The sequence below is a fragment of the Actinomadura sp. NBRC 104412 genome, from assembly GCF_030269515.1.
Classification (GTDB): domain Bacteria; phylum Actinomycetota; class Actinomycetes; order Streptosporangiales; family Streptosporangiaceae; genus Spirillospora.
Genome location: NZ_BSTM01000017.1, coordinates 1 through 57,039, shown reverse-complemented (window position 1 = coordinate 57,039; position 57,039 = coordinate 1). Strand labels below are relative to the sequence as shown.

The window sequence follows — 57,039 nt, the reverse complement described above, 5'->3', positions numbered from 1 at the left end:
GCAGGCCCGGCACGTTCCGCACCGGCAGCCGCTCCCGTACCAGGCGCACCAGCTCGCGGTCCGGCTCGAACACGACCTGCCGCGAGCCCGGACGGGTGGCGGCGATGTAGCGGGGCAGGGTGAGCCCGCCACCGCCGATGTGGACGGCGTCCAGCGCGACGCCCGCGGGCTCGCGGACGTCGACGACCGCGCCCATCATCTGCATGTACTCGAAGTCGAGGTACGTAGGGTCGGACAGGTCCACGTACGACTGCGGGACACCGCCGACGCACAGCACCCATCCGCCCTCACGGTCGGCGTCGCGCAGCAGCTCGGCCTCGCCGCCGTCGACGGCGTGCACATCCGGATGAACACGCGCCCCCCGCGCCTTCCGTGCCATCTCCTCACTGTACGGGGCGCCAAGGATCGGGCACGGGGCCGGGGGCTCGCTCCGCGGCGAAGTGGCACGCGCTGGGATGGGACGAGCCCTCGCGCGCCTCAAGAGCGGGCTCCTCGGCCGCGCAGACGTCCTGAGCCTTCCAGCAGCGGGTGCGGAACCGACAGCCGGAGGGCGGGTCCAGCGGGGACGGCGGCTCGCCCTCCAGGACGACCTGCTCGTCCAGGCCGGCGCGTTCCGGATCCGGCACGGGCACGGCCGACAGCAGGGCCTGGGTGTAGGGGTGGGTGGGATGCTCGTAGATCCGGGTCTCGTCGCCCATTTCAACGATCTTGCCCAGGTACATCACCGCGACCCGGTCGGAGACGTGCCGGACGGCGGCCAGGTCGTGCGCGATGAACACGTACGCCAGGCCCAGCTCGTCCTGCAGCTCCTCCAGCAGGTTCATGACCTGCGCCTGCACCGACACGTCCAGCGCCGACACGGGCTCGTCGCACACCACCACGTCCGGGCGCAGCGCGAGGGCCCTGGCGATCCCGACCCGCTGGCGTTGCCCGCCGGAGAACTGGTGCGGGTAGCGGTTCACATGGTCGGGATCCAGGCCGACCAGTTCCAGGAGTTCCTGGACGCGGGCGCGCCGCTGCCCCTTGGGGGCGACCTCGGGGTGGATGGCGAACGGCTCACCCACGATGTCGCCCACGGTCATGCGGGGGTTGAGCGAGGAGTACGGGTCCTGAAGGACCATCTGGATGCGGCGGCGCAGCGCGCGCAGCTCCCGGCGCGGCAGAGCGAAGATGTCGCGCCCCTCGAAACGGACCGTGCCGGACGTGGGACGCTCGGCCGCCAGCAGCAACCGGGCCAGGGTCGACTTGCCGCAGCCGGACTCGCCCACCACGCCCAGGGTCTCACCGCGGTCCAAGTGCAGGTTCACCCCGTCCACGGCCTTCACCCGGCCCAGCTCGCGCTTGAACAGCAGCCCCTGGGTGACCGGGTAGTGCTTGACCAGATCCTCGACCTCGATGATCGGCTCAGCCATGGGCGTGGACCTCGTCGGCGAAGTGGCAGGCGGCGGCGTGGCCGGGCGCCACCTCGACCAGCCCCGGACGCTCTTCGGCGCAGACCCGCTCGACGCGCGGGCACCGCGGCCGGAACGGGCATCCGGACGGCAGCGCGGCCGGGTTCGGCGGCACGCCCCGGATGGGCACGAGCCTGCCGCCGCCGCGGTCCAGGCGGGGCACCGAGGCCAGCAGCCCTTTCGTGTACGGGTGGGCGGGGCGTGCGTACAGGTCCCGAGCCGGTGCCTGCTCGGCCACCGACCCCGCGTACATCACCACGATGCGGTCGGCGACGCCGGCGACCACGCCGAGGTCGTGGGTGATGAGGACCAGGCCCATGCGCAGCTCGTCCTGAAGGTCCGCCAGCAGCCGCATGATCTGCGCCTGGACGGTCACGTCCAGCGCGGTGGTGGGCTCGTCGGCGATCAGCACGTCGGGCTCCAGGGCCAGCGCCATCGCGATCATGATCCGCTGCCGCATGCCGCCCGAGAAATGGTGCGGGTGGTCGCCGAGGCGGTCGCGGGCCGAGGGGATCCGCACCCGCTCCATCAGCTCGACCGCCCGGGCCTTGGCCTCCTTGCGGCGCATCCCGCGATGCACCTGGAACATCTCGCAGATCTGGTCGCCCACGGTGAACACGGGGTTCAGCGCGGTCAGCGCGTCCTGGAAGATCATCGAGATCCGGTCGCCGCGGTAGGCGCGGCGGCGGCGCTCCGGCAGGCCCAGCAGCTCCTCGCCGCGCAGCCGCACCGACCCCTTCGTGATCCGCGCCGGCGGCGTGTCCAGGATGCCCATCACGGCCTGCGCCGCGACGCTCTTCCCCGACCCGGACTCGCCGAGGATCGCGACCGTCTCGCCCTCGTCCAGGGTGTAGGAGAGCCCGTTGACGGCCCGCACGTCCTGGTCCCGGACGCGGAACCGCACATGCAGGTCGTCGACCTCGAGAAGCTTGGCCATCGTCATCGCAGTTTCGGGTCGAGGGCGTCCCGTACGGCGTCGCCGAGCAGCAGGAAGCTCAGCACCGTCGCCGACAGGAACGCCGCGGGGAACACCAGCAGGTGCGGGTGCTCGACGAAGTAGGACTGCGCCAGGTTGAGCTGAAGCCCCCAGGACACCTGCGGGTACTGGAGGCCGACGCCCAGGAAGTCCAGGGTGGCCTCGCCGGAGATCACGTTGCCCACGTTCAGGGTGGCCACCACGATCACCGGCGCCAGCGCGTTGGGCAGCACGTGCCGCAGCATGATCCGCAGGTCGGAGGCGCCCAGCAGCCGGGCCGCCCGCACGTAGTCGGCGTCCCGCACCGCGATCACCTGCGCCCGCATGATCCGGATCATGGTGGTCCAGCCGAGCAGCACCAGCACCAGCGTCATCGCGCCCACGCCGTGCCCGGGGAAGGCCACCAGGATCACGGTGGCGCCGAGCACGAACGGCAATCCGAAGAACACGTCGGTGATCCGGGCGACCATGGTGTCCAGCAGCCCGCCGTAGTAGCCCGCCAGCATCCCGAACACCATCGCGATCAGCAGCGCGAACGCCGTGACCGCGACCCCGATGAACAGGGTCGGCCGGGCCCCGTGCACCACGTGCGCGAAGTAGTCGCAGCCCGCCAGGTCGGTGCCGAACCGGTGCCCGCCGCCCGGCGGGAGCCTGGCCTGGTTCGGATCGCAGTTCTCGTTCCTGCCCAGGTCGGTGAACAGGCCCGGCGCGACCGCCATCGTCCCGACCAGCGCGAGCACCGCCGCCGCCCACCAGAACACCCAGCGGCGCCGCAGGTCGCGCCAGGCGTCGTGCCACAGCGACGCGGGCCGCCCGCCGCCGACCGCGCCACCGGCCTCCGCGACCGCCGCCCCATGCTGCCCCTGGTCGACGTCCTTGACCGTCATGTCACCGACACCTTCCACTCCGCTGGAGCTCCGGTCCAGGTGCCGGCCCTGCCACACCTGAGGGGACGACCCCTCAAACTCCCCGGCAAAAGCTGAATGACCAACACCTTCCACTCCGCTGGCGCACCGCTCCAGGTGCCGGTCATTCGTACCGGATCCTTGGGTCGAGGACCCCGTACAGCAGGTCCACGACCAGGTTGACCAGCAGGAAGATCAGCACGAGTATGGTGACCGCGCCGACCACCACCGGGCCCTCCTTGAGCTGGATCGACTGGAACACCTGCTGACCGATGCCGGGCAGGTTGAAGATCCCCTCGGTGACGATCGCGCCGCCCATCAGCGCGCCGAAGTCGACGCCCAGGTAGGTCACCACGGGGATCAGCGAGTTGCGCAGCGTGTGCCGTCCCACCACCCGGACGCGGGTGAGGCCCTTGGACCTGGCGGTGCGGACGTAGTCGGCGCGCAGGTTCTCGGCCAGGCTGGTGCGGGTCAGCCGCGCCACATACGACAGGCCCAGCGAGCCCAGCACCATGCCGGGCAGCAGGTAGCTCACCGGCCAGCCGTCATCGGTGCCCGCGGTGGGGAAGATCGACCACCGCACGCCCAGCAGGATCTGCGCGGTGTAGCCCAGCACGAACACCGGCACGGCGATCATCAGGGTGGTGCCGCCCAGCACCAGCGTGTCGGCCAGCCTGCCGCGCCGCAGCCCGGCCCACACGCCCAGCGCGATCCCCACCACCAGCTCGAACACCCAGGCGGTGAGCGCGAGCCGGACGGTGACCGCCCATCGTCCGCTCAGCATCTCCGACACCTTCTGGCCGGTGTAGTTCTCCCCCAGGTCGCCCTGGAGCAGGCCGGCCATGTACTTGCCGTACTGGACGAGCAGCGGATCGTCCAGGTTGTAGCGCTCGCGCAGGGTCTGCTGGACGGACTCGGGCAGCGGCTTGTCCCCGGCGAGCGCCTGGATCGGATCGCCCGGCAGCGCGAACACCATCACGTAGATGAGCAGCGTGGTGCCGAAGAAGACGGGGATCGCCTGCAACAGCCGCCGGAGAGCGTAACGCCACATAGGCGGCTACTTCACCGTCACTTCGTGGGCGAGCAGGCCGGTCGCGTACGGGGTGATCGTGACGTTGTCGACCTTCGCGGAGCGGCCGCCCTGACCGGCCCAGGTCCACAGCGGAATCTGCGGCATCTCGCGGATGGCGATGTCCTCGGCCCGGTTGTAGTACGCGATGGCCTCGGCCTCGCTGGCGGCGGCGTTGCCCTTGGAGATCAGCGCGTCGAACTCCTTGATCTCGTTGGAGGTCTCCCAGCCCATCTTGTTGCCCGCGCTGCCCCACATGTTCTGCAGATAGTTCTGCGCGCTGGGGTAGTCGGCCTCCCAGTTCTGCCGGTACGGGCCCTTCTCCTCGCGCGCCGACAGCATCGAGAAATAGTCGGAGGCGGGGATCTGCCGGAACTGGATGTCGCGGATGCCGAGGTTCTGCCTCAGCGAATTCGCCACGATCTGCATCCACTGGTAATAGGTCGGCTGCGCGTTCGAGAAGTACAGTTCCATCGTCCCGGAGAATCCGCCCGCCCTGTCGAACAGCCGCTTGGCCTCGGCCGGGTCGTAGGTGCACAGCCGCCCGCACGCGCCGGGGCGATGCCCCTTGATGATCTGGGGGATCAGCGAGTCGGCCACCAGGTAGTCGCCGTTGTAGACGGCCTTGTTGATCCCGTTGCGGTCGACCGCCATCGAGATGGCCTTGCGCAGGTCGGCGTTGGCGTACCGCTTGTCGAAGAGCGGGAAGCCGAGGTAGTCCATCGTGCCGGTCTTGCGCGGCAGGAACCGGTCGCCGAACAGCCGCTTGGCCTCGGGCACCTTGGCCGCGGGGATCGTCTGGAGCACGTCGATCCGGCCCGCCCGCAGGTCGGTGTAGGCGGTGTCGGCGCTGGAGTAGCTCTTCCAGATGATGCCCTTGTTCCTGGGCTTGCGCGGTCCGGTGTAGCCGGGGAACGGTACCAGCTTGATCTGCTTGTTGCGTTCCCACTTGCCGCTGACCTGGTACGGGCCGTTGCCGATCGGCGCCTCCTCGTACGCCTTGAGGTCGGCGAAGGCGGCCTTGGGCATCGGCGCGAACGCCGGGTAGGTCAGCAGTTGCGGGAACTGGTTGAACTTCTCGGTGAGCGTGACCCGCAGCGTGGTGTCGTTCACCACCTCCAGCCCGGACATCCTGTCGGTCGCGGGCTTGGCCTTCTCGTCCTCGGGGTTCAGATCGTCATAGCCTTCGATCTGCGAGAAGTAGTCGTTGGCCTCGTAGGCGTTGGGTCCGTAGGCGGCGTGGTTCCAGGCGTCGGCGAAGCTGGCCGCGGTGACCGGCTCGCCGTTGTGGAACCTCTGCCCGGGACGGATCTTGATCGTCCAGACCCGCTGGTCCTCGGTGGTGACGGACTGGGCGGCCTGGTTGACGGTCGCGCCGTCCTTGGTGAGCCCCACCAGGTTGTCGAACAGCTCGTCGAGCACGTCGAAGGAGTAGCTGCTCGTGGTGTTGCCGGGGATCAGGTGGTCGGGTTCGGAGTGCCCGGCCGTGAACGTCTCGTCGCCGGACCCGCCGTCGCCGCCGCACGCCGACAGGCCCGTCGTCGCCAGCGCCGCCGCGATGAGCATGGCGGCGCTCCGGCGCGCACACCTCCGGTTGGCCATGGTCTTCCCCCTGGATCGTCGGGAGCCTGCGCCGGGTGGGAGCCTCCCGGCGCGTTCCAGGAAGCGTCGTATCGCGGACGCCTTCCAGGTAAGGCGACGGGCGATTCTTCATCGGATCGAGATGATGTGGTAATGATCATGAATCCTGGGGTCGCGCCCGTCCGGGCCGCCGAAGCGGAGGGACCTTTCATGGGCATGAAGACGATCACCTATTCCGGTCCGGAACGGCCGGGGAAGGCGGGATGGTGACGAGTCCGCGGGTAACGGAAACGGGCGCCGGCGACGAGGCCGCCGCGCTCTGCTCGGATCTCATCCGTTTCGCGACCGTGAACCGGGGCGAGGGCGACGCGGACCCGGAGCGGCCCGCCGCCGAGCATGTCGCGGCGCTGCTGGACGAGGCCGGCGCCGAGCCGGTCGTCGTCGAGTCGGCGCGGGGCCGGGCCAGCGTACTGGCCCGGATCGCCGGCACCGACCCGTCCCATCCGGCGTTCCTGATCCACGGGCACCTGGACGTGGTCCCGGCCGAGCCCGCCGACTGGAGCACGCACCCGTTCTCCGGCGAGATCGCCGACGCCGACGGGTGCGTGTGGGGACGCGGCGCGGTCGACATGAAGGGCACCCTCGCCATGACCCTCGCGGTCGTCCGGCGGCGGCTGCGCGAGGGGCGGCGCACCCGCGGCGACCTGATCCTGGCGTTCCTCGCGGACGAGGAGTGCACCGGCGACTTCGGCTCCCGGTACGTGGTACGTGAGCACCGCGACCTGTTCACCGGCTGCACCGAGGCGATCAGCGAGTCCGGGGGGTTCAGCGTCGCGGCGCCCGGCGGGCGGCGGATCTACCCGATCGCGACCGGCGAGCGCGGCACCATGTGGATGCGGCTGACCGCGCGCGGCAAGGCGGGGCACGGCTCCAAGCCGGCGCCGGAGAACGCGGTCGCGGAGCTGGCGCACGCGGTGTCGCGGCTGGCCTCCTACACCTGGCCGGTGCGCATCACCCCCGGCGTCCGGGCCCTGCTGGACGAGCTGGCCCGCGCCCTCGGCACGACCATCGACCACGACCGCCTGGACGAGGAGGCGCGGCGGCTGGGCACGCCCGGTCGGCTGTTCGAGAGCACGATCCGCAACTCGGCCAACCCGACCATGCTGGACGCCGGCTACAAGATCAACGTGGTGCCCGGGGTGGCGCACGCCCAGGTCGACGGCCGCTACCTGCCGGGCACCGGCGAGGAGTTCCTGGCCACCGTCGACCGGCTGCTGGGCCCGAAGATCACCCGCGAGTTCGTCAACTACGAGGAGGCCCCGTCGGCCGATCCGGGCGGCGCCACCTTCACGGCGCTCGCGGACGCGCTGCGGGCCGAGGACCCGGCGGCGCACCCCGTCCCGTACGTCATGGGCGGCGGCACCGACGCCAAGTCGTTCCACCGCATCGGCATCACCAGCTACGGTTTCGCGCCGCTGATGCTGGACGCCGGGCTGGACTACTTCGGGATGTTCCATGGCGTGGACGAGCGGGTCCCCGTCGAGGGCCTGCGGTTCGGCACCCGCGTCCTCGACCGGTTCCTGGACACCCGCTGACGCGCGGCCGCCGCCCGGTGGTGACGGCTCCCCCGGCCTATCCGCCCAGGTCCTTGAGCCGGTCGAGGACCTTGTCCGCGGTGGGGTCCGCCATCTCGTCCACGATCCGGCCGTCGGCCAGGAACAGCACCCGGTCGGCGTAGGCGGCGGCGCCGGGCTCGTGGGTGACCATCACGATCGTCTGCCCGAACTCGTCCACCGAGCGGCGCATGAAGCCCAGCAGCTCGGAGCTGGTACGGGAGTCGAGGTTGCCGGTCGGCTCGTCGGCGAAGACGATCGTGGGGCGGGACAGCAGCGCCCGCGCCACCGCGACCCGCTGCTGCTCGCCGCCCGACAGCTCGGTGGGCCTGTGCGACAGCCTCTTGCTCAGGCCGAACTCCCCCACGACCCGTTCCAGCCAGGGACGCTCGGCCCTGGTCCCGGCGATCGCCAGCGGCAGCTCGACGTTCTCCTCGGCGGTGAGCGTGGGGATCAGGTTGAACGCCTGGAAGACGAACCCGACCCGTTCCCTGCGCAGCACCGTGAGCCTGCGGTCCGACAGGCCGCTCAGCTCGATGTCGCCGATCCAGACCTCGCCGGAGCTGACCTTGTCGAGCCCGGCCATGCAGTGCAGGAGGGTGGACTTGCCCGATCCGCTCGGCCCCATCACGGCGGTGAACCGTCCCTCGGGAAAGGCCACGGTCACATCGTCGAGGGCGCGGATCTCGGTGGCCCCCGCCCCGTAGACCTTGCTGATGCCCACCGCCCGCGCGGCGAGCGCGTCACCGCCTTCTTCCCGGGTCATGTCCTCCCTTGCCTTTCCGCCGCCACTTGCGACTGTGACCCGGTATCGGCGGGACGGCAAGGCCCCAATCACGCAATTGCCACGGCGCGCACAGGGGTAAAGACCCGAGGTGGACTTCTCCAGCGCCGCGCGCGAGCTCTACGGGGTCCCTCCCGGCGAGTTCACGAGCACGCGGGAACGCCTCGTCCAAGAAGCGAGGTCGGAGGGCGACGCCGCGCTCGCCAAGCGGATCGGCGCGCTGCGCCGGCCGACGCTGCCCGCGTGGGCGGTGAACCTGCTGTCCCGCTTCGCGGCGGACGACCTGGGCGAACTGCTGGACGTGGGGGCCCGGCTGCGGGAGGCGTGGGCGTCGGGAGGCGGCATCGGCGGGCTGGAGCAGCGGCGCGGCGAGCTGGTGACGAGGCTGGTACGGAAGGCGCGCGACCTGGCGGGCGAGGCGGGCCGGCCGCTGCGCGATCCCGCGGTGCGGGAGGTCGAGGACACCTTGCAGGCGGCCACGGTGGACGGGGACATCGCGGAGGAGGTCAGGCAGGGGCGGCTCACCCATCCCCGCAGCCACACCGGGTTCGTCCCCGCCGGGTTCCCCGTGGCGGAACGCGAGAAGGCAGAGCCGGAAAAGGCGGAACCCGAGAAACCGAGGCGCGAGAAACCGAGGCGCGAAAAGGCACCCCGTGCGGAGGCGCCGCCGCGGCGGGCGGAGGATACCCGGCGTGCGGAGGCACGGGAGAGGGCCCGCCAGGCCGCCGTCCGCAGGGCGGAGAAGGCCGCCCGCGACCTGGCCGAACGCGAGACCGAGCACGCCGAGGCCCGGGAGGATCTGAGGACGGCCGACGCGGAGGTGGGCCGTCTGCGCAGGGAGCTGGACAAGGTGCGCCGCGACCTGGACCGGGCCGTGGCGCGGCAGGAGAGCGCGGAGCGGCGCCTGGAGAAGGCGGAGCAGCGGCGGGACAAGGCGGCGCGGGCGGCCCGGGAGGCGCGGCGCAAGGTCGACGAGGTGTCCGGCGACGCGGCCCCTGCGATCTGACTCACATTCCGACCCTGTGTCACCCCCGCGGGACGACCCCGAAACATTGATGAAGTACCGTTCGGGCGAACCTGATCGTGAAACCGTGAAGGGATGCGCCGTGGCGGTACCGGCCTTCGAGCAACCGGACGACTGGACCGAGCCGGGTGCCCATCCGGTCGCCCCCGGCGTCCACCGCATCCCCTTGGTGCTGCCCATCCCGTCCCTGCACGCGGTCAACGTCTACGTGATCGAGGACCCCGGCGGCCTGGTGGTGGTGGACGCGGGCTGCCCGCTGCCCGACAGCCGCGCCGCCCTCTCGTCCGCCCTGCGCGCGCTCGGGCACCGGCTGGAGGACGTCACCCAGTTCCTGGTCACGCACGCGCATTGGGACCACTACTCCCAGGCGCTGACGCTGCGGGAGGCGTTCGGCACCCGGGTCCGGATCGGCCGGGGCGAGCGCCCGTCGCTGGAGGCGCACAAGGCCGGCGTGACCGGTCACTCCGGCCAGATCGAGCTGCTGCGCCGCTGCGGCGCCGCGGACCTGGCGGACGAGGTCCAGGCGTTCGACCGCGCCCAGCCGCAGGACCCGCTGCCCGACAACACCCCCGACGGCTGGCTCGACGACGGAGAGCGGATCAAGCTCACCCGCCGGGGCCTGGACGTCTTCGCCACGCCCGGCCACACCCGCGGGCACGTCGTTCTGCGCGACGCCGCCGCCGGGCTGCTGTTCGCGGGCGACCACGTGCTGCCGCACATCTCCCCGTCCATCGGGCTGGAGACGGTTCCCGAGCCCCTGCCGCTGCGCAGCTACCTGGACTCGCTGCGGCTGATCCGCGACCTGCCCGACACGCTGCTGCTGCCCGCGCACGGTCCCGTGACCGCCAGCGTGCACACCCGGGTCGACGAGCTGGTCGAGCACCACCGCGCCCGGCTCGAACTGGCCGCGTCCCAGGTCAGGGCCGGGCGCACGACGGCGTTCGAGGTGGCGCGGGCGATCCCGTGGACCCGGCGCCGCAGGAGGCTGGACGACATGGACGTCTTCAGCCGGATGCTGGCCGTCCTGGAGATCGGCGCCCATCTCGACGTGCTGGTCGACCAGGGCGTCCTGGACTCCTCGGAGAGCGGCGGCGTGCGCGTCTACGCCGACCGCGCCTGAGCGCTCAGCCGAGCCCGGGAACGCGGCCCAGGAAGGCCACCAGGCGGTCCGTCGGCTGCGCGTCCGGCGGCACGGGGACGGGCGGTCCGAACAGCCCGCCGCGGGCATCACCGGGGATCAGCAGGGGCACCAGCCGCAGCAGCCGCTCGGCGAGCGGTTCGGGGATCCGGACGTCGCCGCCGAGCGCCCGGGAGACGTCCCAGCCGTGCACCACCAGCTCGACGGCGCCCGCGCCGGCCACCACGCCCGCCGTGACGGCGCAGCCTCCCACCATGACGACGCCGCCCGCACGATCGGCGTCCGTCCAGACGTTCACCAGCCGCCGCGCTCCCTCCCGCAAGGAGGCAGGCAGATCGCGGACGGGGTCCCTCGGGGGCGGGACGACCCGCACCGCACCGTCGGTGACCGCCTCGTGCAGGGCCGCGAGCGAGTCGTCGAGGTGGAGCAGCAGCATGTGCAGGTTCCACAGCGCGCAGGGCGTGGGGCGTGCCAGGTCGGCACGGGTGAGCGGCGGCAGTCCGTCCAGCAGCTCCACGCAGAAGTCCACCGCCCGTCGCAGCAGGCCCGAGCCGTACCGTTGCAACGCGGCCAGGTCCTCCGCGCGGTCCGTATCGCCCGCCCGGCCCGCCGCCTCCGATGCCGTCATGGTTCTCCCTTCCCCCTCATACCGACCGGGGTCCGGGTGCGAACTCATCTCCGCGCGGCGACCGAAAACACTTTCGAGCAGCCCAGCCGCCCGGCTTGGCAGCCGACATCATCAACGGCTACGTCACCCGGGACCGCCCGTGCCGCCGGACCCACACGGGCCGCGGCACCGGCGGCGGGTTAGCCTGGTGACCTCCCCGACACGGACGGAGGCGACCGTGACGTTCCCTGCGACGACCGCCCTCTCGGAGATCACCTCGGAGGCCGAGCTGCGCGAGCTGCTCGGCGAGGTCCATCCCCGCGCCGCGGCCAAGGACCGGCCGCGCCTGCACCAGCGGGACCGCGAATGGCTGGCCGCCTCCCCGTTCTGCCTGATCGCCACCAGCGACGCCGAGGGCAACTGCGACGTCTCGCCCAAGGGCGACCCGCCCGGGTTCGCGCTCGTCCTGGACGACACCACGATCGCGATCCCCGAGCGCCCCGGGAACCGGCGCGCCGACGGGTACCGCAACATCCTGGCCAACCCGCATGTCGGGCTGATCTTTCTGATCCCCGGACGCGGCGAGACGCTGCGGGTCAACGGCCGCGCCCGGCTGGTCAGGGACGCGCCCTTCTTCGACCGCATGGTGGTCAAGGGGCACCGGCCCGTCCTGGCGGTGGTCGTCGAGATCGAGCAGATCTTCTTCCACTGCGCCAAGGCGTTCCTGCGCTCGTCCCTCTGGGAGCCCGGGACCTGGAACCCCGACGCCCTCCCCTCCCAGGCACGGCTGGTCAAGGACGTCCAAGACGTCAAGGAGAGCGTCGAGGAACTCGAGACCTACTACGGCACCGCCTACGCCGAAAAGCTGTACAAGGGCTGAGCCCGAGCCGCCCCCTACCCGGACTTGCGGCGGAACTGGCGTTGGTGGTCGGCCCGGTCGTGGGTGCCGCGGACCTTCGATCCGGCCCGGCCGCCCTGCGCGCCCTTGTTCCGCGAGGCGTCGCGCTTGCGCGCCAGCGCCTCCCGGAACCGGCGCTTCACCTCGTCTTCGGTGCCGTCGTGCTCGCCCGGTCGATCTCCTGCGGAGTCGGCCATGTGGACCTCCAGCCCTTCTAGGAACCTCCCCTAGCCTCGCACGCCCAGCCGCTCCTTGCGGATGCGGGCCCACGCGGTCCGCACGTGGGACTCCTGGGTGGCGGGGCCGCCGATGGCCAGGCGCAGCACGACATGCCCGTGCGCCTTGGTGTGGATGAGGAAGAGCTCCCCCGAGGCGTTCACACGTTCCAGCAGCTCCAGTGTGGCGGCGTCGGCCTCGTCGCCGTCCAGGCCGTCCCAGACGGGACGGAAGCAGACCAGGCCGAACGGGTGCGGCTCCAGCAGCTCCCAGCCGGGCTCGTCCCGGATCCACGACGCCAGCTCCTGGGCGAGCCGGATGCCGGTGCGGACGTGCTCGCGCAGGCCCTCGGCCCCGTACCAGCGGATCACCGACCACAGCTTCAGCGCCCGGAACCTGCGGCCCAGCGGGATCTGCCAGTCGCGGTAGTCGATGACCTGGCCCGACTCGGTGGCCTTGTTGCGCAGGAACTCCGGCAGGATCGACAGCGCGCCGATCATGGGCTCGGGGTCGGCCATCCACAGCACCGAGCAGTCGAAGTTGGTGAGCAGCCACTTGTGGGGGTTGGTGGCGTAGGAATCGACATGCCCGTCCAGGCCGTCGTTGATCCACCGCATCTCCGGGCAGACCGCCGCCACCCCCGCGTACGCGGCGTCCACGTGCAACCACACACCGTACTTGGCGCAGACCTCACCGATGGCGCGGACGGGGTCCACGGCGGTCGTGGACGTGGTCCCGATGGTCGCGCACACCATCGCGGGCACCGCGCCCGCCGCCACGTCCTCGGCCAGCAGCGCGTCCAGGTGGGACGGGTCCATCGCCAGGGTGCGCGGGTCCACGTCCACGAGCCGGACGTTGGCGGACCCGATCCCGGTGATCCGCGCCGCCTTCTCAACGGCCGAGTGGGTCTGCGAGCTGATGTAGACGGTGTGGCGGCGCGTGATGCCCGACCGCGCGGGCCGGCCGCCGTCCGCCCGGTGCAGCGCCGCCAGCATCGCCACCAGGGCCGCGCTGGACGCCGAGTCCTGGATCACCCCCTTGCCGCGGAAGCGGTCCGGCAGGCCGAGCAGCTCGGCGAGCCAGTCCGCGACCCGGGTCTCCAGCTCCGTGGCGGCCGGGGACGTGGCCCACATCATGCCGACGAGGCCCAGGCCGGACGACAGCAGGTCGCCCAGGATCGCCGGGCCGCTGGCGTTGGCCGGGAAGTAGCCGAAGAAGCCGGGATGCTGCCAGTGCGTGACCCCCGGCATGATCACCCTGTCCAGGTCGGCCAGCACCGCCTCGAACCCCTCGCCCCGTTCGGGCGGGTGGTCGGGCAGCGCCGCCATGACGTCGCCCGGCTCGACACGGGACCGCACGGGACAGGAGCCGACGTTCTCCTGGTAGTCGGCGATCCAGTCGATCACCTGCCTGCCGTACCGCCGGAACTCCTCCGGGGTCATGTGCCCGCTCAACGCCCCGTCCCCCTCCTTCGCTCGGCCCGTCGCCCGTCCGTCATCGCCCGGGATCAGGCATTCTCCCGCGAAGGGTCAGATCCGCGAGGACCGGGTAGTGGTCGGACGGGAAGCGGTCCCCCTCGTGGTAGGTGTCGATCCCCGTCCAGCGGGTCCCCACGTCGCCGCGGGTCAGGATCCAGTCCACGCGGTTCCCGCCGGGCACGGGCGGCCGCCAGTGGTTGTAGGTGTTGTACACCGGGCCGCGCGACCGCGCCGCCCGCCAGGTGTCGTCGAACGCGTCCGGCCCGGTGAGCAGGTCGTACCCGGGATGGCGCCCGGCGGGCACGTTGAAGTCCCCCGTGAAGACCACGGGAATCCCGGGCGGGAAGGCGCGCACCCGCCGCAGCAGCAGTTCGGCGCCCTTCCACCAGGCGAGCTGGGACCGGTTGTCGAAGTGCGAGTTGACGTGGTAGAACACCACCCCGTTGCGGCGGTCGCGGAACCTGACCCAGGTGACCATGCGGACGTACTTGTTCCCCCAGGTCTTCGAGCCCATCACGCTGGGCGTGGCGGACAGCCAGAAGTGGTCGAACTCCAGCACCTCGAACCGGTCCCGGCGGTACAGGATCGCCATGAACTCGTCCCGCGAGCCGCCCTCCCGGCCCATGCCGATCCACCCGTACCCGGGCATGTCCGCGAGCAGGTCCCGCACCTGCGGCCAGATGGCCTCCTGGAGGCCCAGCAGGTCCGGGTCCTGCCGGTCCAGGAGGCGGGCCATCAGCGGCCGGCGCGACCGCCAGTCCCGGGGCGGCGGGTCCATGTCCTCACGCACGTTGTAGGTCATCACGCGCAGCGTCACGTCCCGCGCACGGGCCTGGGGCGCCACCATCGCGCCCGTCGCGAGCGCGCTCGTGGCCAGCAGGACCAGCACGAACACAAGGTAGGAGTGCCGGGCTCGCCCGGCGTCACGTCCCGGAGGGGGCATGGCGGTCCTTTCTCAGGGCCGTCGGGGTCCGGGGCATGCGGAGCCCATCGTCCTCTCGTTTATCCCCCGCCGCGCGGGAACGACCCAGCAGGAAGGGGGAGAACCATCATGCAAGAGGACAGAAGCGACAAGCACAGCCCCAGGCTCGACGACGAACTCGCCCACGAGACCGAGGGCATGGTGCGCGGCAACCACTCGACGCACGCCGAGGAGTTCGCCGAGACCGAGCCGTACAGCGACGCTCCGATGTGGGAACCGGGGCCCCAGACCCCGGAGCCGGTGCCGGAGGGCTCGCCTCCCGGCATGAGCGCCGAGGACGTCGAGGAACGCAGCGCGCTGGCCCGCATTCTCAACGGCGTGCGCTACCCGGCCAGGCCCGGCGACCTGGCCGCCCACCTGTCCGGCGCCGACGCCCCCGACCGCGCCGTCGCCGCGCTGCGGGACCTGCCGGACCGGGAGTACGTGAACGTGGCCGACGTCGCCGAGGCGCTCGGCTACGGCAAGGAGAACCGTCGCTTCTGACACACGATGGTTCGGACGGCCCGCCGCCGCGGACGGCGCGACGGCCGGATGTGGCCAGAGTCGGGCGTGGGCCGTTCAGCGGCCGGTGGTGGCGGAGCGGGAGAGGCGGCACCTGAGAAAGGGGATCTGGCCGCCCGCCGCGACCAGCTCCCGCTGCCTGGGCGACAGCCGGTGCCGGAGCCGGTAGGTCTCGTCCCTGGTCAGATTGCGCACGTGGAGCTCGTCGCCCGCCGCCAAGGTCTCCCTCAGGTCGCCCGCCTCCAGCTCGTCCCCCTGCGCGATGCGCCCGTAGTCATCGGGATCGGCGAACTCCAGCGGCAGGACCCCGAAGTTGACGAGGTTCTGCCAGTGGATGCGGGCGTAGGAGACGGCGATGACCATGCGCAGCCCCAGGTGGCGCGGGGCGATCGCGGCGTGCTCACGGGACGACCCCTGCCCGTAGTTGCGGCCGCCGACCACCACGTGCGGGCCGGCGGCGCGGGCCCGTTCCGGGTAGCCCTCGTCCAGGCGGGTGAACGCGAAACCGGCGAGCCGCGCGATGTCGCTGCGGAACGGGAGCGCGCGGGCGCCGGCGGGCAGGATCTCGTCGGTGGACACGTCGTCCCCGACCTTGATCACGACGGGGGCGCGCAACCGGTCGGGCAGCGGGTCGAGGTCGGGCAGGCCGCCGATGCTCGGCCCCTTCTCCAGCTCCGGCCGCTCCCCGGGGGCGGACGGGGGCGGCTCCAGCATGGCCGGGATGACCGAGGAGCGGGCCGGAAGCCGGACCTCCGGCGGGTCCTGCGGCAGGTCGCGCGGGTCGGTGATGCGGCCCGTCAGCGCGGCGGCGGCCGCCGTCTCCGGTGAGCACAGCCACACCAGGTCGTCCTCCGTCCCCGAACGCCCGGGAAAGTTGCGCGGGAAGGTCCGCAGGCTGTTGCGGCCCACCGCCGGGGCCTGGCCCATCCCGATGCAGCCCAGGCAGCCGGGCTGGTGGATCCGCGCGCCCGCCCGGATCAGCCCGGTGGCCGCGCCCATCGTCGTCAGATCCACCAGGATCTGCCGCGACGTCGGATTGACGTCGAACGACACCCGCGGATGGGCCTGCCGTCCCCGCATGATCGCCGCGACCACCGCGAAGTCGCGCAGGCCCGGGTTGGCGGACGACCCGACCACCACCTGATGCACCTCCTCGCCCGCCGCCTCCCGTACCGGGACGACGTCACCCGGCGACCCCGGGCGGGCGATCAGCGGCTCCAGCGAGGACAGGTCGATCTCCTCGGTCACGTCGTAGACGGCGCCCGGATCGGCGGTCAGCTCGGTGAAGTCGCCCTCGCGCCCCTCGCCGCGCAGGAACTCCAGCACGCGGTCGTCGGCGGGGAACACGGTGGTGGTCGCGCCCAGCTCGGCGCCCATGTTCGCGATCACGTGCCGGTCCATCGCCGACAGGGACGCCAGCCCGGGCCCGTGATACTCGATGATCCGCTGGACGCCGCCCCGCACCCCGTGCCGCCGCAGCATCTCCAGGATCACGTCCTTCGCGCTCACCCAGGGCGGCAGCTCCCCGGTGAGGCGCACGCCCCAGATCTCCGGCATCGCCACGTACAGCGGCTCCCCCGCCATCGCCATCGCCACCTCCAGGCCGCCGACGCCGATCGCGAGCATCCCCAGCGAGCCCGCCGCGCAGGTATGCGAGTCCGAACCGACCATCGTGGCGCCCGGAACCCCGAACCGCTGCATATGGGTCGGGTGCGAGACGCCGTTGCCCGCGCGTGAGTACCACAGCCCGTACCGGCGGCAGGCCGAGCGCAGGAAGATGTGGTCCGCCATGTTGCGCTCGTCCGACTGCAACAGGTTATGGTCCACGTACTGCACGGACGTCCGCGTGCGGACGCGGTCGAGGTCCAGCGCCTCCAGCTCCAGCATCACCATCGTGCCGGTGGCGTCCTGCGTCAGCGTCTGGTCGATGCGCAGCCCGATCTCCGAGCCGGGACGCGGAACGCCCTCCACCAGATGCGAGTCGATCAACTTCCGCGCGACCGTCCTCGGCGCTGCGCCCACGCTCAGGCCCTCCTCTCGTGCTGCGGGAACTCCGTCGGGGCGCCGCACCAGCGGGTCAGCGCCTCCCTGATGGCCGCCGCCCGGCGATCCGGGACGGTCTCGTCGGTGGCCCACGCGACATACCCGTCCGGCCTGACCAGCACCGTGGTGCGCGTCGCGCCGCCCGCCACCGCGCAATGCACCCGATCCGCCCACCGCTTGGTCGCCAGGTACGTCACCGCCGGATCGTTCGCGGACACCACCAGCACGAACCTGCCGTCCCGCAGCGCCTCGAACAGCCGCCCCCGCTCCCCCGCCAGCCGGACATCCGGTGCTCTCCGACCGGCCAGCCGGTGCGCGCCCTGCGGCGCCGGATACGCGACATCGATCCCCGAGACCGCCCCGGCCAGCCTCCGCTCCACCGGCCCGACACTCGTCGCGACACGCGCCAGGAACCCGCGCAGGACCCGCAGCGGCCGCTGTTCGAGCAGGGCGCCGCGCAGCATGACGCCGCTCGCCACGATCACCGCGCGGCCGACCGGGCGGCGCTCCTCGTCGTAACTGTCCAGCAGGCCCGGCGGCGCCCACCTGTGCAACTCGGCCGCCAGCTTCCAGCCGAGATTGGCGGCGTCCTGCAAGCCCAGATTCATGCCCTGCCCGCCCGCCGGCGAATGGACATGAGCCGCATCGCCCGCCAGGAACACCCGCCCCACCCGATACCGGGGAACCTGCCGCTCGTCACTGTGGAACCGGGACGTCCAGCGCGGGTCGTGCATCCCGAAATCCGTGCCCAGCGAACGCCGCGTCGCGTCCCGGATCTCATCCATGCTGACCGGCTCGCCATCCGGCACCTGATTCCACCGGTTCCACGCGATCACCCGGTACCAGCCGTCCCCGAACGGCGCCAGGAACGCCAAAGCATCCCCCACCGCGCCCAGCGTCAGCACCTCGCGGGGCGCCTCCTGCAACCGGACATCCGCCAGCATCACCGACCGCACCACCGACCGCCCCGGAAACGGCAGATTCAACAGGCGCCGCACAGTGCTCCGCGCCCCATCCGTCCCCACCAGATAACCCGCACGCAGCGTCCGCTCGGCGCCGTCCTCTCCCCTGACCCGGGCCTCCACCCCGTACTCGTCCTGCTCCAGACCGACCAGCTCACAGCCCCGGTCGATACGCACACCCCCATCCAGAGCCCGCTCCTCCAGCACCCGCTCCGTCTCGTACTGAGGCGTGACCAACACGAACGGAAACCGCCCCGGCAACCGCCCGAACCGCAACCTCGCCCGCCCCAGAAACCGCACCGTGGACACCCGCTCCCCGGTGCGCACCAAATCCCCCGCCACACCCCGCATATCGAGCAGCTCCAACGTCCGCGCATGCACCGCGAACGCCCGAGTCAGATTCAGCTCCGAAGACCGCCGCTCCAACACCCTGCACCGCACACCAGAAGCCGCCAAATCCCCAGCGAGCAGCAACCCGGTCGGCCCCGCCCCCACCACCAGCACATCCCCCGCAGAAGCCCCCACGCTCTCGCTCCCCACAGCCATGCCCACACTCTTCCCGCTGTTGCTGTGCTTATTGCAGCCGCGAGCTGCGCTCCTCGCCTTGACGGCTCGTCGCTTGTCGCGGCTGCGGCGATCGCTGCATCGCTCCGACTCGCCCAAAGGCTCGCTCCGCGATCAGTTCCTCGCAGGCTCGGAACTGCCTTCGGACGCGATCGCAACGCTCGGGCGACCATTCGGGGCTGGGCTTGCGGGCTGAGGCAGTCGCGAGAGGTGTTTGTCGCATGCGCGAGCAGCGCTGTGTTCAACCAGTTTTTTTGTAGTTTCCCGGCGTGGTGTTCGGGTTGGGGGGCGGGTCAGCCCTGGATTTTGTGGGGTTTGGTGGACCATTCTTTTTCGCGGAGCTGGAATTTTTGGATTTTGCCGGTGGAGGTCTTGGGGAGTTCGGCGACGAACTCGATTTCGTCGGGGACCTTGAAGCCGGCCAGGCGGGCGCGTACGTGGGCGGTCAGCTCTTCTTTGGTGGGTGCGGTGTTCTCGCGGAGGACGACGAAGGCTTTGGGGCGTTCGCCCCAGTGGTCGTCCGGGATGGCGACGACCGCGACCTCCTGGACGGCCGGGTGGGAGTCCAGGGCGGTCTCGACCTCGACGGTGGAGATGTTCTCGCCGCCGGAGATGATGATGTCCTTGGCGCGGTCGCGCAGTTCCACGTAGCCGTCGGGGTGGCGGACGCCAAGGTCGCCGGAGTGGAACCAGCCGCCGCGGAAGGCGCGGGCGGTGGCCTCGGGGTCCTCGTGGTATCCGGCCATGACGTTGTTGCCGCGCATCACGATCTCGCCCAGGGTCCCGCCGTCGGCGGGGACGTCGTTCATGTCCTCGTCCACGACGCGCAGGCCGTCGGTCTGCAGCATGCCGACGCCCTGGCGGGCGAGGAGGCGGGGGCGGTCCGAAGCGGGCCAGTCACGTTGCGGCTCGCACACGGAGTAGGGGCCGTAGGTCTCGGTCAGGCCGTACACGTGGACGATTCGGGCGCCCAGTTCCTCCATGCGGGCGATGATCGTGGGGGTGGGCGGGGCGGCGGCCGTGGTGATGGTCAGGGGGCGGGGCAGGCGGTGGGCCTGCGGGGCGTCGGCGATCATGCGGAGAACGGTCGGGGCGCCGTTGAGGTGGGTGACGCCCTCGGCGTCCAGCAGTTCCCAGATCCGGTCGGGGTCGACGGTGCGCAGGCACACCTGGGTTCCGCCGATGGCGGCCAGCGCCCAGCCCGTGCACCAGCCGTTGCAGTGGAACATCGGCAGCGTCCACAGGTACACGCTGTCGGGCGTGTGCCCCGAGTGGACGATCTCGCCGAGTGCGTTGAGGTACGCGCCGCGGTGGGTGTAGACCACGCCCTTGGGACGGCCGGTGGTGCCCGAGGTGTAGTTGATGGAGATCGGCGCGTTCTCGTCGTCCACCGCCCAGGGCAGGGGGTCATCGGAGCCGCGTTCCAGGAACTCCTGGTAGGAGATGCCGCCCACGGCCGGGGCCGGGGTGGCGCCGGGGGCGGGCACGGTGACGATCTCGTCCGGCAGGCCGCCGGCCAACGGGGCGAGCGTGGGGTGCAGGCCGGCGTCCACGACGAGCACCTTGGCGCCGGAGTGGTCGCAGATGTAGCGGACCTCCTCGGGCGCGAGCCGGGTGTTGATCGCCACCAGCACCGCCCCGGCGAGCGGGACGGCGAACTGCGCCACCAGGGCTTCGGGGACGTTGGGCGCCAGGTAGGCCACCCGGTCGCCCGGTCGGACGCCCAGGGAGCGCAGCGCGTGCGCGACCCGGGTGGCGTGCGCGGCGAACTCGGCGTAGGTGCTGCGCCGGTCGCCGTAAACCATCGCGGTCTTGGCGGGGAACACCTCTGCGGACCGCGCGAGGAAGGACAGCGGGCTCAGCGGCGTGTACACGGTGACCTCCGGGGCGGGACGGCTGGGCCTTCCATGCTGCCGTCAGCCCTCGCCCCCGGCCAGACCACGCGAGATCGCGGTTCGGGTCAGCGGGCGCGCAGGGTGAGGCCCAGGTTCTGGAACTGTTCCACGGGACGGTGGTAGCCCCGCTCGATGTGGTGGACGCCGCGCAGCGTGGACGGCCCCTCGGCCACGGCGGCGGCGAGGACGGCGGAGAACCCGGCCCTGATGTCCGGCATGGTGACGTCGTTGCCGCGCAGCTTGGTGACCCCGCGGACCACGGCCGAATGCAGGGCGCTGGTGTCGTGGTAGCGGCAGGCGGGGCCGCCCAGGCACGTGTCGTACACCTCGATCTCCGCGCCCATGGACTTGAGCGCGGGCACGTAGGCCAGCCGGTTCTCGTACACGGTCTCGTGCAGGACGGACATGCCCTCCGCCTGCGTGAACAGCACCATCAGCGGTGTCTGCCAGTCGGTGGCGAAGCCCGGGTGGGTGTCGGTCTGGACGGCGGCGGGCCGCAGCCCGTCCGGCGCCGACGCCATGATCCACTCATCGGTGATCTCGAACCCGGCGCCCATCCTGGCCAGCGTGGTGATGGCGGTGACCAGCCGGTCCTGCGGGCAGCCGTGCACCCGGACCTCGCCGCCGGTGACCAGCCCCGCCACCAGGTAGGAGAACGCCTCGATCCGGTCGCCCGCCAGGGTGGTCTCCGCGCCGTTCAGCCGGTCGACGCCCTCGACCACGATCCGGCGGTCGGGGGCGAAGGCGATCCCCGCGCCCATCCGCTGCAGGAACAGCGCCAGCTCGATGATCTCCGGCTCGGTGGCGGCGTTGCGGATCACCGTCTTGCCCTCGGCGAGGACGGCGGCCAGCAGCACCGTCTCGGTGGCGCCGACGCTGGGATAGGGCAGCTCGATCCGAGTGCCGCGCAGCCGGGACGCGCGGGCGTGGATGCCGTCCTCGGCGATCTCCACCTCGGCGCCCAGCGCGCGCAGCGCGTCCACATGGAAGTCGACCGGGCGGCGGCCGATCGGGTCGCCGCCCACCAGCGGAACGAACGCCTCCCCGGCGCGGTGCAGCAGCGGGCCCAGCATCAGGATCGGGATCCGGTTCAGCCCGGTGAACGCCTTGGGCACGTCCGGCTCGGTCACCGGTCCCGTGGTGATGTCCAGCCGGTCGCCGGACCGCTCCACATGCGTGCCGAGATGCTCCAGCATGGCCGCGGTGATGCCGACCTCGCCCACGTCGGGCGCGTTACGGATGATGCTGGGGCCGTCCCCGAGCATGGCGGCCACCATGTGCTTGCTCACCGCGTTCTTGGCCCCGCGCACGGTGACGTCGCCGCGCAACGGCCCGGACGGCTCGATCTCCCACACCTTTTCGGTCACCCGAGCAGCCTACGGCCGCTCGCGGCGCGGCCCAACCGGAACGAGCCGGGTCATACCCGTTCGGGCATGTGTGGGTTACCGGCTTCGCTTGGGGCGCGGAGTCATGGGAACATCTTGATCTCAACGTCGCGCCTCCGGAGGAACGCATGAGCACTTACCCGCCCGGCCCCGAGACCTACCCGTCAGGTGCCGGAGGCTACGGCGCCCCGCCCCCCAACCATCTCGTCTGGGCCATTCTGACCACCCTCTTCTGCTGCCTTCCCGCCGGCGTGGTGTCGATCGTGTTCGCGGCGCAGGTGAACTCCAAGTGGTCGTCGGGCGATCAGGCGGGCGCCTACAGCGCGTCCAAGAACGCCAAGACCTGGGCCATCGTCTCGGCCGTCGCGGGCGCGGTCGTCCTCGTGATCTATGGCGTGCTCATCGCGCTCGGCGCGCTGAGCACCAGCGGGAGTGGTGGCCTCTGACGGCCGCTGACCTTCGCGTACGCGCGGCCGCGGGCAGGCTGGCGGCCCCGCTGTGGACGCTCGCGCTGGCGGCGGCCGCGCTCACGGTGGTCGCGGTCGCCGATCCCAACGAGCCCGGCCACTACCCCACCTGCCCGTTCCTGACCCTGACCGGGTACCAGTGCCCGGGCTGCGGGTCGCTGCGGACCCTCCATGCCCTGGCCCACGGCGACCTGGCGGCGGCGCTGGCGCTGAACGTGTTCACGGTCGCGATGCTGCCCGTCCTGGCGTTCTTCTGGACGAGGTGGACCCTGGCCCTCGCGCGAGGGCGGCCGGCCCGCGTCCGGGCGGGCGATCCGCGGCTGATCTGGGGACTTCTCGGGCTTGTGCTGGTCTTCTGGGTGGTGCGGAACCTGCCGTTCGGGGCGTTCCTGGCCGCTTGAGGACCGGTCAGGTCACGGGGACGATCTCCGCGCCGGCCAGGCGGCCGTCCCGGATGTCCAGCAGCCCCAGCGTCCCGTGCGGCTGGCGGCGCCGGTCGGTGGGCGAGCCCGGATTGAAGATCCGCAGATCGGGGCCGGCCTCGTCCAGCGGGATGTGGGAATGCCCGAAGACGACCAGATCGGCATCGGGGAACCAGCGCCGCATCCGGGCGAGCCGGCCCTGCTTCTGCCCGCTGTCGTGCACCATCGCCACGCGCAGCCCGTCCAGGTCCAGTTCCAGGCGCTCGGGGGCGCCCCACTCGGCGACGTCCGGGCCGTCGTTGTTGCCGAGGACCGCGTGGACGGGCGCGTACTGGGCGAGCTCGTCCAGTACGGCGGCGGTGCACACGTCACCGGCGTGCAGGATCAGGTCGGCGTCCCGCAGGTGCGCGGCCACCGCGGGCGGGCAGGACCGCCAGCGCCGCGGCGCGTGCGTGTCGGCGAGTGCCACCACTTTCACCCTCCTCGTTCTACCCCCTTTGCGGGCCGCACCGCCCCGGCCAGAATGTCCGGCATGTTCGTCTCCATCGGGGATGTCCGTCTGTACTTCGATGTCGACGGCCCCGCGCTGGTCCCGGACGGTCCGGGGATGGTGGAGCGTCCCACGATCGTCGCGTTGCACGGCGGTCCGGGTGCCGACCATTCGATGTTCAAGCCGGTGCTCGCCCCCGCCGCCGCGTTCGCCCAGGTGGTCTATCTCGACCAGCGCGGCAGCGGACGCTCGGACCGCAGCGGTCCCGACCAGTGGACGTGGGAGCGCTGGGCCGACGACGTCGCCGCCTTCTGTGACGCCCTGGGGATCAAGCGGCCCGTGCTGCTGGGCACCTCCAGCGGCGGCTGGGTCGCGCTGACGGCGGCGATCAGGCGTGCGTCCCGCCTGGGAGGGGTGGTCCTGGACAGCGTCATGCCGGGGCCGGTGGAGGAACGGCTGGAGGTGTTCGAGCGGCTCGGCGGTCCCGAGGCGCGCGAGACGGCCCGGCGCTACTGGGACGGCGAGGACGTCCAGGAGGACTGGGAGCGGATCTGCCTGCCCCTCTACTCGCGGCGCCCCGGCGGCGATCCGGACGCGGCCGACAGGATGCGGCGCGTCCGGTTCAACCATGATGTCATCGAGCATTTCCGGCGGAGCCTCGCAGGCCGGTTCGACCCGTGGAAACAGCTCGGGCGGGTCACGTGCCGGACGCTGATCCTCGCCGGTGAGCACGACCCGGTCGCCACGGTCTCCGCCGCCCGGCGGCTCGACGCGGCCCTGGACGCGGCGGGCGCGCCGCACCGGCTGCACGTGTTCCCCGACGCGGGGCACGGCGTCTTCCGCGAGGCCCCCGAACGCGCGCTCGCGCTGCTCCGTGACTTCGTCGAGGGCCGGGAGTCCGGCGGGACGTGACGCGAGGCGAGGTGGCGCGGGGCGGCAACTATCGACCGCCGGTCCCGGACCGGAGTGGGAAACAACTGTAAGGATCCGGTCACTTCACTCCGTATGACCTGCGGCGTTAACGTCGAGTCCCGCGTCATCGCGCCGAGACGCCGCACCGGACCAGGCCCGTCGCCCCCGGGCCTGGTCCACTGAGCCGCGCGGCGGGGGACGAGGGGAGGCGGCCGGGCGTAGCGGAGAAGTCCACTCCCTTGCACCGGCCCAGCCCGGCCGCCTCAACGCGCCCCGCTCCCATGGCGAGCGGGATGACGGAATCAGCCGTATTCGCCCGGACTTGTCGGTGATTGTTGAGAGAATGGCCCATGGCGGCTTCCCCATCCCAACTTCGGCCGAATACCAATTTCCGAGATCAAAAAAAGATCACCCTGGCTGTCACTGATTCGTCGGACTCCGCCGCAAAAAAGGGTTCTCGGTAGGTAGATCTCTTCGGATTTCCGGCGCCCGCCTGTTACCGTCGAAGACATGAGCAATGCGACCGGAAAGCTGCGTGAGTCGTGGGAGGCGGCCCGCGACGACCTGCGCCACAAGATCGCTGCGATCCCGATGCAACCGGCCGACCGCCGGGCGCTGATCCGTTCGCTGGACGCCTACCACGCCACCCTCACCGCCTGGCTCGTCGGCCGCGACCTTCCCGCACGTCGCGGCCCTGACCTGGCCGATCGTCCCGCCGAGGGCAGGCGCTGACCCTCACGAGACCCCTCGCGAGGCCCGCGCCCGGCACGGCGGCCGCGCCGTTCGCCCCGATCGCCGGCAGGCCGTGGCGGCTCCGGCGGGGATCCGCCCCGGCTCCCCGCCCGGCGGCGGCGCGCCCTGCCGCCGTTCCGTCGCGGCCGGCCCGCGGGTATTCCCGCGATGAGTTCATTGGCCCCCGTGGCCGTGCGCGCCCGGCCCGCCATAAGCCTGAGAATTACCGTTATCGAGCGGCGTTATCGTCCATCGCGGCCGTTCCGGATCTCCTTCCCCGCAGGGCATCCGGCCGTTTCCGCCGTCCCGGAGACCATGGCGATCTCCGTGCGTCGCCGGTCGTTCGTCTTCACGGAACGTGGACGGCGCTCTCATGTTCCGCTCAGGTTCAGGGGTTAGGGTCCGATCATGGACGTGCGACGGCGCCCGGTCCGGGAGGGAGCGGCTCGATGACGCGAAGCGACCCCGCGGTGGTGCGGTTCCCCGCCGAGGTCGACCTGACCAACGGCGAGCTGGTGCTCGGCGAGGCGAGGCGGGCGCTGCGGTCCGGCACGGCCGGGCTCGTCCTGGACCTGAGCGGCTGCGCGTTCTGCGACTCCGCGGGCCCGAACGCGATCTTCCGGTCCGCGCTGCGCGCCGACGCGATGGGCGTGCCGGTGGTCGTGGTGCTGCCCCGCCGTGGCATCGTGCGCAAGATCTGCGACATCGCGGGCGTCACGCGCCGCCTCACCACCGTCCACGACCTCGGAGCCGCGCGCCGCGCGCTGTCGGCGCGTCTGGCAGCATCGGAGTGATCCGCCGCCGGGCGGCGTGGACCGAGGGAACGGTGACGCGATGACCGTGGTGACCAGAAAGAACGGGCCGATCACGCTGATCGGCATCGACCGTCCCGCACGCCGCAACGCGGTGGACCGCGCCACCGCCGAGGCGCTGTCCGCGGCGTTCCGCGCGTTCGACGCCGACCCGGAGGCGTCCGTGGCCGTGCTGTACGGGGAGGGCGGTACCTTCTGCGCGGGCGCCGACCTGCGCGCCATCAGCGAGGGCGACGGCAACCGCGTCGCCCCGGACGGCGACGGCCCGATGGGGCCGACGCGCATGACCCTGTCCAAGCCCGTGATCGCCGCGGTCAGCGGCCATGCCGTGGCGGGCGGGCTGGAACTGGCGCTGTGGGCGGACCTGCGGGTCGCGGACGAGAGCGCCGTGTTCGGGGTGTTCTGCCGGCGCTGGGGCATCCCGCTGATCGACGGCGGCACGGTACGGCTGCCCCGCCTGATCGGGCGGAGCCGGGCGCTGGACCTGATCCTCACCGGCCGCCCGGTGGACGCCGCCGAGGCGTACGAGATCGGGCTGGTCAACCGGCTCGTCCCGAAGGGGCGCGCGGTGGCCGGGGCGTGCGGGCTGGCCGCCCAGATCGCCGCGTTCCCGCAGACGTGCCTGCGCCGCGACCGGGCGTCGGTCCTGGAGCAGGAGGGACTGGACGAGGAGGCGGCGATGGCGGTGGAGTTCCGCCACGGGCAGGTGTCCCTCGCGTCCGCCGAGGCGGTCGAAGGCGCGGCGAGGTTCGCCGGAGGCGCCGGGCGCCACGGGGAGGTCTGACGGTCAGGCGCCGTGCCCGTTGAGGGGTCGGGTGGCGGTGCGCAGCGCCCGGTACAGCAGGGCGGGGTCGCCGAGCCTGTGGCGGAGGAGCTTCTCCAGGCCGCCGATGGGGACGAGGTTCTGCGGCGCCCTGGGGTCCTTGTAGTCGACCCCGGCCAGCGCCGGAATGATCGCCGCGCTGGCGTCGGCCAGTTCCACGGCCGTGGCCACGTCCAGGTCCGCCGCCGCCTCGCACCGGGCGATGCCCGCCCAGGGCGCCCCCGACGGGCTGGGCAGCCGCAGATACCAGGAGAACCGTCCCCAGCTAGTGGTCATCAGGAACAGCGGGGTGCGCTGCCCCGCGCGCAGGCCAGCCAGGACGGACGCCTGATGGCCCGACAGGTACGCGGCATGGTGGGTCTTCACGTACCCGATGGTGCGCGGCAGGTGCGCACGGCCGCGCAACGGGCCGTCCACGATGAGCAGCTCGTCCGCCCTGGAGGCGTTCTCGGAACGGTGGCGGGTCGCCAGGCTCACCTCCAGGTCGCTGAGCTGCCGCTGGAGCGCCAGTGACAGCTCCTCGGCGGTGGCGCCCCTGGCCCGTCCGGCGACGTAGGTCCCCGCCCAGGTCGGCAGGTCGGCGGCCTGGGCGGACGGCGTGAACAGGAACCGCCGCACCTCCACCTCCGCCAGTTCGGCGGGACCGCCGGGCGCGCAGCGCACCAGCCCGGCGGCGCAGGACGCGGCGATCCCCGGCACCGGCATGCCCCCGGACGGGTCGCCCACCCACACCCGGGCCTCGATCCGGCGGACACCGTCCGCGATCAGGATTCCACCGGTGGGCGGGCCGGACGCGGAGGGATCGATCGGGGTCCATCGCGCGGCGGGCATCTCCACGTCCAGGTCGATCTGGACGGACGTGGCGTCCATCTCGGTGAGCGCCTCGGCCGTGAGGGACGTCGCGTACCCCGGGTCCCACGGGTCGATGGTGATGGCGGCGGCGGCCTCGGTCGGTGCTGTGGTCATGCGCTCTTCTTCTCGACGTGGGAGCCCGTGCCGTCCCGTGACACCTCGAAGCGGACCGGGACGCGCTCGGCGAGTGCGGGGACGTGGGTGACGATGCCGACCACGCGGTCGCCGCCGGACGCGAGGCGTTCCAGGGTGGCCGCGACGGTGTCGAGGGTGGCCGGGTCAAGCGTGCCGAACCCCTCGTCCAGGAAGATCGACTCCAGGCTGCGGGCGGCGCCGCCGCCGAACCCCGCCACCTGGTCGGAGAGGGCGAGCGCCAGGGCCAGCGACGCCTGGAAGGTCTCGCCGCCCGACAGGGTGCGCACGTTGCGCCGCATCCCGGCCTCGGCGTAGTCGATCACCTCGATCGCGTTGCGGTCGCTGAGGGCCAGCGCGAACTGCCCGTCCGACAGCTCCCGCAACGTCTCGGACGCGGTGGCCACGAGGAGGTCGAGCGCCTCGCCGCACAGCCAGTTCTCGAAGTTGTTCGCGCGCAGGTGGACGGCCAGCGCGTGCGCGACCCGCGCGTCCTGCGCGTGCCGGTCGGCCTGGGCGCGCAGCGCCGCAGCGTCCCGGCGCCTCTCCTGGACGCGTTCCAGCCGGTGTTCGGCCTGGTTGCGGGCGTTCACGATGGTCTCGCGCACCGTGTCGGGCTCCAGCCGCGCGGGCGCGGCGATCTCGTGGTCGGCGAGCGTGGCGGCGAGCGCACCGGCCCGCTCGTCGCGTTCGAGCCGGGCGGCCCGCAACCTCTCTTCGAGGGCGTCGGTGTCCTGCCGCCGCCGGTGCTCCTCCTCGTCGCGCCAGGCCAGCAGGCCCGTCCAGGCGGCGTGCAGGTCGGACCTGTCGACCGGTGGCGCGCCGAGCGCCACGACGGTGTCGCGGGCGCGGTCGAGCTCGGTGAGGGCCTGCTCGGCCTCCTTGCGCAGGTCGGCGGTCTCCGCGTCGGCACGGTTCTTGTCCTGCCGGGCAGCGGCCGTGGCGCGCCGCGCGTCCTCCGCCTCCTTCTCGGCGGAACGGATGGCGGCCAGGCGTTCCTCGGCGCCCGCGGCATCGGGCTGATCACGGAGGTGCTCGGCCTGCGCGTCCAGTTGCCGCCGGAGACCGGCGAGCTTCTCCTCCAGGACGGAAAGCGCGTTCTTGCGTGCCGTCTCGTCCGCTTGGGCCGCGTCGAGTTCCTTCCGCGCGTCCGTCACCGCCCGTTCGGCCTCGTCCAGAGCGGCCGGTGCGTGGTGTTGTGGCCGTTCGGTCACCTGCCGCCGGCAGACCGGGCACGGCTCGCCGAGCTCCAGCCGCCGGGCCAGGTCGGCGGCGGTGTGGGCGTCCCGCAAGCGCTGCCGCTCGCGTTCGGCCTCCTCCAGCCGCCGCCGGGCTTCCGCGACACGCGTCTCGGCACCGGTCACGGCCCGGTGCGCGTCGGCCGAACCCGACTCCGCCTCGGCGATCTCGCCGATGAGGCGGGCGTGCTCGCGGTGGGCCGTGCGCGCGAGTTCGAGGGCCGTCCGGTCGCCCAGGCCGGCGAGCCGGTCGCGGGCCGCCTCCTCCCGCTCCTCCAGCCTGGTCACGTCCTCGGCCAGCCGCTCCGCGCGCTCGGCGGCCCGGCGGATGTCCTCGGCCAGGGTCGGGACGTGGCGGGGCATCGCCAGCGCGCCCAGGGCGGCGAGCGCGCGCCTGCCCTCGACCGCGGCCTTCTCCCGTTCGGCGATCTCGGCGTCGGCCTCGCGCAGCCCGTCCAGAGCCGACCTGACCTCGTCGCCGAGGGCGCGCAGCCGGTCGAGGCGCCGCCGCGCCGCGGTCTCGGCCGCCTCGTCGGCGTCGGCCAGGCCCGCCAGCATCGCCTCGGCGGACTCCCGCCTGGCCTCCGCGGCCCTCGCCTCCTCACCGGCCCTCTGCTTGACCAGCTCGAACGTGCCCGCGTCCAGGAGCTGGACGAGCAGGTCCTGCCGTTTGCGCGGCTCGGCCTGGAGGAACTCGGCGAACCTGCCCTGCGGCAGGATCACGCACTGGGTGAAGTACTTGAACTCCAGGCCGGTGATGCGCTGCACGGCCGGGGTGACCCGGTCGCCGTCGGCGACCGTCCTGGCGGACGCCGCCAGCATCGCCTCGACGCCCTCGGCGGGGTCGACGGCAGGGTCGAGTTCGTCCAGGCGCGCCTCCTTGGTGCCAACGGTCCCGCGCGCGCTGCGCGTCAGCGCCCGCACGACCCCGTACCGGCGTCCCGCCGACTCGAAGACCAGCGCCACCTTCCCGGACGTCGCGGACGGCGCCAGCGCGAGCGCGATCGTCTTCTCGTTGGCCCAGCGCGGCACCGTCCCGTACAGGGCAAAGCTGATCGCGTCGATGACGGTGCTCTTGCCCGAACCGGTCGGGCCGACCAGCACGAAGTAGTCCACATCGTGCAGCGCGATCGAGGTCGGCGTCCGGTAGCTGCAGAAGTTCTCCATGTGGACGCACAAGGGGCGCATCAGCCGTCCCCTCCCCCGGCTCGCCCGGCCTCCGTGGTGACGTCGTCGTAGAGGCGGTCGAACAGGGCGACGACCTGCTCGTCCTCGTGCCCCGTGTGGTCGAGGTAGGCGCGGAAAAGCTGCCGTGGCGTGCGCACCCCCTCGCCGAGGACGGCCGTCCCCCGGCGGGAGGAGGTCGGGCGGAACTCCTCGTCGATGTCCACGGTCAGCGCGTTGGGCAGGATGTCTCGGACCTGGTCGGCCAGGCCCGCACGCGGCTTCTCCGAGACCACGACGCGCAGCCAGGCGTCGCCCAGGTCGTCCTTCATCGCCTCCAGCCTCCCGAGCGGGCCCTTGACCGTGCGCAGCTCGCGGGCGCTCTTCAGCGTCACCTCGCGGACCTTGGCGGGACGTCCCGGAGCCGCCTCCACCAGGAGGGCACCGGGCGTGTTCTGCTCCTCGCCGAAGTCCACCGCGATCGGGGACCCGCTGTACCAGATCGGGCACGGCCCCGGCATGCTCTGCCGCCGATGCAGGTGCCCGAGGGCCGCGTAGTGGGCGGACGCGGGGAACGCCGACGCCTCGACGTAGTAGTCCATGATGGTCTGCGCCTCGCGCTCACCGCCGCCCCACGTCCCGCCGGGCAGCGTCCCGTGCGCGGCGACCAGGTTGACGGTGTCGTCGGCGAACCCGGCCGTCAGCGCCTCGGCGAGCCGGGCGAACCGGTCGGCGTACCGGCGGTTGTGCTGGTCGGGGGTGTCGGTGAGCGCCTCCACGGCCCGGACGACGTACCGCTGCGACAGGAACGGCAGCGCCGCGAGCCGGACCGGTTCGCCGTGCCGCGTCGTCCAGGACACCACGCCGCCCGCGTCCGGCCGCCGGAACCGCCCGACGACCCGCACGCCCAGCCGATCCAGGACCGGCCGGTAGACGTCGTCGAGCAGCCGCGGATCGTCGTGGTTCCCCGCCAGGACGACGACCTGGCGCCCGCCTTCCCGCAGGGCGAGGAGCGTCTTCATCACCAGGGCCTGCGCGGGCGGGGTCGGCACGGCGCCGTCGAACACGTCACCGGCGACGATGACCGCGTCCACGTCCTCCTCCCGGGCGACCTCGACCAGCTCGGCCAGCACCCTCGCGTGCTCCTCCGCCCGCGAGCGGCCCCGGAGCACCTTCCCGACATGCCAGTCGGCGGTGTGCAGGAACTTCATGGCGGCTCCTTCAGAAGGGCACTTCCTCGTCCGGGTCGGCCTCGCCGCCGAGCCCGGCGAACGGATCGGCCGGCCCCCTGTCCCGCAGCGGGGCGGCCGCCGCCTCGGCGGGACGGGTCGCCCACGCCGGGAACGGGAACTCCACCGCGAGCGGGACGGGGATCTCGGGCTGGCCGACGAACATCGTGCCGGGCTTGGCGATCGTGGCGCGGGCCCGTGCCGCGGGCGGGAGCCAGGCGTACTCGGAACGGGACGCCTCCGCCGCGTCCAGCCGTCCCGCCACCCGGACCGCGCAGTTGGCGACGATACGGCGTTCCACCTCCGACGCCGTCTGCTGCGCCCCGATGAGGATCACGCCGAGCGAGCGGCCCCGCTCGGCCACGTCCAGCAGGATCTCCTTGATCGGGGAGCCGCCCTCGCGCGGCGCGTACTTGTTCAGCTCGTCCAGCACCACGAACAGCAGCGGCCGTGCGCTGCCGGTGCTCTCCTTGTGCGCGAACTCCCCGCGCAGCACCGTGCCGACCACGAACCGCTGCGCCCGCTCGGGCAGGTTGTGCAGGTCGACGATGGTGACCTGGGCCTCGGAGGTGCTGATCGACCGGTCGCCCCGCTTCGGCAGGTCGCCCCGGACGACCGGCGACAGCGGCCGCACCGACGACCGCAGCCGCCGCAGGAACGCGTTGACGGTGCCGAGGCCCATCAGCGCCGCGCCCCACTCGCGGCGCGCGTCCTCGTCGGACAGTTCCTGCTCGATCACGTCCACCAGGTCGGCGTACGTGCGGCAGACCGGGCCATCCCCGATCCGGACCGCTCCTCCGTCCCCCGCCGGGACCGCCTCCCGCTTGAGACGCGCCGCCACCTGGCCGATCAGCATCGTGTACTGGGCCCGCTCGTCCTCGGTGTCGGCGAAGACGAAACGCAGCAGCTCCTCGTCACAGAACTCGGCGAGCGTCCAATAGAAGGGACTCACGTCCCTCGTCCGCGCCGAGACATGCGGCGTCCCATTGGGATCGCCCGGCCTCGGCGGGGCGAACACATGGACGCTCCCGAACGGCCCCACCGGCAACCCCAGCTTCTTGTACGCCGCCCGCGCGTCCTGGTCCAGCCGCGTGTTCGCATGGTCGAGGAACAACAGGTCCTCGCCCTTCACCGAGAAGATGAGCGCCTTGGTGTTGTGCGTCTCGGCCCCCAGCGCCCCCGAGTTGAAGATCGAGTACAGCAGGAAGGTCGCGAACGAGGTCTTCGTCGCCACCCCCGACACCCCCGAGATGGAGACATGCGCGCCGCGCGTGCCGTCCAGGAACTCCAGGTTCACGTGGATCGGCTCCCCGTCCCGGCCCAGCCCGACCGGCACCCGGCGCTCCATCACATCGAAGTACAGCGCCCGCTCCCGATCGTCCGTGTCGGCCCTGTACGCCACGGCGCCCGGCAACGGCGGCACGTACACCTCGGGCTCGACCCGGGTCACCGTGACCTCCGCCGACTCCACCACGGCCGCCGGAAGCACCCCCTGCACGATCAGGAACACGTCCGAGTCGTACGCGGCGCCCTCATGCCTCGCCTCCACATTGGTGACGACCCCGGCGATCAGCACGTCCCCGCGCCCCGGCACCTCCCGCCGCGCGACGACCACCTCATCGAGCTGGAGCACCGTGCCGGGCTCCAGCCCCACCCAGAACGCCAACGGCGTGGCCGCCTGCGTCCCGAGCACCCGCCCGACGCCCCCGGCCTCCCGCACGAGCCCGGCGTCCCCCCGAACCGCGTCCTCGGTCATCTCGCCAATCCCACCCCCAGAGCACACGAAGACCACAAGTGCCCCAGAGCGTAGCCCCGCCCCACGACAGGATCCGCCGAACACCCCGCCCCGTCCCAGTGTGGACAGCCACCCGACTTTCCCCTACCGAACACCCAAAACGATAATTTCAAACATTTCAGAAAAGACCACAGAAGCAACCCTTGATACCAGTCATTTCTGTAAAAGCCCGGCGCGACCGATGAATAGCCATTACCTTCAATGCCATGCCCAGTTACGAACACGAGGTGCCGCTGCACATGATCAGACAGCGCCCCCACCTCGCTGTCGACATATTGCGGGCCGTCGACAACGTCGACATCCCCGCCCACGACCAGGTGATCACCGGCTCGGAGAACCTCACCACCCTCCACCCGGCCGAACTGAACTGCGACGGAGCCGTCGTGGCGAAGCTGAACGGGAAAGCGGTCCTCGGGATCATCGCCGAACAGCAACAGCAGCACGACCCCGACAAACAGTTCAGCTGGCCCGCCTACGTGGCCACGTTCCGTCACCGCCTCAAGTGCGACGTGGCGCTCCTGGTGCTGTGCGTCAACCAGGCCGCGGCCGAGAGGTTCAGGACCCCGATCCGGCTGGGTCCACCCGGCTCCGTGGTGTGCCCGGTGGCCGTATGCCCAGCCGACCTACCCCCCGTCACCGACCCGGAGGAGGCTCGCCGCTACCCCGAACTCGCAGTACTCACCACACCCGCCCACGCCGACAGCCCCCGAGGCGAAGAGGTCCTCCGCGCCTTCTGCGAGGCCCTGGAGGTCCTCGATCGCGAGAACGGCAAGCTGTACCATGATTACGCTAAGAGCGTGTCTCACGTGGTCAGTTTGGCGAGTTTCTTGTAGCAGGTGATGGTGGCCGCCAGCGTCAGGAAAGCGGTGAATAGGTGGCCGTGCCGCTCGTAGCGGATGGTCAGCCGCCGGTAGCCGAACAGCCAGGCCAGAGTCCGTTCGATCACCCAGCGGTGGCGGCCCAGGCGCTCGCCGGACTCGATGCCGGGACGGGCGATGCGCGGCACGATCCTCCGTCCGCGCAACCAGGCCAGATGCTCGGCCGAGTGATACGCCTTATCCGCGCGGACCTTGACCGGCCTGCGGCGGCGTGGCCCGCGCCGGGACCGGATCGCCGGCAGCGCCATCAGCAATGGCTTGAACGCCTGGCCGTCGTGGACGTTGGCAGCCGAGACCGCGACCACCAGTGGCAGCCCGGCCGCGTCGGACAACACGTGGAGTTCGCTGCCTTTCTTGCCGCGATCGACCGGATCGGGACCGGTCAGCGTGCCCCCCTTTTCGCCCGGACCGCGGCGGCGTCCACGATCGCCGACGCCCAGTCGATCTGCCCGCGCGCCCCCCAGTTCGTCCAGCACCGCACGGTACAGCCGGGGCCACAGCCCGGCCTTGGTCCAGGCGGTGAACCGGCGATGCGCAGTGGGCACGCTCACCCCGAACTCACCCGGCAGATGCCGCCACGCGCAACCGCTGGTCAGCACGTACACGATCGCGGTGAACACCGCCCGATCCTCCACCGCCGCCGTGCCACCGCCCTGGCGCCGCGGCGTGAACTTCGGGATCAACGGCTCAGCGATCTCCCACAACTCATCCGGCACCAGCCGCAACGCAAGATCCGACGACACAACCCCGCATCATCCCGCAGATCGCACGCAATCCACGTGAGACACGCTCTAAGTCGCAGCTCTCGTCGGCGGCTCAGAAGCTCCTGGAGGAGATCGTGAAGATCGACGAATACCAGTGGCAATCCGACTTCGCCATCGAACACCAAGCAATCGGCCGCACCCAGGGCGAGGTTGGGGAAGCCGCCAAGGCGCTCCAGCTAATTCTCAAGACCCGCAACATCCCCATCCCCGAAACAGCCCAACAGCGCATCAACAACTGCACCGACCTCGAACAACTCGAGCACTGGATGACACGCGCCATCACCATCGACCAGATCGACGAGCTTTTTGACTGATGCCGTCCTCGCGGGTCCTGACCGCCGGGTCAGGTTTAGCGGAGGGTTTTGGGGCCAGGGCCGCAGCGGGGATGGTGGTGACGGTCGGGGCGCCCGGTTGCGCCGGCATTCATCCGGAAGCACCGCCGAAGCGGGTAAGAGCTGGACGACCCGGCGGACCGTGAGGTGTCGGCGCGGGTGTCGCCGCAACCCCTCGGGGCCGCTGTGGTATGCCGTCCGTGACAGCGACGGCGAAATACCTTGATGCACCGTGTGTCGGCAACGGCAGCCTGCGGTCCCTCACCTTCAGGGAGCGTCCGCCCGACGCGTACAGGACGGGCGTGTGGCGCTGACCCCTGACGTGTGGTTCCAGGTTGGGCCGGGTAGGTGACCTGGGCCCGGCCTGGGGCCGGATGTGGGGTTCAGGTAGCCCGCGGCCTGGGTCAGGAAGAGGGCGGCGTACTTCTGGCGTCGTGCCATCAGCTCGTCGTGCGTGCCCTGCTCGATGACTCTGCCCTCGTCCAGGACGTAGATGCGGTCGGCGCCGCGGACCGTGGAGAAGCGGTGCGAGATCAGCAGCACCGTGCGGTCGCTGAACAGCAGGCGGATGTGCCGGAACAGCTCCTCCTCGGCCTCGGGATCGAGGGCGGCGGTCGGCTCGTCCAGGATGATGAACGGGGTGTTGCGGTAGAAGGCGCGGGCCAGCGCCAGCCGCTGCCACTGGCCCCCGGACAGGTCCTCGCCGCCCGCGAACTCCTTGCCGAGCGTGGTCGCGTACTCCTGCGGAAGGCTCCACACGAAGTCGTGCGCCCCGGCCCGCCGCGCCGAGGTGACGACGCGGGCGACGTCGGCGGGCTCGCCGGCGCGGCCGAAGGCGATGTTGTCGAGCGCGGGCAGCTTGTACCGGACGAAGTCCTGGAACACCACGGTCGCGGCGTCGCGCAGCGCCGCCGGGTCGGTCACCGGCCTGTTGTTGAACAGCAGCATCCCCTCGTCGGGCGCGTACAGCCCGGCCAGGATCTTGGCCAGCGTGGTCTTGCCCGACCCGTTCGTCCCGACCAGGGCCACGATCTCCCCGGCGCGCAGCGTCACGGTGACGCCGCGCAGGGTGGGACGTGCCGAGCCCGGGTAGGTGAAGCCGATCTGCTCGGCGTGCAGGGAGGCGAAGCGCGGCGCGGGCGTCTCCGCCGCCACGGGGAGCGGGGCGGCATCGGATCCGGCGAAGAGCCGCAGGTCCTTGAGGTAGAGGACGGAGTCGCCGATGTTGCCGACCAGCCCGCTGATCATCTGGATGCGGGTGGACAGCAGCCAGAGCCCGGTGAGCGCGGCCGCCGCCGTGGCCAGGTCGACCAGCCCGCTGCCGAGGCCGGCCCAGACCCCGCCGATCACGGCCATGACCAGCAGGTCCGCGACCAGCCGTGCGCCGATCTTGCGCCACAGATGGCGGCGCTGGGTCCGGACGGTCCCGTCGATCTCCTGTTCGTACTGCGCGTCCCAGCGAGCGGTCAGCATCGGCCCGAGGTCCAGCGCGCGGACCTCCTTGGCCTCCTCGCGCCCGGTCATCAGCTGCTCGAAGTACTGGCGGAGGCGGCGGTTCTCGGCGAGGTCATGGCTGAGCCCGTAGCTGGCGTTGCGCTCGGCCCGCGCGGCCCGCAGCGTGGGCACGGCGCTCAGCGCGGCGAACGGCAGCAGCCACCAGGCCATCGCGACGAACGCCACGCTCACGGCCGCGGCGGTCAGCACGGCCTGGAGCGCCACGACCAGGGTGGTGACGACCACGACCGGCTGGCCTCGGGAGGCGAAGACGGCGCGTTGCAGGCCGTCGTGGAACTGGGGGTCCTCGAAGCGCGGCAGGTCGGCGCCGACCGCGGCGCGCAGGACGAGCGAGATGACGTGCCGGTCCAGCCGCGCGGCAAGAATCCGCTGCCGGGCGGAGGTGACGGCGTTCAGGACGCCGCCGACGCTGCGCAGGCCGAGCAGCACCGCCAGGCCGACGAGCATGGAGGCGCCGCCCGACGACTGCATCTCGGCGCCGCCCGGCAGGCCGCCATCGCCCAGTACCGACTTCAGCAGCAGGAGCCCGGCGCCCAGTCCGAGCGCGTTGACGCCCTGCACCACGACGAGCGTCAGCAGGGAGCCGCGGTCCGATCGCCACGCCAGCCGTACCGCGAACGTCGCGGAACGCATCAGGTCGCCCGGCCGAACCTTCGCCTGGTTCTTCGGCACGGTCACCACCGCCCCAGCCAGGCGCGGTGTTCGGCGGCGACGGCCTCGTGCGTCTCGCGGTACCGGTAGTGGTGTCCCTCGTGCGGCAGCAGGACGAGCCGGGCCTGCCCGCCCGCAGCGACGATCGCCCGGTAGAGCTCCACCGATCGCTCGGCGGGCGTGGCCGGGTTGGCGTCCTCGGCGCCGTGGACGAGCAGCACGGGACGGTCGAGCAGATCGGCGAAGCACACCGCGCTGAACGCGTGGTAGATCTCCGGGACGGCCCAGTACGGGCGCCGCTCGTAGTGGAACCCGGTCGGCGTCAGCGTGCGGTTGTAACAGCCGCTGTGCACGATGGCCGAGGTCAGGTCCGGGAGGTGCGCGAGCGCGTACAGGGCGAGGGTCGCGGCGAAGCTGTGGCCGCCGACCGCGACGGGGCCGTTCCAGCGCTTGACCGCGGCCTCCACGGTGCCGAGGATCTGCGACCGCAGCATGCCGAGCGTGGCGTCGGCGGGCCAGCGCAGCGGCAGGTCGAGCGTCGCGACCGGGTGCCCGGAGGGGGCGGTGGCCAGGTCGACCGGTGCCGGGCAGGGGACGTCCGAGCCGGGCGGGAACGCCCGGATCCACATCAGGAGGGGCCCCGGCCCGGCGGGCGGGAGCGTGAGGCGGGCCGTCCCGAACCCCGTGGGGATCGGCGTGGCCGCGTCCGGGGAGCCGTCCGGCCGTGGCCAAGGCCGCGGAGCCGGGATCGCGGCGTCCGGTACGGGCCGCGGTCGTCCCGGATCGTCGAGGTCGATCAGGACGTCCGTCCAGCGCGGTTCCCCATCGCCGCCGTCCTCCCAGCGGCCGAGGCCCACGATCACGGCGCCATCGGCGGACGCCGGGAGAAGGCCCCGTACGAGCATGGGCGGGGTCAGCGGCGCGGCGGGCGCGGCCTCGCCGCCGTTCCGGTCGACGACGGCGAGCCGGGCGGCGGCCAGCCGCTCCAGTTCCCCCGGCGGCGGCTCGAACGAGACGGCACGCGGCCCCGACGCCTCGAACACCACGGGACGCCCGGTCGGCGGCTCGGGTTCCCCGCCCGGCGCGGCGGCGGGAACGAGCAGCGCGAGGCGGTCGCCGCACCAGGCGAGCGGCGGCAGCCCGTAGCCGGTGAACGAGACGGCGGCGCGCAGGTGCGTGAGGACGGTGACCGTCCGGTCCCGGTGGTCGGCGATCCACGGGTACGCGCGGCGATCCCGTGCGACCAGTCCCGCGACCAGCGGGCGGCGCGGATGCCACGCCAGCCTGGACGGCAGGACGCCGTCGAGCGGCAGCCGCCACCCGTCCGCGCCGTCGCCGTCGCCGTCGCCGTAGAAGACGATGGAGGACGGGCGGGCCCGGCCCGGCACCAGGCCCGCCAGATCGGGATCGAGCAGCAGGTCGCGCCAGCGCACCGCCGCGGGGTTGCACTCGGCCACGGAGGGCAGCGCGGGCGTGCGGACGACGGCCCACGCCGACCCGTCCGGCGCCTCGTCCCGGCGCTCCCGTTCAGGCGACACGGCTCGCCTCCCCACCGGCCGTTCCGCGCACGTTCCGGACCGTGATGCCGTCGACCAGCGCCTTCACGGCGCCGATGCCCTCGACCGGCGGGCAGACCGGCGTCCCGGAGTCGTCGACGCCCACGGCGCACGGCACCGCCAGCCCGGCCACCGGCGCGGGCAGCGGGGTGCCGCGCACGGCCGGGAGCATGACGACGGCCTCACGGCGGGCCGGTTCCACGGTCTCCAGCAGTTGCTTGAGCGACCGGCACGACGGGCAGTCCTCGGCCAGGTACATCAGGACGCCCGTGATCGGCCGGTCGCAGGCGGCGTCCCCGTCCCGGCGTGACCGCCGGTCGGCGAGGAGGACGGCGCCCAGCGTGACCACGGCGGCCACGGCGCCCGCCGCCGTCCGCGCGACCGGCTCGGAGCCCGGACCGGCCGCCAGCGCGGACGCGGCGACCAGCGCGCCGCCCGCGTTGAGCCCGATGTGCGCACGGCCCACGGACGCCAGCCGGGCCACGCCGAAGCAGGCGCAGCGCGCGCCGCGCAGCCGCAGCGCCACGGCGGTCAGGGCGAGGTACCCCAGCAGGGCGACGATCGCCGCCGTCCTTCCGGGGACGAGCACGATCGCCGTGGCGGCGGCGGTCTCGGCGGCGCCGGTCAGCCGCGGCCCCCACGGGGGACGCAGCGGCCCGCTCCGCAGCGGCCAGTCGATCCGGTCCGCGGGCGCGGCGGCCTTGGCCGTCCCGGCGGCCAGCAGGGGGCCCGCCGTCAGGGCGAGCACGATGTCGGCGAGCATCGGTCACGGCCTCCGATCGTCCAGCAGCCAGCCGGACTCGACGAGCTGTTCTCCCAGGTGCCGCAGCGCGGCGGCCGGCGGCACCGCGTCCGCCGCGGCGCCGGGCGCGGGCATGCCGCGGGTCAGCAGGTGCTCGATCAGCGCGGCCTCGGGTTCGCCGCACTCGGTCATGGCCAGCGTCGTCCCGTTCACCAGGACGGCGCCGCCCTGCGGGAGCCGGGTGAAGGTCACCCCGGGCGCCGTTCTCACGATCCACCTCCCAGCCAGCGTTCGAGCCAGACGAGCCGCAGCAGCGGCAGCGCGTTGTCGGCGAGGTCGCGCCCGTCCGAGAGCGTCCGGATGATGGCGCGCGGCGAGACGAGCCCCAGGTCGGCCAGGGCGCACTCGCGGCGCAACCGGTCGATGACCTTGCCGCGCTCGCGGTGCAGGTGCGCCGCGGCGGCCCGTCTGAGCCAGGACCCCGGCGCGGCGTTGCGCACCCCCGTGATCCGGTGCCGGTCCAGTTCCCTGTGCAGCGGAAGGTGGCGTTCCAGCACGCCGCGCCTGATCCGTCCCAGGCCGGACGGGCCGAGCGCGATCACGGCGGCCAGCGCGCGGGGGTCCAGGGCGGGCAGCCGCATGCCCGCGTCCCCGCGTTCCTCGATCCCCGCGGCGGCGGTGCCCAGAACCGGGTCGAGGAAGTCCAGGTGCTCCTGCCAGACGGCCATGGACGCCCGGAAGGCCGACTCGAAGACCTCGGCGCCTTCGGCGGTCAGGCCGGGAACCACGCTTCCGCCCCTCGGCAGGGCCAGCCGGTCGCCGTCCGTTTCGGACGCGCCTGCGGCGTCCCGGCCGGGGTCCTGCGTGTCGGGGGCGTGGACCCTGCCCAGGCCGAGCAGTTCGCGGGCCTCGCCGAGCGTCCGCAGCGTTCCGGAGATGTGGAACGGCTCGCAGCCGAGCAGCCGCCGGCCCCGCGCGCCCGTCTCGACCTCGGACAGCTTCGCCGACGTCAGGTCCTTCATCAGCGTCCCGGCGGCCAGCGGCACCTCGCCGCCCTCGGCCCGAGCGAGCGCGTCCGCCAGCCGCCTGGGCACCTCGCGGTCGGGCATGGGCGGTACGGGTTCGGCCCCGGTGACGGGGTGCTCGTCCAGCAGCTCGGACGGGTCGACCGGGATCCGCTTGACGGCGAGCCCGGGGATGTCCGGGGCAGGCGTCCGCAGCACCTCCGGGCCGAGGTCGGCGTGCAGGAGGAGCGGGCGCCGCCCCGCCGACAGGGCGCAGGCCGCCAGGAACGCCGACCCCAGCCCGCCGCTGTAGGCGATGGCATGGTCACCTCCGGCGAGCACCGTGGCCACCGCCTCGGCGAGCCCGGTCCCCCGCTCCGGCTTCGGCAGGACGGGACGCCGCCTGGTCACCGTGATCCCCTCCTCGGTCACCCGCACGGCCGTCCCGACGGGCAGCCGCTGGACGCCCGGGACGGGGCTGGAGTCGGGTGCGGGCGCGTTGCCCTGGAGCAGGCTCAGCAGCGCGCCATGGGAGGGCACGGGACGGCCACCAGGCCCGGGAAGGAAACCGTCGAGCTCGAAGCCCCACTCCAGGCGCCCGTAGTCCACGCGGTAGTAGACGGGGCGTGCGTGCGGGTGCTCGCGGGCAATCTCGAAGGACAAGGGCGAGCGTTCCACCCGGATCCCATCGATGCCTTCGCCGGCACCCGGCTGCGGCTCGCCGACGTGGCGCACTCCCCCGCCGGGGACCTGTTCGACCACCATCGGCCTCGGGTTCGGTGCCATCACGCCACCGACCTGTGGATCTCGATGTACTCGTCCCGTACGGGCAGGGACGTGCTCACCACTTCGTCGCCGTGTTGCACCCATGCGAAATAGCCCGCCGGGGGACGGGCGGTGGCCAGTTCGCGGCCGAGGTGGAAAGAGACCGGAAATCCCAGCCGGCGCAGACCCGCGGTCAGGAATACCGCGTCGTCCACCGGGTCCAGGAATCCCGCCGTCAGTCGCTGGGCGATGCGCAGGCGGACCACGTCCGGCCGGACGTCCCGCGCTTTCCCGCGGCGGACACCGCCTCGTACGCGCGGCCATTCCTCGAGCCGGTAGGAACCGCCCGGCCCCTTGGCCTTGGCCAGGAATTCACGGGCCTCGCGTGCGGCCTTCGCCGCCTTTATCACTCGTAGCATTCCGTCCCCCGTACACAGAGAGAAAGGACCCGGAGCCGCCGGGCGGCGGTGGGGTCGTCCTCCCACCGCCGCCCGGGGGTATCTCCCGATCAGGCGTAGCGGCAGGTCCACCACTCGCAGATGAGCCGGACGGTCTCGTTGCAGCAGTCCGAGTCGAACCAGCAGCTGTAGCCCGCGTAGCGGCACTCGGCCACGGTGGCCGGCTCGGCGTGCAGGTGCTGCTGCATGCCGTTGGCCGCGATACGCGAGGTGATCGAGGTCGTGGACACGACCCCTCCTTTCCCCGGTTTGGCGGAATGGGCATCCCCCGTATCCGCCGAATTCGTTGGACAGCTAGGACCGTAGGCGGCGGCGCGGGATTACGGCAAGACAACGGCGTCATCCCGGCTTGTCCCGCCCTGTCCCGGAGAGATGGACACGGTCGTAAGGCGGCACGGAACACTTACTGTGAGGCTGTGCAGGACGCCTGGTCGAAAGGAAGACGATCAGCGTGACGCCGCAGGAATGGACGGCGGAACGGCTGCGCCGCGCGGGAATTACGATCACCGGACCGGCGGAGCAGGCGGAGACCCGGGCATGGTCGTGCCAATTCCGCGTCCCCACCACTGCGGGGACGGTCTACTTCAAGTCGTCCCCGCCCGCCTTCGGCCACGAGGCGGCGCTGACCCGCGCCCTCGCCGAATGGTCACCCGGCGACGTGCCCGAGGTGCTGGCCGCCGATCCCGATCGCAACTGGATGCTCACCGCCGACTTCGGGACGGGCCGCCGCTACGCGGACCCGGCGCGGTTCGTGCACGCCTACACCGAAATGATCCCCGCGTTCGTCCGCATCCAGGCCAACGCGTCCCGCCACGTCGGCGAGCTGGGATGCACCGGCTGCCCCGACCACCGCCTCGCCACGCTCCCCGAACGTTTCGACACGCTGGTCCGCGAGGCCGCCGGCGGGGGGCCGCTCGCCGGCCCGCGCGGGCTCGCGCCGGACGAGCTCTCCGCGCTGCGCCGCCTGACCGGCCCCTTCGGGGAGACCTGCCGGAGGCTCGCCGCGCACGGCGTCCCGGAGACGGTGGTGCACGCCGACATCTGGCGCGGCAACTTCCTGCTCACCGCGCGGGGACCGGTGGTGTTCGACTGGGCGGAGAGCATGATCGGCCACCCGTTCCTCTCCCTGGAGGTCATGCTCGCGGACGTGCGGACGCTCGTCCCCGGCGACCGCGACGCCCTCGACCTCGTCCGGGACACCTACCTGGAGGAGTGGCGGCGCCGGGGGATCCCGGCCGGGCGGGCCGAAGCGGCGGTACGGCTCACCGCCGCCCCGGCCCTGGTCAGCCGCGCGCTGATGTGGCGGGACGCGATCGCGGGACTCGACGACGCCACCCGTCCACGCTACGAGGGCGCCGTCGCGCAGCACCTGCGCCACCTGCGCCGGCTGCTCGTCCCGGCCGGTTGATCGGCCTGGCACCGGTCGACTACCGGTCGTCTCCGCGGGCCTCGGCACGTTCCAGGGCGAAGAGGCGGACCAGCTCGGGGACGCGGTAGCGGCCCGGCCCTCCGCTCTCCACCAGGTTGGCGTCCACCAGGCGTTCGAGCACCCGGTCCGCGGCGTCCCGGGAGGCGTCCAGGGCGGCCGCGGCGTCCGGCAGCCGCACCTCGCCCGGGGGCAGGCCCGCGATGAGGCGGAGTGCGCGGGCCGCCATCCGGTCCTGTTCGGCGCGGCTGCGCTCCAGGTCCTCGAAGCTGACGGCCAGGCTCGCCCGTACCTCCAGGTCGTCCACCCGGAACTCGTCGAGCCGCCGCCGCTCGTCGGCCATCCGCCCGGTCAGGGCGCGCACCGGCCAGTCGGGCCGCGCGGCCAGCCGCGCCGCGGCGACCCGCAGCACCAGCGGAAGGCGGCCGCACTGGCTCGCCAGCGTCCGCACCGCCTCCGGCTCGGCCCTGACCCGCTCCTGCCCGAGGTACCACGCCAGCACCTCCTGCGCCGCCTCGTGCGACAGCTCGCCGACACGCAGGTGCAGCGACCCCTCGATCGAGGTGAGCGACGCCCTGGAGGTCAGGACCGCGGCGCTCGGCCCGCCGATCGGGACCAGCGGCCGGACCTGCGCGGCGGAGGCGACGTCGTCCAGCAGCACCAGCACGCGCCGGTCGGACAGCGCGCTGCGCAGCCTGGCCGCGGCCTCCCCGGCGTCCGAGGGCACCTGCGCGTCCGGGGTCCCGAGGCTCCGCAGCAGCGCCCCGGCGACCTCGGCCGGGGTCATCGGCTCGGCGCCCGGGGTGGTCCCGCGCAGGTTGACGTAGAGCCGCCCGTCCGGGAAGCGGTGGGCGGCCAGGTGCGCGGCGCGGACGCCCACCGCCGACTTCCCGACCCCCGGCGGGCCGGTGACCACGGTCACCGGCGCACTGCTGATCATCGAGAGCGCCTGTTCCAGCTCCCGTCCGCGTCCCACCAGCCGGGGCGGTACGGGCGGGAGCTGCCGGGGCACCGTTCTCTCGGCGGGGCGCGGGGGCCTGTCCCCCGGGTGCCCGTCCCCGGCGGACCCGTCCCCCGTGTGCAGGACGGTGAGGCGCCTGCGGGCACGGACCCAGGGAGCCGGGTCGAGCCCGCAGGAACGCACCAGCGCCTCCACCACGTCCGGGCGGGGCAGCGCGTCGCGGCGCAGCGTGGAGGCGAGCGTGCTGCGCGCGAGGTGGTCCCCGTTGTCCCTGGCGCGCGACTCCAGCTCGCGATAGGTGAACCCGGCCCATCGCTTGAGCTGCCGAAGCCTGATCATGAACTCCTCCGGCGTGGCGACATGGTCCGGGGTGGGAACGGCGTCGAACTCGTTGGCGGGATGCGACTGTTCGGCGGGATCGAACTCGTAGGCGGGATGGGACTCGTAGGCCATCAAGCTCCCCCTGGTGCACGTGGGCCTTCGGACGGTAGGACGCGGAGCCGGCACCGTTTGTTGGAAGGCCGGCCAAAAGCGCGCCCAGAAGGCCGCCGCGTGATCATCTTCCGTCACTTTTCGCCATCTGATCCATCCGGCCACGCAAGCCAACCGAGCTGCACCCGCGCCACCGCGGTTCCGGCCGCCGAATCCTCAAACCGTTGATCAACGCAGAGACGGCCGCGCTCTTTTTGGCAGACGTCGCCCATGATCCGGAACCCGTCCGGGCGGAGACTGAGCGCGACGAAGATGATCACGCCGGAAAGGGACAAGGACCTCCCCTTTCCGGCCGCCAGGACGACGAAACCCAGGCCATCGGTCCGGGCGCCGGCGACGACGCCACGCGACCGCGACTCCCGGTCATCCCACCCCTTGCTCCCATAGGCCCGCCTGCCCGTATGCCCTCGTTCCCGGGGCGTTCCGGCACGCGGCCTCGGTTCGCCGCGCCCGCGGCGCGGTCGATCATTCCCGTAAGGAGAGTGGCCCGTTGTGTGAAACCGACCATCTCGACTCGTCCGGAATGAGCCGGCGCGACATGCTGGGCCTGCTCGGCGTCGCGGGCACCGCCGCGGCCGTCACCCCGATCCTGACGGCCGACCCCGCCATGGCCGCGGCCTCCGACCTCGCGCTCGACCCCAGGACGACGCCCGCCGACCCCGCGAACTACGCTCCCCCCACCGGCCTGGCCCTCGACTCGCAGGCCAAGGACGCGGCCCTGTCGTGGATCGACCGCCGGTCCAACGCCATCATCGGGCTGAACGACAGGATCTGGGAGTTCGCCGAGCCCTCGCTCGCGGAATGGAACTCCTCGTGGGCCGAGGCGCAGTTCCTCGCGGCCAACGGGTTCACCATCAAATGGGGCGCCGGTGGCATGCCGACCGCCTTCGTCGCCACGTTCAGCAACGGCACCGGAAAACCCGTGATCGGGTTCAGCGGCGAGTACGACGCACTGCCGGGACTTTCACAGGAGAAAGGCAACCCCAGGCATTCCCCGCTCGCCTACCACCATGACCCGTACGCCCCCACGTACGGATTCGGGCACGGCTGCGGGCACAACGCACTCGGCGCCGCCGCGGCGGCCGCGGCCGTCGCCGTCTCCGTGGCGATGAAGGCCCGCAACATCTCCGGCACGCTCAAGTTCTTCGGCTCCACCGCCGAGGAGCAACTGGTCGGCAAGACGGTGGCGGTGAAGGCCGGGGTCTACAAGGGCCTCGACGCGTTCGTGGACTGGCATCCCAGCAGCAACAACGGCACCAACTGGGGTTCCAGCAACGCCATGTACAGCATCGCCTTCCACTTCCTGGGCACCGACGGGCACGGCGGCTCGCCCCTGGCGACGCGCTCCACCCAGGACGCCGTGACGGCGATGGCCACGCTCACCGAGTACCTGCGGGAGAGCTACCAGGCGCACACGTCCCGGATGCACTACGCGATCCGGCAGACCGGGCAGGCGCCCAACGTCTTCCCGACCCTGTCGTCCATCTGGTACTACGCCCGCGAGGGCAGCCCGGCCCGCGCCAAGATCCTCATGGACCGGCTCATCAAGTGCGCGGAGGCCGCGGCGCTGGCCACGGGCACCCGCATGGAGCACCGCATCATGGCCGGCACGTGGAACCAGCTCGGCAACAAGCGCGGCGCCGAACTGATGCACGCCAACATGACCCAGATCGGCCCCCCGAAGTTCTCGGCCGCCGACCAGAACTTCGGGAAGGCGCTGCAACGCTCCAACGGGACCGAGGAATCGGGGTTCTCCGAAACGATCAGCCCGCTCACCCCGCCCGCGCCGGTGTTCATGGGCGGCGGCTCCACCGACGTCGCCGACATCAGCTGGCAGGTCCCCACCATCCAGATGGGCACGGCGCACCAGCCCCGCGGCACCAAGAACCACTCGTGGCACCACACCGCGACCGGGGCGCACCACTCCGGCCACGTCGGGATGCTGATGGCCGCCAGGTACCTCGCCGGCACCACGGTGGACCTGCTCACCCAGCCCAAGGTCATCGCCGAGATGAAGGACGAGTTCGAGCGGCGCACGAAGAACATCAAGTGGAAGAGCATGCTCCCCGACGACTACGAGCTCCCGCTGTACGAGCCGCCGAAGTGGTTCCTTGAGCGGACGGGCCAGAAATGGCCGCCGAAGGGCGTCACCTGGCCGCCGCGCCGGATCGTCTCCACCGAGACCGCGCCCGACCTCGGCCCCGCGCTTCCCCCGTCCAACCTGCCCCCGCTGGAGTAGCCTTCCGCGTTCCACCGTCCCCCGGCGGCCCTTCGCGCGAAGCGGTCGCGGGGGACGGCGTCTTCCGCGCGAGCCGCGTCGCGCGTCAGCGGTGACGTGCACGAAATGGCGAGCGGGGGTGCACTATGTGGCGACCCCGAAGCCGCGTCGGCCGCCTAACGTCTGCGGTAACGCGTCCACCCCGCGAGGCGCGCCCGAGGAGGGGTACACGGTGAAGACGAAAGCGGCGATACTCACCGCGGCTCACCAGCCGTTCGAGATCGTGGAACTGGACCTGGACGGCCCCAAGGAGGGTGAGATCCTCATCCGGTACGTGACCGCCGGGCTGTGCCACTCGGACCTGCACCTCATCGACGGCGACATCGAGCCGCGCTTCCCGATGGTGGGCGGGCACGAGGGTGCCGGAGTCGTCGAGGAGGTCGGTCCGGGCGTGACCAAGGTGGCGCCCGGCGACCACGTGGTGTGCAGCTTCATCCCGAGCTGCGGGCACTGCCGCTACTGCTCCACCGGCCGGCAGAGCCTGTGCGACCTGGGCGCCGGCATCGCCGTCGGCTGCATGCCCGACCAGACGTTCCGGATGCGCCTGGACGGCGAGGACGTCGGCGGCATGTGCATGCTCGGCACGTTCTCCCAGTACGGGACCATCTCCCAGGACTCCGTCGTCAAGATCGACCCGAGCATCCCGCTGGAGGTCGCGGTGCTGACCGGCTGCGGCGTGCCCACCGGCTGGGGCACCGCCGTGTACGCGGGCGGGGTGCGGCCGGGCGACACCGTGGTGATCTACGGCATCGGCGGGGTCGGCATCAACTCCGTCCAGGGCGCCGTGCACGCCGGGGCGAAGAACGTGGTCGTCGTCGATCCGGTGGCGTTCAAGCGGGACACCGCCATGAAGATGGGCGCCACGCACGCGTTCGCCGACGCGGAGGAGGCGCAGCAGGCGGTCGTGGAGATGACCCGCGGCCAGGGCGCCGACCAGGCGCTGATCACGGTCGGCACGGTGGACAGCGCGGTCGTCACCGCCGCGTTCGAGACGGTCGGCAAGGGCGGCACCGTCGTGATCACCGGCCTGGCCAACCCGGGCCTGCTGAACATCCAGCTTCCCAGCGGGCTGCTGACGCTGTTCGAGAAGTCGGTCAAGGGCGCCCTGTTCGGGTCGTCCAACCCGCAGTACGACATCGTCCGGATGCTGGACCTCTACCAGGCCGGCCAGATCAAGCTGGACGAGCTGATCACCCAGCGCTACCGCCTCGACCAGATCAACCAGGGCTATCAGGACCTCCAGGACGGCAAGAACATCCGCGGCGTCCTGGTCCACGAACACTGAACGTTGTCTCACCGGCCGTCCCGCGGGACGGCGGAAGGATGGGCGATACGTGCCTCAGCGCATGCTGATCGACGGGAAGTGGACGGCCGGGCGCGGCACCACGTTCCCCACCTACGACCCCGCGACCGGGAAGGTGATCGACGAGGTACCGGAGGCCACGGACGCCGACGTGGACGAGGCGGTCGAGGCGGCCGCCCGCGCCTTCGAGTCGGCGGAATGGGCAGGCATGCTGCCCGCGGCGCGCGCCAGGCTGATGCTGCGGCTGGCGGACCTGGTCGAGCGGAACGCCGAGGAATTGTCCCGCCTGGAGACCACCGACCAGGGCCAGCCGCTGTATGTCAGCGGCGGGTCTGTCGCCGGGCTGGCCGAGCACCTGCGGTACTACGCCGGCTGGGCCACCAAGATCACCGGGGTGACCGCGTCGCCGTCCGTCCCGGACGTCGACTTCAGGACGCACCGCGAGCCGCTGGGCGTGTGCGCGCTCATCGTCCCGTGGAACTTTCCGCTGCCCATCGCCGCCTGGAAGTTCGCCCCGGCGCTCGCGGCGGGCAACACCGTGGTGATCAAGCCGGCCGAGCAGACGCCGCTGAGCACGTTGCGGCTGGGCGAGCTGTTCGTGGAGGCCGGGTTCCCCGCGGGCGTCGTCAACATCGTCACCGGCGGTCCCGCGACGGGCCGGGCCCTGGTCCGCCACCCCAAGGTCGCCAAGGTCTCGTTCACCGGGTCGACGGAGGTGGGGCGGGAGATCGCGGCCGAGGCCGGGCGCTCCCTCAAGCGCGTGTCGCTGGAGCTGGGCGGCAAGGCCCCCAGCATCATCACCGCCGACGCCGACGTGGACGCCATCATCGCGGGCAACCTGATGGGCGGCGTGTTCAACTCGGGGCAGATGTGCGCCGCGCTGTCGCGCTACTACGTCGACCGCAGGCGGGCCGACGAGTTCACCGAGAAGCTCGCGGGCGCCGCGTCCGGGATGAGGCTCGGCCCCGGCCTCGACCCGGCCACCAACCTCGGCCCCCTGGTGTCGGAAGAGCAGCTCGAACGCGTCGACGGCTACGTGAGGCTCGGCAAGGAGGAGGGCGCCGAGCTGGTCACGGGAGGCGCCCGTGCCGACGGTGACCTGGCGAACGGCTACTTCTACCAGCCGACGGTGTTCGGCGGCGTCGCCCAGGACATGCGGATCGCCCGCGAGGAGATCTTCGGCCCGGTGCTGTCCGTCCTGCCCTACGACGACCCGGACGAGCTGGTCGCCAAGGCCAACGACACCGAGTACGGCCTGACCGCCTACATCTGGTCGCGGGACATCTCCGAGGCCAACCGGCTCGCCCGCCGGATCCGGGCCGGAAGCGTCTACATCAACACCTTCCCGATCCTCGACCCGGCGGCGCCGTGGGGCGGGATGAAGGCGTCCGGCATGGGACGCGAGATGGGCTGGGAGGCCATCGAGGCGTACACCGAAGTGAAGAGCATCTGGACCAAGCTCTAGGGACCCGTACGGGAGGCGGGGCCGGGCCACCGGACCGGCCCCGGGTTTCCGTGCGGTGAAAGTCCCCGGGTGACCTTGCTTTACGCCGGTTTACGATCCTGCCACAGTTGAGGTGCCGGCGCTCCGGCCGCATGCGCGCCACCGTGGAGAGGCTGTGACAAGGTGACGGTCACCCCTGACCTCGTGGACCGCGAGGTCGACGACGTCGGCGAGCTTGAGCACGCGATGTCGGACGTCTGCGCCCCCATGCGCATCAAGCCCGAGGGCGACCGCCCCTTCACCGCCGCGTGCCGCGGCACCCGGATCGGCGACGTCCTCATCGCCCGTGTCCGCAGCGGCCCGTGCACGATCCGCAGGGATCCCGGGCTCATCCGTTCCACCGACCGCGAGCTGGTCAAGCTGATCTTCCTGGACGCGGGCCGCCTCGCCGTCGAGCAGGACGGCCGGCGGTCCCTGCTGAAACCCGGCGACATGGTCGGGTACGAGACCGTCCGCCCCTACGAGCTGCGCTGCCTGACCCGGAGCGAAAGCGTCATCGTCGGCGTCCCGGCCGCGTCGCTGGGCGCGCACGCCAACCTGGTGTCCCGGCACACCGCCGTCGCCGCCCCGACCGACACCCGGCTGCACGCCGCCATCGGCGGATTCCTGCGCGACCTCACCGAGGTGCCGGGCCCGTCCAACGGCAGCGCCGGGCACTACCTGGCCGACGCGCTGGTCTCGCTCGTGATCGCCCAGCTCACCCACGTCCTGCCGCCCGCCGAGCCGGACGGGCTCGCAGACCGCGTCCTGGCGTACTGCCTGGCGCACCTGTCCGACCCCGAGCTGTCGGTGGAGGCGGTCGCCCGCGCACACCGGATCTCCGTCCGTTACCTGCACAAGATCCTGCGACCCCGCGGGGTGACCCTGTCGGCCTGGATCCGGCGGCACCGCCTCGAACGCATCCGCCGCGACCTCGCCAACCCGGCGCTGGCCGACCAGACCGTCTCCACGATCGCCGCCCGCTGGGGCGTCCTGGACGCCACCCACGTCAGCCGAGCGCTCAAGGCCGAGTTCGGGCTGACCGCCGCCGACATCCGCCGCCACGCCCTGGAGAACCACACCACCGTCCCCTCGGGCTAGGGCGCCGCCGAGTCACGGAACCGCCGCCCGCGCGTCCGCCTGGACGATTTCCCCGACGACACGTTCGGCGGACTCCAGCGCACCGTTCATCCAGGCGACCCACAGCGTGGCGGTGTGCTCGCCCGCGAAGTGCACCCGGCCCTCGGGACGGCGCATGGCGGGCCGCATCCATCGCAGCTCGCCGGGTTGCGGGGACCCCCAGCCGCCGCCCGCCCACGGGTCCTCCTGCCACGCCTTGTGAGCGACCCCGATCACCTGCCCGTCGATACCGGGCACGAGCCTACGGAACAGCCTCCGCATCTCCGTGACGCGCCGCCGGCCGTGGGAGGCGAACTCGATCGCCTCGGTGTCGAACATGTAGGCGTGCAGCATCCCCGTGGTCGAGTCGCGCTGCTGGGAACTGGTGTTCCACACACGTCCCGCCATCGTGTCGGTCGCCACGAGGTCGAGGCCGCCCAGCCTCCCCAGGGGATCGTGCTGCCAGAACCGGCGGCGGGTCTGGAAATGACACCGGGCGGCGGCCATGTACTGCAATTTGCGGATCGCGGCAATCTTGTCGTGCGAGAACCCGCCGTCCAGCCGGACCCGGCGCAGCGGCGCGAAAGGCAGCGCGCACACGCACCGATCCGCCCGCAATTGGTGCAGGCCACTGCGATCCCTGAAGCCCACCGTCACGCCACGGGCGTCCTGGGCGATCCGCACGACCTCACTGCGGTACTTCACGCGACGCCCCAGCGCAGCGGCGAACGCGTAGGGAAGCCGATCGTTGCCGCCCCGGATGCTGGAGACCCGGTTCCCTGCCGGTAGCGACTCCACCGCCAGACCGGCCGCCGCGTTGGCGCGGGCGACCCGTCCGTTCTGCGCGTAGAACCAGTCGCGCCAGGTCTTCGAGGCGCCCCGCCCGGCCAGGTACTCGTCGACCGTCACCCGATCGAGCTCGAGAGCCGACGGAACCGACCCGGGCCAGCCCGGATCCGAGACGTCCCCGAGCATCGCCATCCCCGACAGCACGTACTCCGGGAGACGCGCCGAAGGATCGGGCTGCTCGCTGGGGTGGAACCCCGGCACAGGCCAAGGCCGCCCCGCCTCAGGCGCCAGGAACCGCTTCCCACGCAGGTAGAACGCCCGTACCCCGGTGTCGTAGGGCGTCAGCTCAAGCCCGAACTCCTCGACGTACCTGAGCGTGTACTCGTGCGTGTCGAAGATTCGCACGGCTCCCAGCTCGGCATGCCCGCCGTACCGGAACGCGTCACGCTCGGTCTGCACCCGCCCGCCCGGACGCCCCTGCGCCTCAAGCACCGTCACCTCGTACCCGCGCTTCATCAGGCTGTAAGCGGCCCCCAACCCGGCCAGCCCGGCACCGAGCACGACCACCCGTCCACGCCTCCCACCCGCGGCCGCAGGCTTCGGCGCCAACGACACCACTCCAGCCGCCCCGAGCGCGCCCAGGAACCGCCGCCGATCGACCCCGTACCCCATCGAGACCACCCGCCCGAGTTACTCCAATCTGGACCAACCCGGACGCTACTCCAGACTGGAGCACCGTCAACCCCCTGTCCACTTCCCGCCGCCCACCAAGCCGCCCAAGACCGGTGAGCGCCCGTCCCCAAACTGCCTGACCTGCATGCTCAACGCGGGCTGCGACGGATTGAGCCGTTCAGCGGCGCGAATGAAGTCGCAATGCCTCGACGACCGCGACGCGAAACCGCAGATGCACCTTCATAACTGCGGGTTATTACAGCGGCTATTGGACGGTCCGAAAGCCCGCGGCGCAGGATGGGCCACGTCCGGAGTGAAGGCCCGGACGCATCGACCATAGGGAACTGATGAGCACCAACGAGGACCGGACGTCGATCGTCGAGACCTGTACGCGGATGGCGTGGCACGCCGACCAGCGCGAATGGGATCGGCTCTCCACGATCTTCGCCGACGAGGTCACGCTCGACTACACCAGTCTCGACGGGGGCGAGCCCGTCACGCTCACCCCGGCCGACATCGTCGCCGGATGGCGGGACGCACTCGGCGCCTACGCGGCGACCCAGCATCTGATCACCAACCACCTGGTGACGGTCGACGGCGACACCGCCGTCTGCACCGCCTCCTTCCAGGCCACCCACCGCCATCCCGGCCCGCTCGGCGACGCCCCGCTGTGGACGCTGGGCGGCGACTACCGGTTCGACCTGGTCCGGGCGGGCGGCGAGTGGAGGATCGCGGGCGTGGTGATGACCGCGAAGTGGTCCCAGGGGGACCGGGAACCGAAGGCCACGGAGGAGGCGCGGTCGTGACGACCAGGCACAAGGTGACGTTCACCAGCGAGGGCGCGTCCCTCACCGGCAACCTGTTCCTCCCGGATGGCGCCGACGGCCCGGTGCCGGGGATCGTGGTCGCGGGCACCTGGACCAGTGTCAAAGAGCAGATGGCCGACCGCTACGCCGAACGCATGGCCGACCGCGGGTACGCCGCGCTGTCGTTCGACTTCGCCGGCTTCGGCGAGTCGGAGGGCGAGCCGCGCGACTGGGAGCGGCCAGAGGCGAAGGTCCGCGACATCCGCAACGCGGTGAACTTCCTGGCCGGTCATGCGGCCGTCGACGCGGACCGGCTCGGGGCGCTGGGCGTGTGCGCCGCCGCGATGTACATGGGCGCCGGCGCGGTCGAGGACACCCGCATCCGCTCCCTCGCGCTGATCGCGCCGTGGCTGCACGACCCGGAGATCTGCCGGGACGTCTACGGGGGCGCCGAGGGCGTGGACGCCAAGCTCGCGGACGCCGACAAGGCCCGAGCACGGTACGAGGCGACGGGCGAGGTCGAGTACGTGCCCGTGGTCAGCGGCAGCGACCCGCGCGCCGCGATGCCTATGGAAGTGGACTTCTACCTCAACCCCGAACGCGGCGGCATCCCGCAGTGGCCGAACCGGTTCGCGGTCATGGGGTGGCGGGACTGGCTGACGTTCGACTCCATCGCGCTGGCACCACGGGTCAGCGTCCCCGTCGTCCTGGTCCACAGCGAGGACGCCGCGATCCCCGAGGGCGCCCGCCGCTTCCACACCGCGCTGGACGGCCCGAAGAACTTCGTCTGGACGAACGGCATCCAGTTCGACTTCTACGACCAGGACACCACCGTCACCACGGCCGCCGACGCCGCCGCAGCCCACTTCGCGACCACCCTCAAGGCATAGCCGACACCAGGGCGTGCATCGGCCGCAACACCTGCGGCCGATGCACGCTTTTCAACCTGGCGAATTCCCTGGCCCCGCGGAGATACGGACAGATACCCCATCCGCCGGCACTCCAGGTCGGCCAAGATCCAAAAAGGGTCCCGGAGTGATCTCCGAGACCCTGCCTGAGCTGGTGGAACCGGGTGGCCCCTATTGACCCCTGTTACAACCCTGGTACCCAAGCCGCAGCCCTTGAGGCGCTCCTCCGCAAACTGCCGTCGCCTACCGACCCAGAACCAGAGAGGCGCCCTCGAGACGTTCGGAGTCATGCGAAGCAGCTCAAGGAACGGGAAGCTCAGCAGGTAGTCGCTGCCTACCGGGCTGGCGCCACCGTCTACGAGCTAGGCCGCCGCTTCGGCATCCACCGGAACACGGTGAGCAAGATCCTCAAGCGCCAAGGCGTCAGGATGCGGATGGGCGGCATGAGTCCTGAACAGATCGACGAAGCCGTCAACCTCTACCAAGAGGGTTGGTCGCTAGCCCGGATTGGTAAGCACATGGGGGTCGACGGCCAGACTGTGCGGAGCCGCCTCCTGGAACGGGGTGTGAAGCTACGACCGCGCCCCGGCAACAGATAGCGACGCGCCGTAAATCAGGATAGCCATGCCTAACTCGTATGCTGAGTTGCCGATCTAGCCCAAGATCATAAATCTGCCCGCAGGACTTGAAGAATTCCGTTACCGAAGTGGGCCGCGAGTATGGCACCCTGCAATGTTGACTCACTACCAAGGGGGAGAAAGGGTGCCCAACGACGACTTCCGGGAGCTGCTCTCGGTGATGCCGGACATCGCCGCGGCAGTCAACACCTTCAACTCTGAAGCTGCCCAGCTCAAGGCGCTGAAGGCGCTCATCCAGACAGCACGCAACGGCTCGGATCGGCCCGCGCTCACGACGGCCACAGCGGTCGCACTGCCGTCCCAGCCTTCCGAACGGGCGTCGGTTCAGCGGGAGATCGAGGCATCATCCACTATCCCGGCCCTTCCCCCCGCTCCTAGTAGCGACGCGGACGCAGCCCTCAGGGTCGAGCCGACGGCGAAGAAGCCGCGCAAGGCTTCAGCGAAGAAGAGCATCAGCCCCGTCCGGGGCCTCAATTTCGCTCCCGATGGCAAGCAGCCCCTGGCTGACTTCGTCGCGCAGAAGCAGCCGCGCACGATGTTCGAGAAGAACCTCGCCGCCTGCTACTACTTGCAAGAGATCATGGAAATCTCGAACATCACCGTTGGTCACGTGCTGGCGGTATATCAGTTCTGCTCATGGAGCTCTGCTTCCCAGCCCGATGTCTCTCTACGACAGACTGCATCCAAGCGTGGCTGGATCGACACGAGCGACTCAAAGGACATCAAGCTCGAGTGGGGTGGACAGAACTACCTCGAAACTCAGATGCCTAGCTCTGCCCCCACGAACGGTGGCAAGTGATGCAGCTAGACGCGTCGACCGCGCTCGGCCACCTTCCCAAGACGCTGCGGGACGAACTCGTCGAGGAGTTCGGCAAGATCACACGGAACTACCGTGAGCATCGCTGGGAGGCGGCCGAACTGGACGGCGGCCGGTTCTGCGAGATCGTCTACACAATCCTCGCCGGCCATCTGGACGGGGACAGCTACCCAGGGAGGGCCAGCAAGCCCGCGAGGTTCAAGGATGCGTGTGATGCCTTGGGCCAGAAGCCACGGACCTACTCCGACTCAGCGCGTCTCATCATCCCCCGCACCCTGATAGGGCTGTACGACGTGCGCAACCGTCGAGGGGTGGGACACGTCGGCGGCGAGGTCAACGCCAACCACATGGATGCGACGTTCGTACTCCACACAACACAGTGGGTCATGGCCGAGCTCGTGCGCATGTTCCACAGCACGGACATCAAGACGGCGACGACCGTCGTTGATGCGCTCGTCGACCGGACAGTACCCCTGCTCTGGGAAGTGGGTGGAGTCACCCGGATTCTGAAGCCGGCCATGTCCCTAGCGGACGGAACCCTGCTCCTGCTGCATGCCTCGGCTCAGGGCCTTACCGACAAGTCGCTGGCCGAGAGCCTCGAGCAGGACCGCCTGTCCAACTACAAGCGCGTCCTAACACGGCTTCACCAGAGTCGGCAGATCGAGTACAACCGGCAATCCGGGTTGGCCGTGATCTCGCCCCTCGGTGTTCAAGAAGTTGAGGAGAATATCCTCACGAGCAAGTGATGCCCCACGATTAGCCAACCCGACCACCTGGCCCAGCTCTGAGGTCGCGACATGGCCGTACGCAGCCGCCTGCTGGTGCGTGGGGTGAGCATGCGGGCGAGGCAGGCTGGAGAGCGGTAGGCGCCCCCACTCCTCCAGCTTGCGCCTGAGGACCGAAGAAACACGAGTGCGAAGAAGTACGACGGTAGCTAGCCTTGGCTCATGCTCCATCTACTTATCGACACTTCGGTGTGGCTCGATCTGGCCAAGCGTCGTGATGGGCAACGACTTATCGTGCCTCTGCGCGTACTGGCCTTCCAGGGAAAGTTGGAACTGCTTGTCCCATCAGTTGTACGTGAAGAATTTGAACGAAACCGGCCGCGTGCTGAAGCAGCGGTCACGCAGGCAGTGAAAGATCGGTTCCGGCTGTTACGCAAAGATCTCCAAGAATACGGGGGCGACGTGAACCATGGGTGGCTTGATGAGATGACCCATCAAGTGCCACTCGTGAGCGCCATGACCCTCCAGAATTTTTCGGAGATTGACGAGCTGCTCAATAATGGGCGGAAGCTCGAACCAGGAGAAATTGAGCACGCCGAAGTAGTCAAACGGGGCCTCCTCAAGAAGGCTCCATTCCATCTACAGAAGAACAGCATGGCTGACGCCTTGCTTATCGAGCTATACAACACAGCCTGCCCTCAACCGGTGGAAGCAACTCCGCTGGTCAGTAGCTCGGCGAACACTTCCTTCGGCTTCTTGAACCCGAAGATAGCGCGGGGCCGGTTGTTGAGTTCGTCGGCTACGGCCTGCAGGTAGT

At 71.6% G+C, this 57,039-nt stretch carries 54 protein-coding genes and 2 pseudogenes (1 of these 56 only partly in view); 24 read left to right on the top strand and 32 right to left on the bottom strand.

Annotation, left to right across the window (positions count from 1 at the left end; genetic code table 11):
• The 6 genes from QSK21_RS21370 to QSK21_RS21345 all read right to left on the bottom strand — a co-directional run.
• On the bottom strand, positions 1–379 hold the start of the coding sequence (locus tag QSK21_RS21370; protein ID WP_285698298.1) for a spermidine synthase. It extends 485 nt beyond the left edge of the window; the window shows 379 of its 864 coding nt (coding positions 1–379); it begins with the start codon at positions 377–379; the stop codon falls past the left edge of the window.
• Positions 380–383: 4 nt separating this feature from the next.
• Positions 384–1,412 carry an ABC transporter ATP-binding protein gene (locus QSK21_RS21365; protein WP_285698297.1) on the bottom strand — a complete coding sequence of 343 codons (1,029 nt, stop codon included), beginning with the start codon at positions 1,410–1,412 and terminating at the stop codon, positions 384–386.
• Entirely contained in the window at positions 1,405–2,388 is a 984-nt protein-coding gene (locus QSK21_RS21360; RefSeq protein WP_285698295.1) for an ABC transporter ATP-binding protein, read from the bottom strand. The genes QSK21_RS21365 and QSK21_RS21360 overlap by 8 nt, the downstream gene beginning before the upstream one ends.
• Positions 2,389–2,390: 2 nt before the next feature.
• Entirely contained in the window at positions 2,391–3,314 is a 924-nt protein-coding gene (locus QSK21_RS21355) for an ABC transporter permease (protein ID WP_285698293.1), read from the bottom strand.
• Positions 3,315–3,456: 142 nt separating this feature from the next.
• A complete protein-coding gene (locus tag QSK21_RS21350; RefSeq protein WP_285698292.1) occupies positions 3,457–4,383 on the bottom strand; it encodes an ABC transporter permease in 927 nt (308 codons plus the stop codon).
• A gap of 6 nt (positions 4,384–4,389) precedes the next feature.
• A complete protein-coding gene (locus QSK21_RS21345; protein WP_285698291.1) occupies positions 4,390–5,967 on the bottom strand; it encodes a peptide ABC transporter substrate-binding protein in 1,578 nt (525 codons plus the stop codon).
• 278 nt (positions 5,968–6,245) lie between these two features.
• On the opposite strand from QSK21_RS21345, the gene QSK21_RS21340 reads away from it, so the two are divergent.
• A complete protein-coding gene (locus tag QSK21_RS21340; RefSeq protein ID WP_285698290.1) occupies positions 6,246–7,577 on the top strand; it encodes a M20/M25/M40 family metallo-hydrolase in 1,332 nt (443 codons plus the stop codon).
• Positions 7,578–7,614: 37 nt separating this feature from the next.
• Here QSK21_RS21340 and QSK21_RS21335 read toward each other — a convergent pair whose 3' ends face one another.
• Positions 7,615–8,361 (bottom strand): ABC transporter ATP-binding protein, encoded by a 747-nt coding sequence (locus QSK21_RS21335; protein WP_285698289.1) that lies wholly within the window; start codon positions 8,359–8,361, stop codon positions 7,615–7,617.
• Between the two features lie 109 nt (positions 8,362–8,470).
• On the opposite strand from QSK21_RS21335, the gene QSK21_RS21330 reads away from it, so the two are divergent.
• Positions 8,471–9,385, top strand: coding sequence for a hypothetical protein (locus QSK21_RS21330; protein WP_285698288.1), 915 nt, complete (start codon positions 8,471–8,473; stop codon positions 9,383–9,385).
• A gap of 100 nt (positions 9,386–9,485) precedes the next feature.
• A complete protein-coding gene (locus QSK21_RS21325; protein ID WP_285698286.1) occupies positions 9,486–10,523 on the top strand; it encodes an MBL fold metallo-hydrolase in 1,038 nt (345 codons plus the stop codon).
• A gap of 4 nt (positions 10,524–10,527) precedes the next feature.
• Here QSK21_RS21325 and QSK21_RS21320 read toward each other — a convergent pair whose 3' ends face one another.
• Positions 10,528–11,169: a TIGR03086 family metal-binding protein gene (locus QSK21_RS21320; protein ID WP_285698285.1), complete on the bottom strand. Its 642-nt coding sequence runs from the start codon at positions 11,167–11,169 to the stop codon at positions 10,528–10,530.
• 217 nt (positions 11,170–11,386) lie between these two features.
• Between QSK21_RS21320 and QSK21_RS21315 the strand changes: the two genes are divergently transcribed.
• A complete protein-coding gene (locus QSK21_RS21315) occupies positions 11,387–12,028 on the top strand; it encodes a pyridoxamine 5'-phosphate oxidase family protein (RefSeq protein ID WP_285698284.1) in 642 nt (213 codons plus the stop codon).
• A 14-nt stretch (positions 12,029–12,042) separates the two neighbouring features.
• Here QSK21_RS21315 and QSK21_RS21310 read toward each other — a convergent pair whose 3' ends face one another.
• The 3 genes from QSK21_RS21310 to QSK21_RS21300 are packed head-to-tail and all read right to left on the bottom strand — an operon-like array spanning position 12,043 to position 14,683.
• Positions 12,043–12,243 (bottom strand): DUF5302 domain-containing protein, encoded by a 201-nt coding sequence (locus QSK21_RS21310; RefSeq protein WP_285698283.1) that lies wholly within the window; start codon positions 12,241–12,243, stop codon positions 12,043–12,045.
• A 30-nt stretch (positions 12,244–12,273) separates the two neighbouring features.
• A complete protein-coding gene (locus QSK21_RS21305; RefSeq protein WP_285698282.1) occupies positions 12,274–13,716 on the bottom strand; it encodes an aminotransferase class I/II-fold pyridoxal phosphate-dependent enzyme in 1,443 nt (480 codons plus the stop codon).
• Between the two features lie 40 nt (positions 13,717–13,756).
• On the bottom strand, positions 13,757–14,683 hold the full coding sequence (locus QSK21_RS21300; protein ID WP_285698281.1) for an endonuclease/exonuclease/phosphatase family protein: 927 nt from the start codon (positions 14,681–14,683) through the stop codon (positions 13,757–13,759).
• 108 nt (positions 14,684–14,791) lie between these two features.
• Between QSK21_RS21300 and QSK21_RS21295 the strand changes: the two genes are divergently transcribed.
• Positions 14,792–15,205, top strand: coding sequence for a DUF2795 domain-containing protein (locus QSK21_RS21295; RefSeq protein WP_285698280.1), 414 nt, complete (start codon positions 14,792–14,794; stop codon positions 15,203–15,205).
• A gap of 75 nt (positions 15,206–15,280) precedes the next feature.
• On the opposite strand, the gene QSK21_RS21290 is transcribed toward QSK21_RS21295, so the two are convergent.
• The 4 genes from QSK21_RS21290 to murA form a co-directional block, all read right to left on the bottom strand.
• Positions 15,281–17,245, bottom strand: coding sequence for an aconitate hydratase (locus QSK21_RS21290; protein WP_285698279.1), 1,965 nt, complete (start codon positions 17,243–17,245; stop codon positions 15,281–15,283).
• 2 nt (positions 17,246–17,247) lie between these two features.
• Positions 17,248–18,774, bottom strand: a complete 1,527-nt coding sequence (locus QSK21_RS21285) for an FAD-dependent monooxygenase (protein WP_285698278.1) — start codon at positions 18,772–18,774, stop codon at positions 17,248–17,250.
• A 311-nt stretch (positions 18,775–19,085) separates the two neighbouring features.
• Positions 19,086–20,666: a long-chain-fatty-acid--CoA ligase gene (locus QSK21_RS21280; RefSeq protein WP_285698277.1), complete on the bottom strand. Its 1,581-nt coding sequence runs from the start codon at positions 20,664–20,666 to the stop codon at positions 19,086–19,088.
• An 86-nt stretch (positions 20,667–20,752) separates the two neighbouring features.
• Positions 20,753–22,054, bottom strand: a complete 1,302-nt coding sequence (gene murA, locus QSK21_RS21275; RefSeq protein WP_285698276.1) for a UDP-N-acetylglucosamine 1-carboxyvinyltransferase — start codon at positions 22,052–22,054, stop codon at positions 20,753–20,755.
• Positions 22,055–22,200: 146 nt separating this feature from the next.
• Here murA and QSK21_RS21270 point away from each other — a divergent pair, with 146 nt between their 5' ends.
• The gene (locus QSK21_RS21270) at positions 22,201–22,518 is read left to right on the top strand and encodes a CD225/dispanin family protein (RefSeq protein WP_285698275.1); all 318 of its coding nucleotides are present in this window, start codon (positions 22,201–22,203) and stop codon (positions 22,516–22,518) included.
• An 86-nt stretch (positions 22,519–22,604) separates the two neighbouring features.
• Entirely contained in the window at positions 22,605–22,940 is a 336-nt protein-coding gene (locus tag QSK21_RS21265) for a DUF2752 domain-containing protein (RefSeq protein WP_285698274.1), read from the top strand.
• Between the two features lie 7 nt (positions 22,941–22,947).
• Here the strand turns inward: QSK21_RS21265 and QSK21_RS21260 are convergent, their stop codons facing one another.
• Positions 22,948–23,433: a metallophosphoesterase family protein gene (locus tag QSK21_RS21260; RefSeq protein WP_285698273.1), complete on the bottom strand. Its 486-nt coding sequence runs from the start codon at positions 23,431–23,433 to the stop codon at positions 22,948–22,950.
• A 60-nt stretch (positions 23,434–23,493) separates the two neighbouring features.
• Here QSK21_RS21260 and QSK21_RS21255 point away from each other — a divergent pair, with 60 nt between their 5' ends.
• From QSK21_RS21255 to QSK21_RS21240, 4 genes are all read left to right on the top strand, one after another.
• Positions 23,494–24,363, top strand: coding sequence for an alpha/beta fold hydrolase (locus QSK21_RS21255; RefSeq protein WP_285698272.1), 870 nt, complete (start codon positions 23,494–23,496; stop codon positions 24,361–24,363).
• 510 nt (positions 24,364–24,873) lie between these two features.
• Positions 24,874–25,095: a hypothetical protein gene (locus QSK21_RS21250; protein WP_285698271.1), complete on the top strand. Its 222-nt coding sequence runs from the start codon at positions 24,874–24,876 to the stop codon at positions 25,093–25,095.
• 449 nt (positions 25,096–25,544) lie between these two features.
• Positions 25,545–25,889, top strand: coding sequence for an STAS domain-containing protein (locus QSK21_RS21245; protein ID WP_285698270.1), 345 nt, complete (start codon positions 25,545–25,547; stop codon positions 25,887–25,889).
• 40 nt (positions 25,890–25,929) lie between these two features.
• Positions 25,930–26,691, top strand: a complete 762-nt coding sequence (locus tag QSK21_RS21240; RefSeq protein WP_285698269.1) for a crotonase/enoyl-CoA hydratase family protein — start codon at positions 25,930–25,932, stop codon at positions 26,689–26,691.
• 3 nt (positions 26,692–26,694) lie between these two features.
• Here the strand turns inward: QSK21_RS21240 and QSK21_RS21235 are convergent, their stop codons facing one another.
• Genes QSK21_RS21235 through QSK21_RS21220 form a run of 4 tightly spaced genes read right to left on the bottom strand, consistent with a single transcriptional unit; the run spans position 26,695 to position 33,101 of the window.
• Positions 26,695–27,696: a hypothetical protein gene (locus QSK21_RS21235; protein WP_285698268.1), complete on the bottom strand. Its 1,002-nt coding sequence runs from the start codon at positions 27,694–27,696 to the stop codon at positions 26,695–26,697.
• Positions 27,693–30,140: an AAA family ATPase gene (locus tag QSK21_RS21230; RefSeq protein ID WP_285698267.1), complete on the bottom strand. Its 2,448-nt coding sequence runs from the start codon at positions 30,138–30,140 to the stop codon at positions 27,693–27,695. The genes QSK21_RS21235 and QSK21_RS21230 overlap by 4 nt, the downstream gene beginning before the upstream one ends.
• A complete protein-coding gene (locus QSK21_RS21225; protein ID WP_285698266.1) occupies positions 30,140–31,327 on the bottom strand; it encodes an exonuclease SbcCD subunit D in 1,188 nt (395 codons plus the stop codon). The genes QSK21_RS21230 and QSK21_RS21225 overlap by 1 nt, the downstream gene beginning before the upstream one ends.
• A 10-nt stretch (positions 31,328–31,337) precedes the next feature.
• Positions 31,338–33,101, bottom strand: coding sequence for an ATP-binding protein (locus QSK21_RS21220; protein WP_285698265.1), 1,764 nt, complete (start codon positions 33,099–33,101; stop codon positions 31,338–31,340).
• Positions 33,102–33,346: 245 nt separating this feature from the next.
• Here QSK21_RS21220 and QSK21_RS21215 point away from each other — a divergent pair, with 245 nt between their 5' ends.
• The gene (locus QSK21_RS21215; protein ID WP_285698264.1) at positions 33,347–33,973 is read left to right on the top strand and encodes a hypothetical protein; all 627 of its coding nucleotides are present in this window, start codon (positions 33,347–33,349) and stop codon (positions 33,971–33,973) included.
• Here the strand turns inward: QSK21_RS21215 and QSK21_RS21210 are convergent.
• Positions 33,943–34,761: an IS5 family transposase gene (locus QSK21_RS21210; RefSeq protein ID WP_285698263.1), complete on the bottom strand. Its 819-nt coding sequence runs from the start codon at positions 34,759–34,761 to the stop codon at positions 33,943–33,945. The two genes, QSK21_RS21215 and QSK21_RS21210, sit on opposite strands and share 31 nt — an antisense overlap.
• A gap of 95 nt (positions 34,762–34,856) precedes the next feature.
• Between QSK21_RS21210 and QSK21_RS21205 the strand changes: the two genes are divergently transcribed.
• Positions 34,857–35,096: a hypothetical protein gene (locus QSK21_RS21205; protein WP_285698262.1), complete on the top strand. Its 240-nt coding sequence runs from the start codon at positions 34,857–34,859 to the stop codon at positions 35,094–35,096.
• A 285-nt stretch (positions 35,097–35,381) separates the two neighbouring features.
• On the opposite strand, the gene QSK21_RS21200 is transcribed toward QSK21_RS21205, so the two are convergent.
• The 7 genes from QSK21_RS21200 to QSK21_RS21170 all read right to left on the bottom strand — a co-directional run bounded on the left by QSK21_RS21200 (position 35,382) and on the right by QSK21_RS21170 (position 42,035).
• Positions 35,382–37,301 (bottom strand): ABC transporter ATP-binding protein, encoded by a 1,920-nt coding sequence (locus tag QSK21_RS21200; protein ID WP_285698261.1) that lies wholly within the window; start codon positions 37,299–37,301, stop codon positions 35,382–35,384.
• A gap of 2 nt (positions 37,302–37,303) precedes the next feature.
• Positions 37,304–38,818 (bottom strand): alpha/beta hydrolase family protein, encoded by a 1,515-nt coding sequence (locus tag QSK21_RS21195; protein ID WP_285698260.1) that lies wholly within the window; start codon positions 38,816–38,818, stop codon positions 37,304–37,306.
• Positions 38,808–39,599, bottom strand: coding sequence for a hypothetical protein (locus tag QSK21_RS21190; RefSeq protein WP_285698259.1), 792 nt, complete (start codon positions 39,597–39,599; stop codon positions 38,808–38,810). The genes QSK21_RS21195 and QSK21_RS21190 overlap by 11 nt, the downstream gene beginning before the upstream one ends.
• A 3-nt stretch (positions 39,600–39,602) precedes the next feature.
• Entirely contained in the window at positions 39,603–39,848 is a 246-nt protein-coding gene (gene adfB / locus QSK21_RS21185) for an actinodefensin-associated protein B (RefSeq protein ID WP_285698258.1), read from the bottom strand.
• Positions 39,845–41,368, bottom strand: coding sequence for a hypothetical protein (locus QSK21_RS21180; protein ID WP_285698257.1), 1,524 nt, complete (start codon positions 41,366–41,368; stop codon positions 39,845–39,847). The genes adfB and QSK21_RS21180 overlap by 4 nt, the downstream gene beginning before the upstream one ends.
• Entirely contained in the window at positions 41,368–41,766 is a 399-nt protein-coding gene (locus QSK21_RS21175) for a hypothetical protein (protein ID WP_285698256.1), read from the bottom strand. The genes QSK21_RS21180 and QSK21_RS21175 overlap by 1 nt, the downstream gene beginning before the upstream one ends.
• A gap of 89 nt (positions 41,767–41,855) precedes the next feature.
• Positions 41,856–42,035 (bottom strand): hypothetical protein, encoded by a 180-nt coding sequence (locus QSK21_RS21170; RefSeq protein ID WP_285698254.1) that lies wholly within the window; start codon positions 42,033–42,035, stop codon positions 41,856–41,858.
• A 221-nt stretch (positions 42,036–42,256) separates the two neighbouring features.
• Between QSK21_RS21170 and QSK21_RS21165 the strand changes: the two genes are divergently transcribed.
• Entirely contained in the window at positions 42,257–43,213 is a 957-nt protein-coding gene (locus tag QSK21_RS21165; RefSeq protein WP_285698253.1) for a phosphotransferase, read from the top strand.
• Between the two features lie 19 nt (positions 43,214–43,232).
• Here QSK21_RS21165 and QSK21_RS21160 read toward each other — a convergent pair whose 3' ends face one another.
• Positions 43,233–44,645, bottom strand: a complete 1,413-nt coding sequence (locus tag QSK21_RS21160; protein WP_285698252.1) for an ATP-binding protein — start codon at positions 44,643–44,645, stop codon at positions 43,233–43,235.
• Between the two features lie 113 nt (positions 44,646–44,758).
• Positions 44,759–44,944: a hypothetical protein gene (locus tag QSK21_RS21155; protein WP_285698251.1), complete on the bottom strand. Its 186-nt coding sequence runs from the start codon at positions 44,942–44,944 to the stop codon at positions 44,759–44,761.
• A 230-nt stretch (positions 44,945–45,174) separates the two neighbouring features.
• Here QSK21_RS21155 and QSK21_RS21150 point away from each other — a divergent pair, with 230 nt between their 5' ends.
• The 4 genes from QSK21_RS21150 (at position 45,175) to QSK21_RS21135 (ending at position 50,849) form a co-directional block, all read left to right on the top strand.
• Positions 45,175–46,923: an amidohydrolase gene (locus QSK21_RS21150; RefSeq protein ID WP_285698250.1), complete on the top strand. Its 1,749-nt coding sequence runs from the start codon at positions 45,175–45,177 to the stop codon at positions 46,921–46,923.
• A 211-nt stretch (positions 46,924–47,134) separates the two neighbouring features.
• Entirely contained in the window at positions 47,135–48,247 is a 1,113-nt protein-coding gene (locus QSK21_RS21145; protein WP_285698249.1) for an NDMA-dependent alcohol dehydrogenase, read from the top strand.
• A gap of 49 nt (positions 48,248–48,296) precedes the next feature.
• Positions 48,297–49,730 (top strand): aldehyde dehydrogenase family protein, encoded by a 1,434-nt coding sequence (locus tag QSK21_RS21140; protein ID WP_285698248.1) that lies wholly within the window; start codon positions 48,297–48,299, stop codon positions 49,728–49,730.
• A 162-nt stretch (positions 49,731–49,892) separates the two neighbouring features.
• On the top strand, positions 49,893–50,849 hold the full coding sequence (locus tag QSK21_RS21135) for an AraC-like ligand-binding domain-containing protein (RefSeq protein WP_285698247.1): 957 nt from the start codon (positions 49,893–49,895) through the stop codon (positions 50,847–50,849).
• Between the two features lie 12 nt (positions 50,850–50,861).
• On the opposite strand, the gene QSK21_RS21130 is transcribed toward QSK21_RS21135, so the two are convergent.
• Positions 50,862–52,223: a flavin monoamine oxidase family protein gene (locus QSK21_RS21130; RefSeq protein ID WP_285698246.1), complete on the bottom strand. Its 1,362-nt coding sequence runs from the start codon at positions 52,221–52,223 to the stop codon at positions 50,862–50,864.
• A gap of 452 nt (positions 52,224–52,675) precedes the next feature.
• Between QSK21_RS21130 and QSK21_RS21125 the strand changes: the two genes are divergently transcribed.
• From QSK21_RS21125 to QSK21_RS21105, 6 genes and pseudogenes are all read left to right on the top strand, one after another.
• Positions 52,676–53,134 (top strand): nuclear transport factor 2 family protein, encoded by a 459-nt coding sequence (locus tag QSK21_RS21125; RefSeq protein WP_285698245.1) that lies wholly within the window; start codon positions 52,676–52,678, stop codon positions 53,132–53,134.
• Complete coding sequence (locus QSK21_RS21120; RefSeq protein WP_285698243.1) at positions 53,131–54,024, top strand: alpha/beta hydrolase; 894 nt, start codon at positions 53,131–53,133, stop codon at positions 54,022–54,024. Before QSK21_RS21125 ends, QSK21_RS21120 begins: the two co-directional genes overlap by 4 nt.
• A gap of 182 nt (positions 54,025–54,206) precedes the next feature.
• Entirely contained in the window at positions 54,207–54,641 is a 435-nt protein-coding gene (locus QSK21_RS36165) for a helix-turn-helix domain-containing protein (RefSeq protein WP_352231305.1), read from the top strand.
• Positions 54,642–54,804: 163 nt separating this feature from the next.
• Complete coding sequence (locus QSK21_RS21115; RefSeq protein WP_285698242.1) at positions 54,805–55,479, top strand: hypothetical protein; 675 nt, start codon at positions 54,805–54,807, stop codon at positions 55,477–55,479.
• Complete coding sequence (locus QSK21_RS21110) at positions 55,479–56,243, top strand: hypothetical protein (RefSeq protein ID WP_285698241.1); 765 nt, start codon at positions 55,479–55,481, stop codon at positions 56,241–56,243. The genes QSK21_RS21115 and QSK21_RS21110 overlap by 1 nt, the downstream gene beginning before the upstream one ends.
• A 201-nt stretch (positions 56,244–56,444) precedes the next feature.
• Positions 56,445–56,894 (top strand): annotated as a pseudogene (locus QSK21_RS21105) (PIN domain-containing protein); the annotation flags it as partial.
• Between the two features lie 26 nt (positions 56,895–56,920).
• On the opposite strand, the pseudogene QSK21_RS21100 reads toward QSK21_RS21105, so the two are convergent.
• Positions 56,921–57,039, bottom strand: a pseudogene (locus tag QSK21_RS21100) (IS30 family transposase); the annotation flags it as partial.

Bases quoted from the DNA above. Each gene is read 5' to 3' on its own strand.
- QSK21_RS21365 (WP_285698297.1), bottom strand. From the start codon at position 1,412: ATGGCTGAGCCGATCATCGAGGTCGAGGATCTGGTCAAGCACTACCCG.
- QSK21_RS21360 (WP_285698295.1), bottom strand. From the start codon at position 2,388: ATGGCCAAGCTTCTCGAGGTCGACGACCTGCATGTGCGGTTCCGCGTC.
- QSK21_RS21355 (WP_285698293.1), bottom strand. From the start codon at position 3,314: ATGACGGTCAAGGACGTCGACCAGGGGCAGCATGGGGCGGCGGTCGCG.
- QSK21_RS21350 (WP_285698292.1), bottom strand. From the start codon at position 4,383: ATGTGGCGTTACGCTCTCCGGCGGCTGTTGCAGGCGATCCCCGTCTTC.
- QSK21_RS21345 (WP_285698291.1), bottom strand. From the start codon at position 5,967: ATGCTCATCGCGGCGGCGCTGGCGACGACGGGCCTGTCGGCGTGCGGC.
- QSK21_RS21340 (WP_285698290.1), top strand. From the start codon at position 6,246: ATGGTGACGAGTCCGCGGGTAACGGAAACGGGCGCCGGCGACGAGGCC.
- QSK21_RS21335 (WP_285698289.1), bottom strand. From the start codon at position 8,361: ATGACCCGGGAAGAAGGCGGTGACGCGCTCGCCGCGCGGGCGGTGGGC.
- QSK21_RS21320 (WP_285698285.1), bottom strand. From the start codon at position 11,169: ATGACGGCATCGGAGGCGGCGGGCCGGGCGGGCGATACGGACCGCGCG.
- QSK21_RS21310 (WP_285698283.1), bottom strand. From the start codon at position 12,243: ATGGCCGACTCCGCAGGAGATCGACCGGGCGAGCACGACGGCACCGAA.
- QSK21_RS21300 (WP_285698281.1), bottom strand. From the start codon at position 14,683: ATGCCCCCTCCGGGACGTGACGCCGGGCGAGCCCGGCACTCCTACCTT.
- QSK21_RS21295 (WP_285698280.1), top strand. From the start codon at position 14,792: ATGCAAGAGGACAGAAGCGACAAGCACAGCCCCAGGCTCGACGACGAA.
- QSK21_RS21285 (WP_285698278.1), bottom strand. From the start codon at position 18,774: ATGGCTGTGGGGAGCGAGAGCGTGGGGGCTTCTGCGGGGGATGTGCTG.
- QSK21_RS21270 (WP_285698275.1), top strand. From the start codon at position 22,201: ATGAGCACTTACCCGCCCGGCCCCGAGACCTACCCGTCAGGTGCCGGA.
- QSK21_RS21255 (WP_285698272.1), top strand. From the start codon at position 23,494: ATGTTCGTCTCCATCGGGGATGTCCGTCTGTACTTCGATGTCGACGGC.
- QSK21_RS21250 (WP_285698271.1), top strand. From the start codon at position 24,874: ATGAGCAATGCGACCGGAAAGCTGCGTGAGTCGTGGGAGGCGGCCCGC.
- QSK21_RS21245 (WP_285698270.1), top strand. From the start codon at position 25,545: ATGACGCGAAGCGACCCCGCGGTGGTGCGGTTCCCCGCCGAGGTCGAC.
- QSK21_RS21240 (WP_285698269.1), top strand. From the start codon at position 25,930: ATGACCGTGGTGACCAGAAAGAACGGGCCGATCACGCTGATCGGCATC.
- QSK21_RS21235 (WP_285698268.1), bottom strand. From the start codon at position 27,696: ATGACCACAGCACCGACCGAGGCCGCCGCCGCCATCACCATCGACCCG.
- QSK21_RS21230 (WP_285698267.1), bottom strand. From the start codon at position 30,140: ATGCGCCCCTTGTGCGTCCACATGGAGAACTTCTGCAGCTACCGGACG.
- QSK21_RS21225 (WP_285698266.1), bottom strand. From the start codon at position 31,327: ATGAAGTTCCTGCACACCGCCGACTGGCATGTCGGGAAGGTGCTCCGG.
- QSK21_RS21220 (WP_285698265.1), bottom strand. From the start codon at position 33,101: ATGACCGAGGACGCGGTTCGGGGGGACGCCGGGCTCGTGCGGGAGGCC.
- QSK21_RS21215 (WP_285698264.1), top strand. From the start codon at position 33,347: ATGCCCAGTTACGAACACGAGGTGCCGCTGCACATGATCAGACAGCGC.
- QSK21_RS21190 (WP_285698259.1), bottom strand. From the start codon at position 39,599: ATGCTCGCCGACATCGTGCTCGCCCTGACGGCGGGCCCCCTGCTGGCC.
- QSK21_RS21180 (WP_285698257.1), bottom strand. From the start codon at position 41,368: ATGGCACCGAACCCGAGGCCGATGGTGGTCGAACAGGTCCCCGGCGGG.
- QSK21_RS21175 (WP_285698256.1), bottom strand. From the start codon at position 41,766: ATGCTACGAGTGATAAAGGCGGCGAAGGCCGCACGCGAGGCCCGTGAA.
- QSK21_RS21160 (WP_285698252.1), bottom strand. From the start codon at position 44,645: ATGGCCTACGAGTCCCATCCCGCCTACGAGTTCGATCCCGCCGAACAG.
- QSK21_RS21125 (WP_285698245.1), top strand. From the start codon at position 52,676: ATGAGCACCAACGAGGACCGGACGTCGATCGTCGAGACCTGTACGCGG.
- QSK21_RS21110 (WP_285698241.1), top strand. From the start codon at position 55,479: ATGCAGCTAGACGCGTCGACCGCGCTCGGCCACCTTCCCAAGACGCTG.